The organism is Burkholderia sp. CpTa8-5, assembly GCF_017815045.1.
GTDB classification, from domain to species: Bacteria; Pseudomonadota; Gammaproteobacteria; order Burkholderiales; family Burkholderiaceae; genus Burkholderia; species Burkholderia sola.
This window is the reverse complement of sequence record NZ_JAGIQD010000008.1, coordinates 230,687-282,702: the sequence shown is the minus strand read 5'-3', so window position 1 is coordinate 282,702 and position 52,016 is coordinate 230,687. Positions and strand designations below refer to the sequence as shown.

General features: G+C 60.8%; 43 protein-coding genes (1 of these 43 cut by a window edge). 20 read left to right on the top strand and 23 right to left on the bottom strand.

Going from position 1 to position 52,016, the window contains the following annotated elements; genetic code table 11:
- Positions 1 to 442 precede the first annotated feature (442 nt).
- From J8I35_RS15650 to J8I35_RS15630, 5 genes are all read left to right on the top strand, one after another.
- Entirely contained in the window at positions 443 to 868 is a 426-nt protein-coding gene (locus tag J8I35_RS15650; protein WP_209926088.1) for a helix-turn-helix transcriptional regulator, read from the top strand.
- 349 nt (positions 869 to 1,217) lie between these two features.
- On the top strand, positions 1,218 to 1,730 hold the full coding sequence (locus tag J8I35_RS15645; RefSeq protein WP_209926086.1) for a TnsA endonuclease N-terminal domain-containing protein: 513 nt from the start codon (positions 1,218 to 1,220) through the stop codon (positions 1,728 to 1,730).
- Positions 1,727 to 3,718 (top strand): Mu transposase C-terminal domain-containing protein, encoded by a 1,992-nt coding sequence (locus tag J8I35_RS15640; RefSeq protein WP_209926084.1) that lies wholly within the window; start codon positions 1,727 to 1,729, stop codon positions 3,716 to 3,718. Before J8I35_RS15645 ends, J8I35_RS15640 begins: the two co-directional genes overlap by 4 nt.
- Positions 3,708 to 4,742 carry a TniB family NTP-binding protein gene (locus tag J8I35_RS15635; protein WP_209926083.1) on the top strand — a complete coding sequence of 345 codons (1,035 nt, stop codon included), beginning with the start codon at positions 3,708 to 3,710 and terminating at the stop codon, positions 4,740 to 4,742. Before J8I35_RS15640 ends, J8I35_RS15635 begins: the two co-directional genes overlap by 11 nt.
- Before the next feature lie 568 nt (positions 4,743 to 5,310).
- A complete protein-coding gene (locus tag J8I35_RS15630; protein ID WP_245170278.1) occupies positions 5,311 to 6,330 on the top strand; it encodes a hypothetical protein in 1,020 nt (339 codons plus the stop codon).
- 277 nt (positions 6,331 to 6,607) lie between these two features.
- Here the strand turns inward: J8I35_RS15630 and J8I35_RS15625 are convergent, their stop codons facing one another.
- Both J8I35_RS15625 and J8I35_RS34610 read right to left on the bottom strand, forming a co-directional pair.
- The gene (locus tag J8I35_RS15625) at positions 6,608 to 6,997 is read right to left on the bottom strand and encodes a BON domain-containing protein (protein ID WP_245170277.1); all 390 of its coding nucleotides are present in this window, start codon (positions 6,995 to 6,997) and stop codon (positions 6,608 to 6,610) included.
- 342 nt (positions 6,998 to 7,339) lie between these two features.
- A complete protein-coding gene (locus tag J8I35_RS34610) occupies positions 7,340 to 7,690 on the bottom strand; it encodes a hypothetical protein (RefSeq protein WP_245170276.1) in 351 nt (116 codons plus the stop codon).
- Between the two features lie 364 nt (positions 7,691 to 8,054).
- Between J8I35_RS34610 and J8I35_RS15615 the strand changes: the two genes are divergently transcribed.
- The 5 genes from J8I35_RS15615 to J8I35_RS15595 all read left to right on the top strand — a co-directional run bounded on the left by J8I35_RS15615 (position 8,055) and on the right by J8I35_RS15595 (position 13,005).
- Complete coding sequence (locus tag J8I35_RS15615; RefSeq protein WP_209926072.1) at positions 8,055 to 9,140, top strand: catalase family peroxidase; 1,086 nt, start codon at positions 8,055 to 8,057, stop codon at positions 9,138 to 9,140.
- Positions 9,137 to 9,673: a cytochrome b gene (locus tag J8I35_RS15610; RefSeq protein WP_104013267.1), complete on the top strand. Its 537-nt coding sequence runs from the start codon at positions 9,137 to 9,139 to the stop codon at positions 9,671 to 9,673. Before J8I35_RS15615 ends, J8I35_RS15610 begins: the two co-directional genes overlap by 4 nt.
- Positions 9,674 to 9,893: 220 nt before the next feature.
- Positions 9,894 to 11,045, top strand: coding sequence for a TDT family transporter (locus tag J8I35_RS15605; RefSeq protein ID WP_209926065.1), 1,152 nt, complete (start codon positions 9,894 to 9,896; stop codon positions 11,043 to 11,045).
- A gap of 102 nt (positions 11,046 to 11,147) precedes the next feature.
- Positions 11,148 to 12,134, top strand: a complete 987-nt coding sequence (locus J8I35_RS15600; RefSeq protein WP_209926061.1) for a malate dehydrogenase — start codon at positions 11,148 to 11,150, stop codon at positions 12,132 to 12,134.
- A gap of 64 nt (positions 12,135 to 12,198) precedes the next feature.
- Entirely contained in the window at positions 12,199 to 13,005 is an 807-nt protein-coding gene (locus J8I35_RS15595) for an extracellular solute-binding protein (protein ID WP_209926060.1), read from the top strand.
- 179 nt (positions 13,006 to 13,184) lie between these two features.
- Here J8I35_RS15595 and J8I35_RS15590 read toward each other — a convergent pair whose 3' ends face one another.
- The 6 genes from J8I35_RS15590 to J8I35_RS15565 all read right to left on the bottom strand — a co-directional run bounded on the left by J8I35_RS15590 (position 13,185) and on the right by J8I35_RS15565 (position 20,054).
- Entirely contained in the window at positions 13,185 to 13,925 is a 741-nt protein-coding gene (locus J8I35_RS15590) for an SDR family oxidoreductase (RefSeq protein WP_104013264.1), read from the bottom strand.
- Between the two features lie 147 nt (positions 13,926 to 14,072).
- Positions 14,073 to 14,978 carry an SDR family oxidoreductase gene (locus tag J8I35_RS15585; protein WP_209926059.1) on the bottom strand — a complete coding sequence of 302 codons (906 nt, stop codon included), beginning with the start codon at positions 14,976 to 14,978 and terminating at the stop codon, positions 14,073 to 14,075.
- 44 nt (positions 14,979 to 15,022) lie between these two features.
- Positions 15,023 to 16,111 carry a HoxN/HupN/NixA family nickel/cobalt transporter gene (locus J8I35_RS15580; protein WP_209926058.1) on the bottom strand — a complete coding sequence of 363 codons (1,089 nt, stop codon included), beginning with the start codon at positions 16,109 to 16,111 and terminating at the stop codon, positions 15,023 to 15,025.
- 100 nt (positions 16,112 to 16,211) lie between these two features.
- Positions 16,212 to 17,243: a DUF4331 family protein gene (locus J8I35_RS15575; RefSeq protein ID WP_209926057.1), complete on the bottom strand. Its 1,032-nt coding sequence runs from the start codon at positions 17,241 to 17,243 to the stop codon at positions 16,212 to 16,214.
- Positions 17,244 to 17,457: 214 nt separating this feature from the next.
- Positions 17,458 to 18,735 (bottom strand): MFS transporter, encoded by a 1,278-nt coding sequence (locus tag J8I35_RS15570; RefSeq protein WP_209926056.1) that lies wholly within the window; start codon positions 18,733 to 18,735, stop codon positions 17,458 to 17,460.
- Positions 18,732 to 20,054 carry a HAMP domain-containing sensor histidine kinase gene (locus J8I35_RS15565; RefSeq protein WP_209926054.1) on the bottom strand — a complete coding sequence of 441 codons (1,323 nt, stop codon included), beginning with the start codon at positions 20,052 to 20,054 and terminating at the stop codon, positions 18,732 to 18,734. Before J8I35_RS15565 ends, J8I35_RS15570 begins: the two co-directional genes overlap by 4 nt.
- 327 nt (positions 20,055 to 20,381) lie before the next feature.
- Between J8I35_RS15565 and J8I35_RS15560 the strand changes: the two genes are divergently transcribed.
- A complete protein-coding gene (locus tag J8I35_RS15560; protein WP_209926052.1) occupies positions 20,382 to 21,119 on the top strand; it encodes an SDR family oxidoreductase in 738 nt (245 codons plus the stop codon).
- A 60-nt stretch (positions 21,120 to 21,179) separates the two neighbouring features.
- Here the strand turns inward: J8I35_RS15560 and J8I35_RS15555 are convergent, their stop codons facing one another.
- Positions 21,180 to 22,148: a LysR family transcriptional regulator gene (locus J8I35_RS15555; protein WP_124846599.1), complete on the bottom strand. Its 969-nt coding sequence runs from the start codon at positions 22,146 to 22,148 to the stop codon at positions 21,180 to 21,182.
- 758 nt (positions 22,149 to 22,906) lie between these two features.
- On the opposite strand from J8I35_RS15555, the gene J8I35_RS15550 reads away from it, so the two are divergent.
- Together J8I35_RS15550 and J8I35_RS15545 are read left to right on the top strand one after the other, a co-directional pair.
- Positions 22,907 to 23,857 carry an AraC family transcriptional regulator gene (locus tag J8I35_RS15550; RefSeq protein WP_209926044.1) on the top strand — a complete coding sequence of 317 codons (951 nt, stop codon included), beginning with the start codon at positions 22,907 to 22,909 and terminating at the stop codon, positions 23,855 to 23,857.
- 264 nt (positions 23,858 to 24,121) lie between these two features.
- Complete coding sequence (locus tag J8I35_RS15545; protein ID WP_209926042.1) at positions 24,122 to 24,547, top strand: DUF3331 domain-containing protein; 426 nt, start codon at positions 24,122 to 24,124, stop codon at positions 24,545 to 24,547.
- A 156-nt stretch (positions 24,548 to 24,703) separates the two neighbouring features.
- On the opposite strand, the gene J8I35_RS15540 is transcribed toward J8I35_RS15545, so the two are convergent.
- The 10 genes from J8I35_RS15540 to J8I35_RS15490 all read right to left on the bottom strand — a co-directional run bounded on the left by J8I35_RS15540 (position 24,704) and on the right by J8I35_RS15490 (position 36,362).
- Positions 24,704 to 25,612 (bottom strand): LysR family transcriptional regulator, encoded by a 909-nt coding sequence (locus J8I35_RS15540; RefSeq protein WP_209926041.1) that lies wholly within the window; start codon positions 25,610 to 25,612, stop codon positions 24,704 to 24,706.
- A gap of 97 nt (positions 25,613 to 25,709) precedes the next feature.
- Complete coding sequence (locus J8I35_RS15535; protein ID WP_209926039.1) at positions 25,710 to 26,054, bottom strand: DUF4148 domain-containing protein; 345 nt, start codon at positions 26,052 to 26,054, stop codon at positions 25,710 to 25,712.
- Positions 26,055 to 26,252: 198 nt separating this feature from the next.
- On the bottom strand, positions 26,253 to 26,687 hold the full coding sequence (locus J8I35_RS15525; protein WP_209926037.1) for a cytochrome c: 435 nt from the start codon (positions 26,685 to 26,687) through the stop codon (positions 26,253 to 26,255).
- Between the two features lie 14 nt (positions 26,688 to 26,701).
- The gene (locus J8I35_RS15520; protein ID WP_209926035.1) at positions 26,702 to 27,946 is read right to left on the bottom strand and encodes a molybdopterin-dependent oxidoreductase; all 1,245 of its coding nucleotides are present in this window, start codon (positions 27,944 to 27,946) and stop codon (positions 26,702 to 26,704) included.
- Positions 27,943 to 30,225, bottom strand: coding sequence for a cation-translocating P-type ATPase (locus tag J8I35_RS15515; RefSeq protein ID WP_209926033.1), 2,283 nt, complete (start codon positions 30,223 to 30,225; stop codon positions 27,943 to 27,945). The genes J8I35_RS15520 and J8I35_RS15515 overlap by 4 nt, the downstream gene beginning before the upstream one ends.
- Positions 30,222 to 30,815, bottom strand: coding sequence for a cytochrome c (locus J8I35_RS15510; RefSeq protein ID WP_209926031.1), 594 nt, complete (start codon positions 30,813 to 30,815; stop codon positions 30,222 to 30,224). The genes J8I35_RS15515 and J8I35_RS15510 overlap by 4 nt, the downstream gene beginning before the upstream one ends.
- Entirely contained in the window at positions 30,812 to 31,411 is a 600-nt protein-coding gene (locus J8I35_RS15505) for a cbb3-type cytochrome c oxidase subunit II (protein ID WP_209926029.1), read from the bottom strand. Before J8I35_RS15505 ends, J8I35_RS15510 begins: the two co-directional genes overlap by 4 nt.
- Before the next feature lies 1 nt (position 31,412).
- A complete protein-coding gene (locus J8I35_RS15500; RefSeq protein ID WP_209926027.1) occupies positions 31,413 to 33,077 on the bottom strand; it encodes a cbb3-type cytochrome c oxidase subunit I in 1,665 nt (554 codons plus the stop codon).
- 274 nt (positions 33,078 to 33,351) lie between these two features.
- Positions 33,352 to 35,685 carry an FdhF/YdeP family oxidoreductase gene (locus J8I35_RS15495; protein ID WP_209926025.1) on the bottom strand — a complete coding sequence of 778 codons (2,334 nt, stop codon included), beginning with the start codon at positions 35,683 to 35,685 and terminating at the stop codon, positions 33,352 to 33,354.
- Positions 35,686 to 35,903: 218 nt separating this feature from the next.
- Positions 35,904 to 36,362, bottom strand: a complete 459-nt coding sequence (locus J8I35_RS15490; RefSeq protein WP_245170293.1) for a DNA starvation/stationary phase protection protein — start codon at positions 36,360 to 36,362, stop codon at positions 35,904 to 35,906.
- Between the two features lie 570 nt (positions 36,363 to 36,932).
- Between J8I35_RS15490 and J8I35_RS15485 the strand changes: the two genes are divergently transcribed.
- The 6 genes from J8I35_RS15485 to J8I35_RS15460 all read left to right on the top strand — a co-directional run bounded on the left by J8I35_RS15485 (position 36,933) and on the right by J8I35_RS15460 (position 42,986).
- Positions 36,933 to 37,754 (top strand): alpha/beta hydrolase, encoded by an 822-nt coding sequence (locus tag J8I35_RS15485; protein WP_205782527.1) that lies wholly within the window; start codon positions 36,933 to 36,935, stop codon positions 37,752 to 37,754.
- 520 nt (positions 37,755 to 38,274) lie between these two features.
- A complete protein-coding gene (locus J8I35_RS15480; RefSeq protein WP_209926116.1) occupies positions 38,275 to 38,661 on the top strand; it encodes a response regulator in 387 nt (128 codons plus the stop codon).
- A gap of 116 nt (positions 38,662 to 38,777) precedes the next feature.
- The gene (locus tag J8I35_RS15475; protein WP_209926023.1) at positions 38,778 to 40,967 is read left to right on the top strand and encodes a PAS domain S-box protein; all 2,190 of its coding nucleotides are present in this window, start codon (positions 38,778 to 38,780) and stop codon (positions 40,965 to 40,967) included.
- Positions 40,957 to 41,631 (top strand): response regulator, encoded by a 675-nt coding sequence (locus tag J8I35_RS15470; RefSeq protein ID WP_104013243.1) that lies wholly within the window; start codon positions 40,957 to 40,959, stop codon positions 41,629 to 41,631. Before J8I35_RS15475 ends, J8I35_RS15470 begins: the two co-directional genes overlap by 11 nt.
- Before the next feature lie 173 nt (positions 41,632 to 41,804).
- Positions 41,805 to 42,482 carry a heavy metal response regulator transcription factor gene (locus tag J8I35_RS15465; RefSeq protein ID WP_104013242.1) on the top strand — a complete coding sequence of 226 codons (678 nt, stop codon included), beginning with the start codon at positions 41,805 to 41,807 and terminating at the stop codon, positions 42,480 to 42,482.
- Between the two features lie 225 nt (positions 42,483 to 42,707).
- Entirely contained in the window at positions 42,708 to 42,986 is a 279-nt protein-coding gene (locus J8I35_RS15460; RefSeq protein ID WP_209926114.1) for a DUF4148 domain-containing protein, read from the top strand.
- Between the two features lie 106 nt (positions 42,987 to 43,092).
- On the opposite strand, the gene J8I35_RS15455 is transcribed toward J8I35_RS15460, so the two are convergent.
- The 3 genes from J8I35_RS15455 to J8I35_RS15445 all read right to left on the bottom strand — a co-directional run bounded on the left by J8I35_RS15455 (position 43,093) and on the right by J8I35_RS15445 (position 50,745).
- Positions 43,093 to 44,253 carry an NAD-dependent formate dehydrogenase gene (locus J8I35_RS15455; RefSeq protein WP_209926021.1) on the bottom strand — a complete coding sequence of 387 codons (1,161 nt, stop codon included), beginning with the start codon at positions 44,251 to 44,253 and terminating at the stop codon, positions 43,093 to 43,095.
- Positions 44,254 to 44,458: 205 nt separating this feature from the next.
- A complete protein-coding gene (locus J8I35_RS15450; RefSeq protein WP_209926019.1) occupies positions 44,459 to 49,969 on the bottom strand; it encodes an AAA family ATPase in 5,511 nt (1,836 codons plus the stop codon).
- Between the two features lie 119 nt (positions 49,970 to 50,088).
- Positions 50,089 to 50,745, bottom strand: a complete 657-nt coding sequence (locus tag J8I35_RS15445; protein WP_124846588.1) for a response regulator — start codon at positions 50,743 to 50,745, stop codon at positions 50,089 to 50,091.
- 222 nt (positions 50,746 to 50,967) lie between these two features.
- On the opposite strand from J8I35_RS15445, the gene J8I35_RS15440 reads away from it, so the two are divergent.
- Positions 50,968 to 51,426, top strand: coding sequence for an MEKHLA domain-containing protein (locus J8I35_RS15440; RefSeq protein ID WP_209926017.1), 459 nt, complete (start codon positions 50,968 to 50,970; stop codon positions 51,424 to 51,426).
- 389 nt (positions 51,427 to 51,815) lie between these two features.
- Here J8I35_RS15440 and J8I35_RS15435 read toward each other — a convergent pair whose 3' ends face one another.
- Positions 51,816 to 52,016, bottom strand: the 3' portion of a protein-coding gene (locus J8I35_RS15435) for a hypothetical protein (RefSeq protein ID WP_209926015.1). 177 nt of this gene lie beyond the right edge of the window; only the last 201 of its 378 coding nucleotides appear in the window; its start codon lies off the right edge, out of view; it ends in the stop codon at positions 51,816 to 51,818.

Genomic DNA, 52,016 nt, shown 5'->3' with positions numbered 1-52,016 from the left:
GACGGCTAATCGCATACGAAATCCATTTAATCAGTGCCCCGGCCATCAAAACGGGGCGCTTTTCAACAGCCTGCTAGAGCCTTCCTGCAGAAAATTCGGGTTTCCGCGTCGCCCACGTTAGCGCGTCGGCACACGGAGGACTAGCTGCCAGGCTTGGATCGAAACGATCTCGAATCACCGGAAAAGGCAACATGGCTGAGCTCAGTGTTGGCCTACCCGCAGTGCTTTGCGCGCTAGAGTAATCGCTCTAGATTCCGCTGAGAAATGCCGAATCCCTTTGTGGGCGGCCTGCTCGGCGCGCGTCATCATTGTCGAAATTATCCTATCGTCTCACGCGCGTAGTACAAAAAACTATTTAAAATCAATGGCATGAGTTTGACTTCTCGGGTGGGGACGCCATAACATCTGCCGGTGCTATGAACGTCTTCCGAGAGTTAACCCGTTGAGTCCAATTTCCGAACGATTGCGCGCACTCCGGCTCCGCTACGGTGTCCGCCAAATGGATCTCGCGGCAGCGATAGGCTTCGAGCAAAGCTATATCTCGGCGATTGAGCTCGGAATCAAAGGGCCGCCCTCCATCGAATTCGTCGAGCGAGTCTCCGCATACCTGCGGTTATCGGTCGACGAAGACTCCAGCCTGCGCGAGGCACTGCAGCTCTCCACGCGACACTTCTCTATTCCTCAAACCGCGTCAGCAGACGTCTTTCGCCTATGTAGCGAGCTTTGGCGCGAGCTGGAGAGGCTAACGGACACCCAGATCCGGGTGATTCGAGATGTGATCGCGATGCGGCAGGAAATTGGACCAGGTGCGGACCGGCAGGTCGTCGGTCGCGTAGTCAGAAGAGACAAGGAGGACGCCAAAATGTAAAAAGCGAGACAAACCAGAAGGCTTGCTCGCTTTTGGGGAGGGCTGAACGCCGCTCCGTGTTGGCGCTCGTAGTGTCGTCCAGCCTCCCCGACTCGTCAAGCCTCCCCTCCTTCGTTTGCACTAAGTTGCCGCGCGATATTCCTGCGGCCGGGCGTTTTTACGCCCGAAGATAGTGCTATTTCTACCTGCTCTCCGAGCGGGTTGGTTTCTTATCGCCTGCGAAATGAAAAAGACGACTACTGCACGAAAAATATTGACGCGTTCCGGACGACGAACTCGATATCTATACCCCTCCACCAAGAATCGCGCGCTTATACAGTGTGAATCGCGGCTTGAGTTCAATGCGGCCATGCACTTCGAATTTTCGCCGGACGTCGTACGCTATCGCGAACAACCAACTGAAGTCACTTATCGCGATCGTAACGACCGAGTGCGGAAGTACTTTCCCGATTTCGAACTGACGATGAAAGATGGAGCGTCAGTACATGTCGAGATCAAGCCCTCATCGAAGCTGCGTCAGGCTGAACTGCGTGAGCGGCTGCAAGATATCGCGCAGCAGTATGTGCATCGAGGTCAGTTGTTCAAGGTTCTGACCGAGCGCGAGATCGGAAGCGCATCAAAAATCGCAAATCTTGAGCGCCTGAGCTATCACCGGCGACCAGCCCCGTACGGATTCGAACGTGCGGAGCTCTTGCGACGTCTGGCTCGGATTCAGCCGCTGACATTCGGCCGTGCAAGCTCAATCGCTGGGAGTGAACAGGCAGTCATGCGCCTGCTGTCGACAGGTTGCCTAGAGTTCGATCGCGACACCGCATTGACGAATTCGACCGTACTTGCCTTCGCGTCGGAGAAACAATCATGATCCGATTCACCTTCAAGAAGGGTTTGGTGTTCCGAGAAGGACTCAAACGATGGACGATCATCGGCCGGACAGTCTTCGGGAAGATAAAGCTCGAGTGTGATGAGGGCGAACCGCGCACGATGAGTCGCGACGAGCTCTACCAGGCGGTCTTGCTCGGCACGATGTCAATCGATGAGCAGAGTCTCAACGTCGATGCTAGCGTGCTATTCACAGCCGTTCCGCGCGATCTCTCTTCTTTCCCAGAACACCATCAGAAGAATGCTCGCCGTCGGCACATTTACATGCAGAAGCTGACCGACAATTTCACGAACACAAACTCATGGATCCGCGAACAGACTGAAAAAATCGCAGCAGAGATCGGCGATACATTGGTGCCTTCGGTTAGCAGTATCAAGCGCTGGTGGAGACGATACCGACACACGCGAAGCGTTACCAAGCTGACCGACTGCAGAGAGAATAGCGGGCGCCGCCGCGACAACGTCATCCAGGCGCTATTCGAGGAGGCTGTTAACGAGATATATCTCGATCCGCAGAAGCACTCGGGACAAGATGTCTACGGTAGGTTGGTCGAGAAGATCAATCAATACAATAAGCATCGACCTGACCAGGCGCCGCTTACCTGTCCTGTCGAGTCAACAATGTATCGCTGGCTGCGACGTCTCGATCAGAACGCGATAGATGCGGCGCGACTTGGAAAGGACGCGGCCGAAAGAAAGGCTCGCTGGGTGCATGGAATGGCCGTGGCCGATTTTCCTTTGCATCGTGTCGAGATTGACCACACGCCGCTCGACATCTTGGCTATCGACTTGGTCACAAACTTGCCGTTGGGCCGACCATGGATCACGGTTGCCATCGACAGATATAGTCGAGTGATTCTCGGATTCTATCTAAGCTTCCGAGCGCCGTCTGCACAGTCGGTGCTTCAGTGCCTCAAGCGCGCAGTCTTGCCGAAGGCGGATTGGGGGAAAGTTGTCAACTTGCATCGAGAACACCCTGGCTATGGCATCCCGTATCTCGTCGCTGTCGATAACGGCATGGATCTTCACGCGGATGCGGTGCAAATGGTGTGCGGGGAGATGGGGGTCTCTATGCTCTATTGCCCGGCCGGGCAGCCGGAGTTCAAGGGAGCCGTCGAGCGTGTGATCGGCACGATTCAGCGCTCCGTGATGCACAAACTGCCCGGAACCGTGTTCTCGTGCGTCGATGAACGCGGAGACTATCCAGCAGAAAAGCTGGCTGCGATCGATCTCAAGACGCTGACGCAGATCCTTATCAAGTGGATTGTCGACGAATACCACCATACTCCGCATCGCGCGCTTGGCATGACGCCGGCCGAAAAATGGCAACAAGGAATCGCGAACGTGCGGATTGAGCTACCGGCATACCCTCAACAGCTCGATATCTTGACGGGACTACCGGAGAGTCGGACTGTATGGCACTACGGTGTCGAACTTGATGGTCTGCACTACAACAACGAGCATCTGCAAGTACTGCGTAGTCGGGCACGCAACTATCGGACGCAAGTGCAGTTGAAGCGCCACGAAGATAACGTTAGCTACATCCACGTCCTTGACGACGAAGCTCGAAGCTATTTCAAGGTACCCGTTACACATCGGTTCGCGAGCTATGCCGAAGGCCTGACCTTGCACCAGCATCTTTTGATTCGACAGCGCACGAGGCTCGCTCATGGAAATAAATGGAACGATGAGCACCTGCTACGCGTGAAGGCTGAGATTCAGTCCATGATTCGAGAAGCTTTGCGAGGAAAGAAGCTACGAGATCGCAAGCATGCAGCGTCTCTAGATATTATGGATAGCGAACGGGTATTTTCAGATGGATCGGAAAGTGGACGTCGCTCACGTAAGTCCAGCCGTTCGAGATCCCCGGATTCGCAGCGACAAACCTGCGATTCCTCCGATATTGGGCCGTTGCCGGATCTGAATGGATCTCCGAATCCTAGGTACCAAGGAGATGCCCGTGGGTACTGATATCCAAACAGCAAAAAGAGACCCTCTTGAGTTTCTTGCAACGATTGGTCTACCTGAGGACGCGAAGAAGTCACGCGCCCTGGTCGTCAGGTTCTCGATACGAAAAGAACTCATCCACTACGACCGCTTTTGCATCGCATTGCGACGGATCGCCGGTATCCATCGTCAATGGCGCTCGGTGTCACCGGGGGCTCGCGCGTTGGCATTGTTGGGGCACACCGGAACAGGGAAATCCACGATTCTGAGGTTCTATGCTAGTCAATTCGAGCAGTTTGAAACTACCGAAGGTCCCATTATTCCGGTGCTCTATGTTGTCGTGCCGTCGAGACCGAGTATCAAGAACCTCGCGCAGGCGATCCTTGACGCCCTAGGTGATCGTATATATAGACGTTCGGCGGAGGATAAGACGGTTTACCTCGTGGAGTTGCTCAAACAATGCAGGGTTGAAATGTTGATCATCGACGAGTTTCAGCATTTTGCTGATGCCGGACGTATCGCAGAAGCAAATCGTGCAACGGATTGGCTGAAGAACCTTATGGAGGCCAGCGGTGTCACTGTGATCGTGGCGGGTCTGCCGAACAGCGCTGAGGTCTTGAAGGCTAATCCGCAGTTAACTCGGCGATTCTCTGCAATCCATGAAGTGCGTCGGTTTGATTGGATGGTTCCCGACGATCGACGAGAGTTCGGGGGCGTTCTGAAGTACATGCACAGTCGCCTTCCGTTGCCTTGTCCCGACCTGCACTCCTCAGAATTTGCAATGAGGATGTATGTGGCTTCAGCCGGCGTGATCGACTACGTTGCCAAGATCATCGATGGCGCGGTCGTGCTTGCAATGGAGTGCGGTAAGACGACGCTGAGTCTCGCATTGTTCGAGCAAGCTTTTACCAAGGAGGTGTGGTCGGGCGGGACGAATAGACTCAATCCCTTTCATCCAGATGCCGAACTACGTGACCTCGTTGGTACAGACGAGCCGTTCTGGTATCTCGCTCACGACGTGAACGGCGATGGCACGAAATTACTATAAGCAATCGGGGTCTGCCGCAATCGCTTCCCTACCTAGGATGCTTATGCATCCCGTTATTCAGGTTGGGGAGGCGAGCACGGCCTACATGAAACGCATTGCAATTAGCAACGGGCTGTCACTAGATCGCCTCTATGGGCTTGGCGTTATCCTTGATGATGAGGTTCTTGAACATGCGCTTTCGTGGGATAGAGTCGCGCCCCCGATCGAGGCGAGGCGATACTTGACTAGCTTGATCAGTATGCGTCGCTCAGCACCGAGGGCGTGGTTGATCAAATCGGCACGATGCTGCCCGCTTTGCTTACGCGAACAACCACTTTGGGCGGCGGAGTGGGAACTGCGTCCATATCTGGCATGTACGAAGCATCAATGCTGGCTCATTGATCGATGTGGTGCGTGTAATCGACCCATCGCATGGACTAGGAAAGCACTGTTTCGTTGCGATTGTGGTGAGAGGTTTGCCGATGCGTTTACGTCGCCTGCACCCATAAAATTTGCGGAGCTTGCTTCGCTGATCGCCCGCAAACTCCCGGATTATCGAGGTGAGCCGACCGCATTTGATGAACTTTCGTTGGACGACATGATTGATGTTGTGGTGTGCTTCGGTAGTAACGCCAAAAGCGGAAAGGGGGACCGCGGGGGCAGGACATGGTTCATGCGTGAAATGAGTGATGCCATCACGGTCCTTGAGCCATCGGCTGACGCATTGTCGGCTTGGCCCTCTGGGTTTCTTGCGCATCTACGTGCAATGCACAAGAAAATTGGTGACGAAAAGGGTTGCATCGCATCTACTTTTCGTGGCGTCTATTTCTATATTCGTTCGACCCAAAAGCGACAAGAGTTTGGATTCTTGAGAGAGTGCTTCTTGCAGTATCTCGTTGATCACTGGCCATGGCCTTCTCTGGATCGGAAAAACTCCCCGGTGGACGCCATTGCGTCTCAATTGCCGTGGATGTGGGCCGCACACGCTGCTCGCGAACTCAATATGAGAGAGGGAAAGCTCAAGGAGTTGGCCGAGAAGGGACTCATCGAGGTGAAATACCGGCCATCTCAAAGCCAGAGAATGTTGCTGGCCGTTCGGCGTGAAGACCTACCGAAGATTCGACAGGCCTTGCATGAGCAGGCTGGTATCAAGGCGTTGCGAAATCTCGGGATCTCGGCTCGACGGCAGATCGTGTTGCTGCCGCTCCTTTTTCCGGAGGCTCAAGGAGGTACCGTACAGCTCAACAAGCAAGAAAATGTACAAGTCCTGAAATCCAGCATCGAGAACTTACTCAGACTCGCCAACGAGTTACCAGTCGTAGATCATGAGAGCAACGGACAAGTCGCGTTGGAGCGAGTACTCCGATCATGCGCTTGGCGAAACGACATGGTCGAGCATCTCTTTCAGTTGATTCTGAGTGGCGACATGAAACCGGAAGCCGTGTTGGCGGGAAAACCCGGGTTCACGGGTTGGCTGTTTGGTCGAGAGATGCTGGAAAGAATAAAGTTGCAGGGCTCGCTGACACGGCTGGGGGCATATTCGCAGGCGGGCGCCAACGCGCTTCCGGCGCTGGCGCCGCCAAACCGGATGATATCGACGCCGTCGTGAAGGCGGTTTCGCCCACGCCCGTCAACGCCATCCTCGTCAGCCCCGACACGCAGACCGTAGATTTCAAGAAGCTCGGCGTGCGGCGGGTCAGCGTTGGTGCGATACGAGGTGGCAGACCGACGGGCTGCATGGGCACCCTCAGCAATCGCAGCGGGACGGTGAGCGGCGGCACGTGAAGGCGCTCAGCCGTCGCATCACCTGTCGATCGTCGGCGCGAACCGTCGCAGGTTTGACTTGCCCATTCGGTGTAATGAGAGCGGTTGAGCGGACCAACGGTTCAGTGCCCGGCTTCCTTTACGGACAAGTTGTTGACGATGGATTTCGCCGGGGCCGCGACCTGTGCTGCATTCTGTGCAAGCTGAACCTGGTTCTGTTCGGGAACCGTGCCGTCGAGGGTAACGGTGTTTCCGCGTGCAACAACACGGATGTCCGAGGTGGCGAGTCCTTGCGTCCGTGTCAACGCCTTGCGGACTTGTGTTTCGATGTGCCAGTTTGCCCGGCGCGCTTGTTTCTTGCTGATCGTCGTTGCAGACGAGGCCGGAACTGATGGCGTGCTTTGAGCGAACGCGGCGGTGGTGACAACGAACACCGGGACGAGTGCCAATGCTGCAAGTTTGAAATGGCGCATTTCTTCCTCTCTGTTAGACAGTGCCGAGACGATGGTCATTACCGGTCTCGGTGTGTGGGGGGAAAGCCTTGGTCGATGGACCGACGCGGAAATCACGCGCGAGGGTCATCTAGACGACGCAGACAACGACAACCCCGACATGGCGGTAGTTCAGCCTTCGTCGGGGTCAGCGCAGTGTCCGACACTCCCCTGACAATGATTTTCGAAAACGCACACCTGATTATTGGATAGAACGAAGTAATACCGTCCTACAGATTCTGTTGCGCTCGGTTCGTCTTTCGAGACGGTCGGGAAGAGACCGATGTTCGGGATGACGACGAGATCGCCGTCCATACCTCGACGCATGTGCAGAGAGGGGGCGACCTGTCGATGAAGTGGCTCCTACGTCCAGTCCTTCGCGTCATCGACGGTCGTCTTGTAACCGGGAAAATGGTGAAACGGTTCCTGTCGGCGAGAGACGACGGGGACCGGATTTCGTGACGGAGCAACCCGTACGGGAACCGATCGATTCGGAGCCATCCTCCGATGCGTTGAATCGTTGTTGCCAGCGATCATGCATGCGAGTCGACCGTCGGTCGAGATCTGCTCCAGCGGCGTTACCAGATCCGTTTCAACCTCGGTCATCGTATCGGTAAGAGGCCGCTTTTGTGTCATATGACCGAAGCCGGTCGCGCACGCGACTATGGCGGTCAGACAGGCTACGCGAAACGAGATCGCGTTCATCGATTTCATCGGACTGGCTCCTATGTCAGGTACGCAGAGGTGCACTTCGAATCCGGGCCGCTCTCGATTGAGCCGCTATGCGCAGTGCATTTGCATCATTGGCGAAGCTTGATTCGAATCGACTACAAAGCGTTTCGCGATGGATCGCCGCGCTTCAAAAATGCACGCTCATGGGTCTAGCGGCGTTCGGCTACTCCCCGCCAGTATGGTCGAGCCGCGCGTGTCGATCTGCAATCGGCCGTGCGAACGCCAAATGGATTCCGGATATTTCCTGACATAGTCGCTTCGCCTGCTTCGCAACTGTTGCGGTAGCGGTGTCGAGACGCGAATGCGCGTCGCGGCCATCTACTCGATCGACCCAGGAGCATATTCAATGTCGTCTCCCGGCCCTTCCCGCCCCCCGTTTCTTGCGATAACCGCCATCGCGCTTATCGTATTCTCATCAGCTTTGGCATTCGCGTGGACTGGAGGTTGGCTTACGCCCGCCCGGTTGAGCGGCGCTGAGCTGATCGATTCACTGCAGTCCAATACCGGCAAGGTATTCCCCGGGTTTCGCCGAGCCCATACAAAAGGCATTTGTGTCGCGGGGCACTTCGATTCGAACGGTGCGGGTAGCGCACTGTCGTCGGCAGCGCTTTTCCGCGTCGGCTCGGTGCCTGTAACAGGTCGCTTCAATACCGGAGGAAGCGTGCCGACTGGTGCGGACAGCGATCAGATATTTCGTGGACTCGGCATGCGATTCGCGCTGGCCGACGGTGAAGAGTGGCGAATGGCGCTCGATCAAACGCCAATCTTCGTCGTGTCGAATCCGGCCGATTTCGTCGCACTGCAGATCGCATCGACCCCGGTTCGTGCTACGGGACAGCCTGATCCCGGCACAATGAAGGCGTTCCTCTCAACGCATCCGGAGACCCAGCGCTTCTTCGATTATCTGGAGAAGACGCCAATGTCCTCCGGCTTTGCAAACGGCACGTACTACAGCATCAACGCGTTTCGCTTCATCGACGCGCAAGGCGCAACACGATCGGTGCGCTGGCAATTCGAGCCGGAGCAGCCGTTCACGGCATTGGACAAGCGTACGGCTGCTGCACTGCCAGCAAACTTCCTCTTCGACGATCTGCTCGAACGCGTCCATGAGGGGCCGGTGAAGTGGCACCTTGTGCTCGTGCAAGCCAATTCGGCGGATCGCACCGATAACGCAACGATCGCGTGGGATGGACCACATCGACGGGTCGACGCCGGTACGCTCGTCTTCGATGCAATTGCGACGGAAGCGGACGGACATTGCCGCGACTTCAATTACGATCCGCTGATGTTGCCGAAAGGCATCGCACCATCCGACGATCCGCTTTTGCCCGCGCGCTCCGCAGCCTACTCGGTGTCGTTCTATCGACGTGCAGTGGAAGGGCCGCGCCCGGATGCCATCACTCTCGAACACGATCATGGAGCCGCGAAATGACGAGCCGAAACCCGACCTTTTCCGTGCCGGCCCGTGCGCTGCACTGGCTGATGGCCGTGCTGATCATCGCGATGCTATTCGTCGGAGCCGGCATGGTATCGACCGTTAGTGCGCGTTATCCGCAATTGCTTGCGTTGCATCGGCCGCTCGGTATCGCGATCCTGTTACTGGCGGTGATCCGACTTGGCGTGCGTTTGACGCACCGGCCACCACCGTTGCCGTCCGACATTCCACTATGGCAGACCATAGTAGCGAAGCTGTCGCATTACCTGCTTTACGCGTTGATGATTGCAATGCCGCTCATCGGTTGGGCGATGCAGTCCGCCGGCGGCTATCCGATCGTGATGTGGAAAGGCGTCGAGCTGTTTCCGATCCTGCCGCACGACATCGTCGTCTACGGTCAGCTGCGTCGGCTGCACGGGCTGCTCGCGTATGCGTTTTTCCTGCTGATCCTTGGTCACCTTGCCGCTGCGCTCGTGCACGCATGGATCCGGCGCGACGGTGTCTTCGAAAGCATGGCAGGCAGCCGATAGCGGCACGTCGGGTTCCTCCGGCGGACCGGGCGCCGGACTTGGGCCGCGTCAAGGCGCGAACGTGCTTTGGGGCGCAACCACCCGCCGGGGGCACTTGAGTGAAGGCATCGTGAGCGGGATCCATAAGTAAAAGGTATGTGGTGTATGCGAAGCATGTATTTTTCGTATGGCTCACACACACCTACATTGTCGATACCCCCTCCCTTCCGAGAGAACAGCGATGAAATCGACAATGCCTAGCACGACGGCAGCCCATAGCCGACAAAATCTCGGGGACAAGATTCGGCAATTCACACCGAACTGGTTCGCGATGACGATGGGCAACGGAATCGTATTTCTCGTCATCGCCGGATTGCCGTGGCACTTTGCAGGGCAGATGACGTTGGCCCACACGTTGTGGATGGCCGATAGCGTGCTTTATGTCTTGTTTGCCGGCATGCTGTTGGCGCGCTGGATCTTCTATCCGGAGACGATTCGCCCGATGTTGCATCATCCGCTGCAGTCGATGTTCCTCGGCGCGGTGCCGATGGGGCTCGCACCCGTCATCAACGGCCTGGTGCTCTTTGCCGGCCCGCACGGAGGCGGGGCTGCGAGCCAACTGGCGTACGGCTTGTGGTGTGTGGATGCGGTGCTGGCAGTGGCCGTCGCCGTCGGTGTGCCGTACATGATGTTCACCGCACAGGATCACGCGCTCGAGCGCATCACCGCCGTGCTGCTGCTGCCGATCGTCGCGCCTGAAGTGGCTGCGTCGAGCGCCGCCGTGCTCGCGCCGCATGTCGACGCACAGACCGCGCGCTTCCTGGTGACCGCTGGTTACGTACTGTGGGCCGTATCGGTGCCGCTCGCCTTTACCGTACTCACGGTCGTCTTCTTCCGGCTGGTGATCCACAAGCTTCCGCATCGTGATCTCGGTCCGTCCAGCTGGCTGACGCTCGGGCCGATCGGCACCGGCGCGCTGGGCTTGCTCGCGCTCGGCCACGTCGCACCGGATGCATTTGCCGGGACGCCGTTCGAGGCTACAGCAACTGTCGCGCGCGACATCGGCTTGATCGGCGCTTTGCTGCTCTGGGGCGTGGGCCTCTGGTGGCTGGCCATGGCGATGCTGTTCACACTGAAGTATTCCCGCGACGGGCTGCCGTTCAATCTCGGATGGTGGGGATTTACATTCCCGCTCGGCGTCTACACCGTCGTGACGCTCAGTCTCTATCGAACCACCGGCTTTGCCGCGTTTGCCGCGCTCGGGATTGCGCTCGCGGCGCTGCTCGGCGGGCTGTGGTTGACCGTGCTGTCCCGCACGCTGCACGGCCTCGCCCGCGGCGAACTGTTCCACGCCCCCTGCCTCGTCGGCCGGGCACGACCCGCCACCGCCTGAACGAATCGTTGAACGCGCTCCCACCGACCGCACGTTCACTAAGCGGCCGGCCGGCGTGGAGCGATGCCATGACCATCACCGAACCTTCGAAGGAGATGCAGCATGTCCAAATCAGCACGCCGTGTGGCCGTGACCGGGGCGGCCGGTCAAATTGCCTATTCGTTGTTGTTCCGGATCGCCCGCGGCGATCTGCTCGGCGACGATCAACCCGTGATCCTTCAACTCCTGGAACTGCCGCACGCGCTCGACGCGCTGCGCGGCGTAGTCATGGAACTGGAAGACTGTGCATTCCCGTTGCTGCAGTCGGTCGAAATCAGCGATGATCCGCGCGTTGCGTTTCGCGACGCCGATTACGCGATGCTCGTCGGCTCGCGTCCGCGCGGAAAAGGCATGGAACGGCGCGATCTGCTGGCCGCGAACGCCGCCATCTTCCGTGCCCAGGGCTATGCGCTCAATGAAGTGGCGAACAGGCAGGTCAAGGTACTCGTCGTCGGTAACCCGGCCAACACCAACGCGTGGGTGGCACGCTACTACGCTCCCGACCTGCCGGCGGATGCCATTACCGCGATGATCCGTCTCGACCACAATCGCGCCGTATCGAAGCTGGCCGCCCGATGCGGCGTAGCGGTGGATGCCGTCACCCGCATGGCGGTTTGGGGCAATCATTCGCCGACCATGTTTCCGGACTATCGTCATGCGCTGATCGACCAACAGCCCGCCCCGCTGCGGGTCGGCGACGAACGGTGGTATGTCGAGACGTTCATTCCCGAAGTCGCCCGCCGCGGCACCGCAATCATCGAAGCGCGCGGTGCATCGTCCGCGGCGTCGGCGGCCAATGCAGCGATCGACCAGATGCGCGACTGGATTCGCGGAAGCGACGGCCGGTGGGTGTCGATGAGCATCGTGTCGGACGGCGAATACGGCATTCCTCGCGGCCTGATGTTCGGCATGCCGACGATTTGCAGCGAAGGTCACTATCGTATCGTCCCGGATCTTAAGGTCGACGCGTTCGCGCGTGCCCGTATCGACGCATCGATCGTGGAGCTCATGGACGAAATGCAGGCCGTGCGAACGATTCTTGCGTTGTAGAGCGATTCGAAACGCATCGAAACCGCGTGCAATTTCTGAAGCAACTCACATAAATGGACCCATCATGTTCAGCTCCTTGAAAAAGAAGACGGCTATATCATTCGTAACCCTAATGGTATCGTGCGGCGCGTTCGCTCATGAAACTGCCGATCCGACGATACGGCGTGACGCGCGAGACGGCGTCGTGCGTTTGTACGGAGCCGGCGGCCCGGATACCGCGTTCCAGAAGGTTGCAAAGGTCTTCACTGACGAAACCGGTATCAAAGTGGAGGTGACGGGCGGGCCGGAGCCGATGTGGAGCCGCAAAGCGCAAGCCGACGCCGATATTCTGTGGGGGACGTCGGAAGAAGATATGGCCGGCCTGCTGGAAACCTACACGGTGTTTCAATGGAGTGACGTCGCGCCGATCTATATTCGTCCAGCTGTCATTGCCGTGAAGAAGGGCAATCCGAAACACATCCGCGGCTTTGACGATCTGCTCGCGGATGGCGTACGTATCGTCGTCACCGAAGGCGCGGGCGTGGCGAATACGTCCGGCACGGGTACGTGGGAGGACATCGCCGGCCGCATGGGACGCCTCGACGACGTGAGGCGGTTCCGGCGGAACATCGTCGGATTCGGCACGGGCAGCGGGCCGAGCTTCAGGATGTTCGTCGAAAAGGACGCGGATGCGTGGATCACGTGGCCCGACTGGCCGATTACACATGCCGAGAAAGCGGATTACGTTAGCTTGCCCGCGAACAGGGCGATCTGGAGAGACGTCAATGTTGCGCTCGCCCCGGATGCCGATCCTGAAGCAAGACAGTTCCTCGATTTCCTGACCAGTGATCGGGGAGCCGCAATCATGAAGACGGAGGGTTGGGTGCGTTGAATGGATTCCGGAGTGGAACGACCAATCTACGTTGGCTGTTCCGCCCGACTATCAGTGGGCATGCATCGAATCGAGCCAGCGAGGCGAAGGCGCCTTCAGATGAAGGCGCCTTCGCGATATACGGTCCGGGATCGGCATCGATGCGCTGTGCGCGATGAACGCCGTCCCGGACTGTGGATTCAGCACATGCCGCCGTTTGCACGAACGACCTGGCCGTTGATCCACGCGCCTTCCGGGCTGGCCAGAAACGCGACGACGGCCGAGATGTCCGACGGCTGCCCCAATCGTTCGAGCGGATTCATCTTCGCCATTCGATCGATGAGCTCCGCGCTCTTGCCGGCGAGGAATAGCTCGGTGGCCACGGGGCCGGGTGCCACGGCATTGACGCTGATGCCTCGTCCGCGTAGTTCCTGGGCGAGCACCTGAGTCAGCCCCTCCACCGCGCATTTCGTCGCGATATAGACGGCATACGTCGGCAAGCGCACACCGGTAACGCTTGTCGTCAAGTTCATGATCCGGCCGCCGTCGCGAACACGGCGAGCGGCCTCGCGCGATACATTGAACGCACCCTTGAAGTTGATCGCAACCGTTCGGTCAAAAGTCGCATCGTCGAAGTCTGCGATCTTCGCCTGATTCATGACGCCTGCGCTGTTGACGACGACGTCCACGCGGCCAAAAGCCTTCTCCGTCGCGTCGAACATCGCAATGGTCGCGGCCGGATCGGCGATGTCGGCCTTGACGAGCAACGCGTCGCCGCCGCTCTCGCGAATCGTTGCGGCGACTTCCTCGGCCGGCGCCGCGTTGCTGGCATAGTTCACGACGACCTTGAAGCCGTCGCGTGCGAGACGAATCGCGATTTCCGCGCCGATCCCGCGCGAAGAACCGGTAACGAGGGCTACCTTTTCGGAAGGTTGGATCATGTCATGCTCCTGGAGTGTATGCCGGGCCACTGCGAACGAAGGTTCGTCGCACGTCGGGCCCGGACGTTGGCGGGAAGATGTCGGTATCGAGATGACACATTGCTACGCCATTACAACGACGCAGTTAAATCGATTCAGGACGCCGGCTCACGGCGATGTGCGGAGGTGCGGCGCAAGAAGGTCGGACAGTCCGACGCGATGCAGCATCTCGGCGCGCAGCCGGTCGAGCACGGCGAAGCCCACGTTCGCGCCGTCTTCGGTCGGATCGACATGCACGCGGAACGGGCGCTTGCCTGCAGGCTTCGCGACTACGTCCACGATCGCATCGGCGACGAGATCCGCATGGGCGTCGGGCGGTACGATCGCGGCGAATGCCTCTTGGACTTCGTGCCCGAAGTTCTTGTAAGGGCCGGCGTCGTATTCAGCCGCGCGAGCCGTGTCCGCCGGGGCTCCGGCGTGAGCGAAATGATTCGTGCCCTGCGTAAATGCGCCAGGGACGATGATTGACGTCTCGATTCCCCAGCGCGACAACTCGCGTGCGTACAACACGGCAATCGCATCCATTGCCGCCTTCGCACCAAAATACGGTGCGAGATAGGGCGGTGTGCCGCCCGCAGCGCTGCTGCTCGATACCCACACCAGCAATCCTTGCTGACGCTCCCGGAAGTGCGGGAGGACTGCCCTGTTCACCCGCTGGGTACTGACCACGTTAATGTCGTAAAGCTGCGCATACTGCTCGGGCGTAAACGCTTCGGCCGGGCCGAAGGCCATGTGCCCGGCGTTGTGGATCAGCACATCGATGCCGCCGGCCTGCTCCAGAACGGTCGTGATTGCGCGTTCGACGGACGCGTCGGATTGCACGTCGAGTTCAAGCGTGCGCAGATCGATGCTGGCCGTGTGCGCAAGTGCGCTCATCTGTTCGGTTACGGCGGCGTTACGCCCTGCCGTATCGCGCATCGACGCGTAGACGATGTGGCCGGCATGTGCGAGTGCCTCTGCCGTCAGTCTGCCAAAACCACTAGACGCGCCGGTGACGAGTATGACCTTGCTCATGATGGATTTCCTTTGTGGTGAGTGAACGTTAAACGGGTGAAGGATCATGCGTCGCCGCCGCGTGCCCAGTGCTGTTCGATTCGTCCGAACTTCCATATCGCGACGGACACCGCCCATGTCGCGGCGAACAGCGCGACGATCGCGAAACCCATATGGTTGAGGTCGAGTGCTGGCAGCCACGTACCTGACGCGACGCGGATATGGAAGACGTTGTCGAGCAGACCCAGCATCTCGATCGTTCCGATGATGAGCGCGAAGCCGATCGAGAGGCCCGTGACGACGAGGTTGTAGTAGATTTTGCGAATGGGGTGCGTGAGCGCCCATCCGTATGCAAGCGTCATGAACGAGCCGTCGATCGTGTCGAACAGCAGCATGCCCGCAGCGAAGAGGACGGGCAGACAGAGGATCGCGTACCACGGGAGGCCCGAGGCGGCGCCCGCACCGGTCAGCACCAGGAGCGCGATTTCGGTTGCGGTATCGAATCCGAGCCCGAACAGGACGCCGACGAAATACATCTGACCGGGTTTGCGAACGATGCGCATCAACGGCGCGAGAAGCCGGCTGATCAGGCCGCGCGAGCCGAGGCATCGTTCGAGTTGCGCTTCATCGAACCTCCCGCTCCGCATGCTTCGAAATGCTGTGCAAAGATCGTAAAACGAAGCGATGTTCAACGCCGCTATCGAATAAAGGAAGACGCTGGAAACGATCGCGCCAACGGTGCTCGTCAGCATGCGCAGCGGCGAGCCGGCGTCGAGTACATGCACCGATAGAGAATGCATGCCGAGTGCGATGAAGAGGGCGAGTCCGAACACGACGCTCGAATGGCCGAACGAGAACCAGAACCCCACGCTCGATGCCCGCTGGCCTTCACCGATCAGTTTGCGCGTGGTGTTGTCTATCGCCGCGATGTGGTCGGCGTCGAACGCGTGCCGCATGCCCAGCGAGTACGCAGTGATCCCGGCGCCGATGCCGAAGGCGCGGGAGTCGACGCTGAGGTGGTGCGGAACGATAAACGCGACCAACGTACCCCAGCCAACGACGTGAAGAAGAACGATGAACATGCCGACCGCAACCCATGAAACGGTTGCGGTCCGGTGGTTTGAGAAACGACGAATGTCATGGCTCGCGGACATGGAAGCCTCGTCAAGAATGAGGGGAGAATCGGGGCCGCCGACGCCGGGCGGTCATTTGCTACCGGAGAGCGTCGGCGCCACCGCACACCGCCGAGTCGATTCAAACCTTGGGCACGTACGGGAACGTCGAGGACGGCTTCGATGTGACGGACTCTTTCCCGATTCCGAGACTGATCGGCGTATTTGCGGCGATCGAGAACATCACATCCGGTGCGTTATCGGTCATGGACCGCCCGTTCCATTGCGAGAAGCCGAATACGGCCGGCGTGCCGACCGTGTACGGCAGTACGTTCGGAAGCAGTCGGTGTGCGACGGCTGCTGCATAGCCGTCCGGGTCTTCGGCTGTTCCGTTGGCTCTCACCGCGCCCGCGACCGCCTTGATGAGCGTGGCGCCGTAGGTTTCGAAGTCGTCGGCCGGGCGGCCAGCGTTCAGCCGGTCGCCGAGATCCTCGTTGAACTGAGTGAAGAGCGGATGAATCATCGGGAGCCCGACGCGATTGATCGGTCGCCAGCCGCCACTGTCGGTGGCGAGTGTCGCGACCGCCCACACGCCGATTTTCCGGTTACCGTTTGCCGTGGCGAGCAATTCCGCGTCAGGCACTTCGAGAACGATCGAATACACGGTGTGACCGGCAAACAGATTGCGCGCATCACGAGGTTGCCACGTGCCCAGATCGAGCGGCTGGCCGTCCTGGAACGCGTGACCGACCGCATGAAGGACATCTGGTTCGATCCAGAACGGATCCCCTGCGCGTCCGGCCCACACTCGCAGGCCGGACGGCGTCGTAATCGTCTCATCGGTGTCGCCTTGCGCAACCACGTCGCCGGCCGCATGCGGATCCGCAGCCGAAGTTCCGACGATGCGGCGCACGACGAAGTGCTGTTTTCCGCCGGCATCCCGCTCGTCAAACGTGATGCGATAAGTCACGTCCTCGATCGCGTCCTGATTGAGGTCGATCTTGAATTCATAGAACCCTTCGGGGTGGTAGCCGGGCGTCGGTACGTCGCCGGCAATCGAATGGCAAACGTTGATGACGAATACGGTCCCGGTCTGGCCTCGAAAGCAATACAGGTCGGTGATGTCGAGACGGATGTCCTGGCGGGCGAGCGGGGAGTCGAGGTGATGCGACATGGTTCGATCCTTTCCGTAAGATCAATGAGGATGGCGGCGGTACGGCGTCGTGGACGCCGCACCGCGATGCCTCGCGCTGGATGACGGAAAGGAGTGTGACGCGCCGACCGAACCGGCGCTGTCCGGAAAGGCAGCGCCATTTCCGATTTGCACGGCATCGATACCATGCACATGTGCCGCCGTCTCCGCGGGCTTGCGGACCGGCGGCTAGATGTTATGCGCTCGCGCTACGGACGGTGCGAACCTGAAGAACGGCAACCAGCGTAATCGCGGCTGACACACAGCCATACCAGCCGGCCGCGGAATGCAGGCCCGTCCACGCATCAACCGAAGCAACCACGAACGGGGCTGTACCGCCAAACAGTGCGACACCGGTGGCATACACGACCGACATCGCGACGGCGCGGCCTCGCATCGGGAACATTTCGAGGATAACGACAATGCTCGGTGCACCAGCGATGGCAGACAAACCGGCGAATAGCGCGACCACGCAGCGTAATACGAGGGGTTGCGGATGGGTCGCCGCGTAATGGAATGCCGGTAGTACGGTCAGCATGGTAAGGGCGCGAGACAGGCCGATGGTTCTCAATCGCCCGGTTCGATCCGCGAGCCAGCCGCCAGCCAGCGACAGACTCAGCGTGACCGCGCCGACAGCCACCGTCGTCACAAAAGCGGCGTATGCAGTCGGTGGTGGACCGGCTACGCCGACCGTGGTCGCGTAGGTCGCAACATAGGTCGGTACAGTGCCGCCGAAGATCAATGCAATCGCGATGAGCCACTGCTGCCTATACCCGACCAACGTAGTACGCACAGCGCGCCCGTCGCGCGGTACCCGCCAAGTCTCGTCGATCTGGCGGCGCAAATAGAGTTGAACGGGAATGAGCATACCCGCTAGCGCGAATGGTATGCGCCAGCCCCAATGCTGAATTTGCGTGATCGTAAGAAGGTTGAATATTGCAATACCGCAACTACCAGCTGCGACCAATGCAAGTCCCTGGCCCGCCATCAGCCATCCTGCGTAGACGCCTTTGCGCTCGGGTGGACAGCGCTCGATCAGCAACGCTCCCGACGATCCCATTTCCCCACCGATCGCAAAGCCCTGCAGGATCCGGCAGATGAGTACGGCGATCGGAGCACCAATGCCCAGGGTCGCATAGCCGGGCGTTAACGCAACCCCAACCGAACCTGCGGTGACGAGTGCCGCGGTGAGTAGTAACGCTGGCTTGCGTCCGGCGGTGTCTGCATGGAGGCCGATCACCAGTGCGCCGATCGGGCGGGAGAGGAACCCGGCCGCGAACGTGCCAAGCGACAACATTCGGCCATAGGCAGCCGATGCGTGCGGGAAGAACGCATCGGCAATGAATGCGGCGAAGACCGCGTAACAGAAGTAGTCGAAAAACTCGACAGCGTTGGCAAGCACAACCGTGGCCAAGGTGCCCGCCGTAAGGCTGTGTGCAAACGCTTTGTCGGCATCGTTCCGAGATCGTCTCATGCGGCCTGGCCACCTTCGGGCGCAGATGCACGCGGATTACTGGTACCGAAGGCCCCTGGACAGCGCGGGACTGTGAAGCAGAAAGTCGTGCCTTGTTTACTGGTTTGCCCGATCCATATCGTACCGCCGTGAGCCTCCACGATTGACTTCGAGATCGGAAGACCCATCCCCATTCCGTCGCTCTTCGTGCTGGAAAGCGGTTGAAATATCGAGTCCGGCTGGGCCGCTGCGATGCCACTGCCCGAATCGGAGACTTCGAACAGTGTCTGCATATTGTCGTAGCGGCGCACGCGCACCGCCAGTTCGGGCTCGCGATCGGCGAGATTGGCTGCCGAGATCGCATGGATACCGTTTATCAACAGGTTGGTCAGCACTTGTTGAAGTTGAATACGATCGGCATACGCGCGTATTCCCGGCTCGATATCCGTTGCGACGGCGATTGAATGCGCATTCGCCTCCGATGCAACCAACAGCATCGCGGATTGCACGATTTCCGCGCAATCGACGTCGGTCGCCTCGACCGGCGCACCGACGAGAAACCCGCGCAGACGCTGGCAGATGGCCGCAATGTCGTCCGTCCAACGTGCCGCGTATCGGAATGCGGCCAATGCTTCATCGATATCTGGCTCGGGCCGGTCCATCCAGCGAGCGGCTGCGTCCAGCGCGGTCCGGACCGCGCCGAGCGGCTGACCGATTTCGTGAGTAATCGATGCAACGAGCTGCCCGACCATCGACACTCTTGCGGTTCGGGCCATTTGCGCGCGCAACGCCTGCAGGCGCTCGCTGTTTTCCTTGTGCTCGGTCACGTCGAATGCATAGAAATGCAGACGACGATACTGCGCCGGGTCGGCCGGCAGCGAACACCGCCACACGATAGGCACTTTCCTGCCGGTGAGGGTCGATAGCAGGCGTTCGCCCTGGCAAAACCCCCGCCCGTCGAACATCGCGCGCAGTACCTGCGAGTTGCTGATGCGATTCGCCGGAAGCAGCTTGCGCGATTGTTCGAAAAACAGCTCCTTCGATTCAGCTTCGAAAAGTGCGAGCGCGGCGCCGTTTGCGTCAATGAACGCGTGCAGCTCGCGCAGCTCGTCGATGACTTGCGGATGGGCGTCGATGTAGGCTTCCAGATCCGTCACGCCACGTGCCTTGAGCGAGTCTACCCACGCTTTGATACCGGACCAGTCTTCTATAAGAATCGGTATGGGCGCGTCGCGAAACAGCGAATCCGCTTCGACGCGCGCTTGCGCCTCAGGGCTCGACGACGGGTCCGAAGCATTCCGTGTCGACCGGCTCGGCGACTTTCCGTTTGATCCGTTCATGGGGCGAGTTCGAATACGTGTGAAGCGAGGTCGAGCACCGCTGGGTGTCGCGGACGAAGGCGTCGCGGGAAAGGTGCGGCGATTATACAAAACCATAATTTCCTGGGAACCGGTGGCTGCGAATCGTTACGTGGGCGCGGCATTCGGGCATGTCGCCACGGTGCGAACCGACCGACCGCGCGTCTCTAGTCTTCTTCGCTCAAGTGCGTTGTGGCTGCTCTGGCTCAATAAACGTGCGAATTGAAAAAGAGCGGATCGGTGGCAACTGCATATTGGTGCGGGCATCGGGCTGTGCCGGTGCGTCACATCAACTGAACGGAGCCAAATATGTCGGAAGTATTGAAAGTTGCGCTTGTCACCGGAGCGTCTGGTGGCATCGGCAAGGCGGTCGCATTGCGCCTCGCGGCCGACGGATTTGCGATCGTGGGCCACTACGCCGGAAATGCCGCCGAGATGGACACGCTCATCTCGGAGATCACCAGCCGAGGCGGTCAGGCAATCGCGGTCAAGGGCGATATCAGCGCGGTGGACGACGTCGCCGCACTCTATGAACATACGCTGAATGCGTTCGGACGGCTCGATGTGGTCGTCCATTGCGCGGGCATCATGCCGCTTGCGCCTATTGGCCCGGACGGTCTGGACGTATTCGACAGGACGATTCGGGTCAATCTGCGCGGCAGCTACCTGGTCATGGCGCATGCCGTGTCGCACCTGGGCGCCGGCGGCCGTATCGTCTTCTGTTCCAGTAGTGTCGTCGCGAAGTCTTTCCCCAACTACGGCGCGTACATCGCGTCGAAGGCGGGCGGCGACGGACTGGTGAGAGTGCTGGCGAACGAGATGCGCGGACGAGGGATTACGGTCAACGCGGTCGCACCTGGGCCGGTCGCGACCGAGTTGTTCCTGAAAGGAAAGACGGACGAGCAGATCGAGCGGCTCGCGCACCTTGCACCGCTCGAGCGGCTCGGCGAGCCGGACGATATTGCCCGGGCGGTCGCGTTTCTCGTCGGCGAGGACGGCCAGTGGATCAACGGTCAGATTCTTTACGCCAACGGCGGTTTTGCTTGATGTACCGGACGCCTTCGGCGAGCGGTCGCGAAGGCGTCTTCCCTCTTCTCCCCGTGCATGTCAGCCTGCGCAAGCGGGGTGTTCCGGGCGAGGGGCGAGTCCCGCCACACCTGGGACAGTGCGGCATCTTGGCGCCTGAAGAGTGTCGATCATGTGCGCCACCACGAAATCGACGAACGTTCGGATTTTCGCGTCGACGTGGCGACGCGATGCGTAAAGCACGTACACGGGAGTGCGCTCCAGTCGCTGTTCGGGGAACAGCCACACGAGCGAGCCTTGGCGAATGTCGTCGATCACGCAGTGCAGCGGCAGCGCGGCGACGCCGGCACCCGCAAGAACGGCGAAGCGCGTGGCATCTACATCGTCGATGACGATGGGTCCCTCGTGGTTCGTCGATGCAAGCTTGACGATGTTGAGTCTCGCTTGGTGTTTGGACGTCGAAACGCGCGTCGGCACGGGCGTCAGCGCATGCGCGACCACCTGGTCGAACGTATCGATTCGGCATGTCCGGAGATACCTCGGTTCCGCGACCAGCACATGCTCGATCTGGCCGATTATCCGGCTCACGTTCCCGGAATCGGGCAGTGAAGCCGTGGGTACGATTGACACATCGACGCGGTCTTTAATGAGATGTGCGGTGCCGGGTATGAATGTCACATGAACCTTGACGCTCGGGTGCTGACGTTGATATTCGACGAGACATTGCGTGACGCGTCGGAGTCCGAGCTCGGGCGAGCAATGGACGTGTAATGTGCCGTGCGGCCGTGAATAGGCACCGACGGCCTCCGCTTCCGCGTCGTCGAGATCGACGAGAACCTGCTTGCATCTGGCGTAATAGCGCTGCCCGGACTCCGTCAATGACAGGCTGCGTGTGGTGCGATTCAGCAGCCGCGTATGCAGCCGGTTCTCGAGCATCGAGACCGCACGCGACACGCATGCCTTGCTGTACTCCATCTGAACGGCAGCCGCGCTGAAACTGCCTGTTTCCACCACGCGCGAGAAGATTCGCATGCTCAGTAGCGTGTCCATTCATACCTCGCCTTCTGGGGGAGTGTCGACTGACCGACAGCAGGGTCCGGGATGGACGATCACGCGCACCAGGCTGCTGTCTCGCGATAAAAACATAGCGGGATGCTCGCTCGCGCGCCATCGTACGTTTGGATGTGCGGATACCCGATGGGAACTCCAGTCTCATCCCCCTGTATAGCAGCACCGTTGATTTCAGTTTTGTCATCCGGATGTTCGAATGGCGTCAAGCCCGATCGTCACAATGGGCTCACTGGACAACGACTGCGTCGGCTGACGTGTTTGCCGCGCGTCAACGATACGCACCCCCCTGCTTATGCGAGGTATTAGCGATGCATAACCCAATATCGACGAGCGCATGGCCAAGACCAAAAACCATCGAATCGTGCAGTGATGGTGGGAAAGGACCGACCGATTTCGCATACCTGTTAATACCTTCGTATAGTCGGGGCCAGCGGTTCCTGGCAGGAGCACGTATCGGCGATGACGTTGCCGCGTCCGCCGCAAGTCTTTCTTCAGGCGCGATTGATCGTTCTCGCTGAGGTTCGGGGCGTGAGGGCGATCATTCGTCCCCATGCCGACAAGGCGTGGTGCGGGATGCGAGCCTTGATTCGTGAATTAAACCTCGATATGACCGACCTCACCCATCGATAAGTTCGAGCAACCCTTTGTACGGCTGGTGCGACGTTGTTCGTTTCGATACCTTGTATTCACCGCGCAGGTCGTGCGCAACGTTTCATGTTTCCGTCAGGTAGCTAACCATGATTCTTTTGTCATCGAGTCCTTCCAGGACCGTCGCCGATTTCAACGCGCTTGCCGGCGCGCGCGTGTCGAGCCCTATCGCTGCCGAAACGACTTGGCGCGAGCCTGGGGCCGGTCGCGATATGGACATCGCGCTTTCGCGCTGGACGCGCAATGGCACCGAGACGCTCGAGGTAGCGAACGATTGCAGCGAGAATTGGCACTGCATCGGCATCAACCTCAAATGTACGGTGCTGACTTTCACCCACGCGGGGCGCACTCTCGTCCAGGGACGGTTGACGGCGGGCGCTGCGCAAGTCACGGCGCCGGGCGTCGCGTGCCGCGCGGTGTTTGACGCACCGAGTGACGTGCTGCATTTGTTCGCGTCGCAAGCAGTACTGGCCGAATGCTATGCCGACCTGTTCAATCGCGCTCCTTCGGCCGACATCGTTATCGATGACCCGCGTCTCATCCGGGATCCTGCACTTGAGCGACTCGGTCAGGCACTGGCCGTGTCTCACACGCAGGACGCGGCGTTGGGGAAGGTTTTCGCCGACAGCGTCAGCCTTGCAATCGTGTCGCGTATCGTGGCCAGCCACTTCGCGACGAACAGGAGCGAGGTGCGCGGTGCGGCTGCGCTGCCGTCGTGGCGCATGCGGCGCGTGGTCGAGTTCGTCGAAGCGCACCTCGCCGACTCGATCGGGCTCGCCGACATGGCACAAAGTGTCGGGCTGACGCGGATGCACTTTGCCGCCCAATTTCGTCGAGCCACCGGATTGCGGCCGCACGAGTATCTGATGCGGCGGCGCATCGAACGCGCACAGCAGCTACTGCTCGAATCACGGCATGGCTTGCTCGATATCGCGCTGGGTTGCGGCTTCCGTTCGCAAGCCCATTTCACGACGGTGTTCAAACGCTTCGTTGGAGAGACTCCTTTTTGCTGGAGGGCGAAGGCAAATGTCGATCGATGAACGGGTACCGGTTTTCCTTGCCATTAGCGCGGGATTTCTTCGTGATAGTTATCAGTTCAGTGGCCGCGACGCCGTCTTTCACGTCTCGCATGCCTTGCCCGGTTGTATGTGCGCCGGGGCGTGCTCGTCGAATGACGCCCGCGAGATGGACGAGCACGCTCGCCGATGTGATGAGCCAGGTGACCTGGGATAGTCGAGGCGGCGGCGCCGCTTGTGGCACACGCTTGTCGAAACCGTGAAACCTATGACGTAACGAGGACGATAATGAACTTCTCGACCGACGCGATGGTGATGGATCCATGGCAGCAGACGCTGAGCCTGCTTTCCCAATTGTGCCGCAACGATGTGCGACCGCTGGCGCGTGCGATTGGGCCGTTGCATGCCTGCGGGACGGCGCATCAGGCGCGTCCGCGAACGGCAGGTGCTGGGCGCCGGGCCGTTTCCGTGAGTTTCGTCGATCGTGTTAGCTCGACAGCGGTGACGATCGCATGGCGCGATTCGACGCACTGCTCGTATGGCGACCAGACCTGGCATGTGACCCGCGCTCGCACAGGCGGGATGTGCGCACTCAGTGGGCGGCCTGTCCGGATTGGCGATGCCGTCTATCAGCCCCGCGGCCGTCCGAGGCCGCTCAATGCCGGTGCGATGATTCTGGAGTCGGTGCTGCGCGAAGCGGAAGCTGATCACTGAAGGCAGCGGCGATGCGGCAAGCGGCGGGCTTCGCTCGAACGGAAAATCCGCTTGCCCGCCCTATCGGCTCGCCATCTTCTGGAACGGTCGATTCGTTGAATGGACCGAGTGGGATTTTCAAGCGTCTTTGAACGCGAAATGCCTGACATCCGCGCGCTAGTCTGCGCCCACTGCCATCGCAGTGTTCAGCGTGCCGCTCGCCACCAGGTCGAACAATGCCTGGCTGCTGGGCGACAGCGATCGCCCTTTCGCCCAGACCATGTGTAGCGGTCGCACGATCCGCATGTCCTCGACTTCGATAATGGCCAGTTCTCCGCGTTGCAGCTCATTCGTGATGCTGAGCGTCGAGATGTAGGCTAGCGCGTGCTGAGACAGCAGCATCCGCTTGATCGCTTCGGTATGGCTCACCGACATCAGCGGCTCGATCTCGAGCCCGGCGCGACGATACGATTCTTCAATGATCGCGCGCGTTCCGGACCCAGGCTCGCGCATGATAACGGTCCGGTCGACCAGATCTCGTGAACGTACTTTCGTACCAGCAAGTGGGTGACCCGCCGCTGCGACGACGGCGATTTCGTCGGAGCCGATGCGTCGAGCATGGAGAATGGAATCGTCGAAAGGCCCCTCGATGAAGCCAATCGTGAAGCTCAAGTCGTGCAAACCCGCTTCCACGCGCTCGGTGTTCGTGACGGTAAGATCGATGGCGACACGTGGGTGGCGTGCATTGAACTGTGCAATTGCTTCCGGCACGAAAAAAACGCCGAGTGTGGCGCTCGCGCCGATCTTCATGTGGCCCGAGCCGAGGCCCGTGAGCTCCGCGAGTTCTTTTTCGGCGGTATCCGAGAGTGCAAAGATGCGGCTTGCATACTCATAGAGCAGCTTGCCGCCCTCCGTCAGTGCCACGCCACGCGGTAGCCGATCGAACAGCACGATGCCGAGACGATCCTCGAGCTCGCGGACCTCCCGGGTGACGGCCGGCTGGCTGACGTGTAAACACTCCGCGCCGGCACTGATGCTGCCGGCGCGTGCGACTTCATAGAAGGCGAGAAGATGGGTGAAGTTCATGGGGTGCGGGAGAGGCGACGGCTGCTGCGCACTACGCATACCCGGCTGAACTGCCGAGCGGGCGGGCTCGGCTGAACAGTGTGCGGTGCATCAGCGTTCAACTGCCGAAATAGGGATTGCAGAAGCTTGCCGGGCCGACGCACGACGCGGAAGCATGCGTGACGGCGTGAGCGTGCTTGCCGCTTGCCGAGGTACCGTCCGTCGGTGCGCTGCCATAGCCGCTCGCCGTCTGCTGCTCGGCAGCGACCTTTGCTTCGGCTGCTTGAATGTCCGCCGGATACTGCGGATCGTTTCCGGTCGCCGGATTATAGCCAGCGCGCTCGACGCGGACCAGATCGGCGCGCACCTGCGCGCGCGTGAGCGGCGTATTGCTTTGCGCAAAGCTGAGCGCGGGAGCGGTGAGAGTACCGAGAACGAGGGCGACGCATGCAAGCGTTTTCATGATAAAGCTCCTTGAGTTGAGTGGAATGCGACACATCTTTCACTGTCGATCGATCCGTAGTTGTCCAACAGCGTTTGCCTTTACCGGATATCGGCGGCGTCGCGATGGATTGCGAGTCGATGAAACAAGGATATCGGCGCGCCTCGCTCACGAAAAATGCATTGTTTCGATGCGTGCCATACACCCCGGTTATGGCTTTCAACTCGCCTGGTTGTCGACGCCGGACGGGCCTGCCTGCGGCTTGCGGCCGTCGATGGCGTTCAGGTAATGCGCCAGCGCGTCGATCTGGTCCGGCGAAATGGGTGCGCCGAACGCATTGCGCATCTTCGTGATCTCGACCTTCCATTCGTCGGTGGTGAGTGGCGGTTGCCGTAGCACCATGCCCGTGGAGTGGCACATCACGCAATTCGCGTTGGCTATGTCCGCACCGAGACCGGGCGGGAACGTCGAATGGCCGGGCGGTAACGTTACGGTGAGTGCGCTCAGGTGCACCGGCGGCGCGATGGCGTCCTGGCGTGCCGCTTGCGCCGCAATGGACTCGGGCAGGTAGTGCCGGCCCACCAGGCCGAGCAGCGCACCAACGCCAATGGGAACCGTCAGCATCACCGCCATGCGCTTCAGTCTTGCGTTCATGTTGTCGCTCCTTGTCAAGCCACGTCGAGCTGAATCGATTCGATGACGTTGCGCATGAAACCTGCGCCGTTCCAGTTCGGTGTGGCCGGCTGGGCTTGCCCCGTCGAGTCGATGGCGCGCACCATCAGCGTTTGCGGGCCGCGCTGTGCGAAGCGCAGGTTTGTCTGCCACTGGCGGAAGCTGTATTTGCCGTAGTCGTGGCCCAGGTGCGTATCGACCCAGTTTCGACCACCATCCGTCGACAACTGCACGCGCGCCAATGCGTTGATGCCGCCGAACGCAATGCCGCGCACGAGCGCGGGTTGCCCAGCGGCCACTTTGTCGCCCGTCTTGAGGTTGGTGAAGAACGAGCGCGGCAACATCCGGTTGATGGGAATCTGCGGCACGTCGGTCTCACCGGGCCGCACGTTGGCGAAGTGATTGGCCGGCACCTTGTATGCCTTGGCGGTCCAGAAGTTGTCGTCCGGTGTGTCCAGCACTTCGATGTCGGTCACCATCTTTACCCAGTACGTCGCATACCAGCCCGGGACGACGAGCCGTAGCGGATATCCGTTGAGCAGCGGCAGCGGTTCTCCGTTCATCGCGTAGGCGAGCATGACCTCGCCGTCGCGTGCATGGTCGATTTCCACGGACTTGAGGAATTTGGGCGTTTGCGGAATCACGCCCGAATCGAGCCCGTTGAATCGAACGCAAACGGCATTGGCGCGCACGCCCGCATGGTCGAGCACGTCCTTCAGACGAACGCCCTTCCATAGCGCATTGCCCATCGCGCCGTTGCCCCACTGGCCGCCAGGCACACGCGGGCTGAAGAAGCCGCGCGAGTTGCCCGAGCATTGATTGACGGCAGCGATTTCGTAGCGTGGGAACCTGCGCATCAGGTCGTCGAGCGAAAGACTCAATGTGCGCTTGACCGCGCCGTGAACAGCGACGCGGTACGTGGCCGGATCGATGGAATTCGGAATGTTGGCAAGGTGCCAGCGTACGTAGAAGCGGTCGTTCGGCGTGAACACACCCTGGTCGAAGACGTCGAATGGTGTTTCGAGCAACGGTGGACGCGTGCGCTGCAGGATCACATTGGATTTTTGCGGCAGGTCGGAGGTGAGCGGCCGGCTGCCGTTCTCGAACGGCAGCTCGATGGTGCTGCTCTGCATGCCGCGTGCGAGGGTGGGCACCATGAATGCCGCCGCACCCAGCGCGCCGAGACTGCCCAGCAGGCGGCGCCGGTGCAGCGAGACCGGATCGTAATCGTGTTGGCTCATGAGATGCTCCAGGTCTGTTCGGTGGACAAAGCGCGCGCGGGGCGCGACGTGCCGGTGCGGTGCGCTCGCATATCCGCGCGGATCGCGAGCCGGCCGGCGTTGAGCGTGACGGACATCGAGCTCGCGACCATCAGCGCGGCAGCGGTGGCGGGCGATACGTAGCCGAAAACGGCAGCGGGAATCGCGAGCGCGTTGTAGATGACCGCGGCGGCGAGGTTCTGGTGCACGACGCGTGCGGTGCGGCGTGCGAGCTGCAACGCAAGGTCGAGCTTTTCGACTCCCGCATCGACGAGCACGATGGATGCGGCGGCCATCGACGCGGGCGACGCGCTGCCGACGGCGATGCCGATATCGGCCGCGGCAAGGGCCGGCGCATCGTTGAGGCCGTCGCCCACGAATGCGACCGCGCCGCGACCCGCGGCCTGTGCGTGAACGATGTGTGCCGCCTTACTCTCGGGAGACTGCGCCGCGAGAACGGACTCATCGCCCAAGCCCACGGCTTGCGCGACGGCGCACCCGACGGTCAACCGGTCGCCGGTCAGCATGGTCACCGTTGCGCCGTGCGCGCGCAGCGACGCCACGGCGTCCCCGGCGCCCTCGCGCGGGCGATCCGCGAAGCCGAGCACGCCGCGCCAGCGACCGTCGCGGGCGACATGGACGGCAGTGTTCATATCGTCGGTTTCGGGTACCTGTACGCCGTGACTGCGCAGGAATGCGGCGGTGCCGGCGAGAATGCATTCGCCGTCCGCGCCTTCCCATGCCACACCGGCACCGGGCACCGCGCGCGATGTGCCGCGCGGGGCGTCCACGGCATCGGCGAGCCTGTCGGCCGCGACGCGCATGCGAATGGCCGCCGCAATCGGGTGCTCGCTGCCGCGTTCGGCACGCGCCGCTTCCTCGACGAGTTCGGCTTCGCGGACGCCGCTTGCGGCGCGTGCGCTGACAAGTCGTGGTTTGCCCTCGGTCAGCGTGCCGGTTTTGTCGAGGAAGAACGTGCAGAGTTTGCCGGCCTTCTCGATGGCCTCGACGTCGCGAAAGAGAATGCCTTCGCGTGCCGCGCGTCCGACACCGGCGCTCAGCGCGAGCGGCACGGCCATACCGAGCGCGCATGGGCAGGTAACGACGAGCACTGCGACGGCACGCTCCAGCGCATCCGCCCATCCCATGTCCAGCAGACCGCCGCCGACGAACACCAGCAGCGCGACCATCGCGATGGCCGGGACGAGGCGGCGCGTGAAGCGCTCGGCGATGGCTTGCGATGCCGTCTTGCGGGCGAGCATCGCGCGCACGCTTGCCGCGATCGCATCCACGCGGCGCTCGCCCCAGCCGTATTTCACGCACACCAGCAGCTCGCCGTCGGCATTGAGGGCGCCGGCCTCGACGAAGCTGCCGCGCTCCACGCCGACGAGCTCGCTTTCGCCCGTCAGCAGCGAACGATCGAGCGACGACCGGCCGTCCGCGACGATACCGTCGAGCGGCAGACGCTCGCCCGGCAGGACGCGAATGATGCTGCCGGGCGCGACGCGCTTGGCGAGCACGACCGTCTGCGCGCCGTCGCTCGCGAGCACGCGCGCGATTTGCGCGGGTAAAGCGAGCAGCGTTCGAACGGCGTCCGACATGCGGCTGCGCACGCGCAGTTCGAGCCAGCGGCCAGCCAGCAGGAATGTGACGATCATTGCCGCCGAATCGAAATAGACCGTCGAATCGCCGTGCGCGACGCGCCACACGGAAAGCAGGAATGACGCGCTCGTACCCATTGCGACGAGGCAGTCCATCCCGGGCACGCGCGCACGCAATGTTCGCCACGCGGCCTTGAAGAACGGCTGCGCGCAATAACCGACGACAGGCAGTGCGGCGATGCCGGCGAGCACGGCAAGCCCATGGCGGACGGCCTCCGGCACCGTGGCTGCCGTCGTGAAGTAAAGCGTCGTCTGCGCCGTCATCACCCACATCGAGCAGAAGGCGGCGATGACGAGCCGGAGCGTCAGGTCGGCGAGTATCGCGGCTGTATGCGCGCGCCGATCCGGCGCCTCGTTGTCGGGCGTGCATTCGTAGCCGAGTTTCGCCGCAGCAGCGAGCAGATGATCGAGCGAGGTCCGGCGCGGATCCCACTCGACGGTCGCGGATTCCGACGCGAAGCTCACGCGCGCGTCGAGTGCACCGGGCTGGCGCTGCAGCACCCGTTCGAGCGCGTTCGCACAGCTCGTGCACCACATGCCGCGCACGTCGAGCGTCGCGCTGTCGGGCGCGCTGGGTGTCGTCACAACGGTTTCGCTCATGGGCGCTTCAGTTCGTCTTCGCCGGCCCACGGCGCCGTGCGGTTGCCGATCGCCGCGCGTTCGGCTTTCACGACGTCGGCCGTCAACGCGGGCGAGTGGTTACCGAAGCTCGACCGAGCGTGCGAGGCGACGGCGGCAATCTCGGCGTCGCTCAGAGTCGTACCGAACGCCGGCATCGACCCGTTAAACGTGCCGCCAGCCACCGTGATCTTGCCGGTGACGCCCAACAGGAGGATGCGCGCCACGAGCTTCGGATCGCCGTTGACCCACTCCGAGCCGGCGAGCGGCGGGAAGACGCCCGGCAGCCCCGCGCCCGTAGCCTGATGACACGACGCGCAGCGACTCGCGAAGAGCAGCGCGCCGTTGGCTGCCGCCGGCGCCGCGGCAACGGCGTCGGCGCTGCCCGGCGCGGCTTGGGAATTCGCGGCCGAGCCCGAGCCGAGGGCGGGATTGAGGAGGAAGTAGCTCACGCCCCAGACCGCCAGCGCGGCGGCCACGAGGCCGAGCAGCCAGGGCACCGGGTTGCTGCGCTCGATCGGTTCGGTATGTTCGCGTGCGCGGACGGCACGCGCGTTGTCTTGTTCGCTCATTTCATTGCTCCCGACGGATCGGCCGGCGCCGGATAGGTGTGGTTGAGGGCCGTGAGATAGGCGACGAGATCGAGCGCATCCTGCGATGCGACGACCTGTTTGCCGTCGGCCGGTGCGAACTTCGGTGGCAACTGCACGACGGCATCGCCCGGCTTCGCGTGGTCGACCACCTTGAACAGGAACGGATAGGCGGGCATCACGCTGCCTGGTGTCACCGCGCGAGGCTGATAGAGATGCGCGAGGTGCCAAGCATCGCTCGGCTGCCGGGCGCCGATGTTGAACAGGTCGGGCCCCGTGCGCGATACGCCGAGCAGATGCGGATAGTCGTAAACATAGTCCGCGGGTACGGACGGGCGCCCCCATCCGCGCAGTTGGTCCGGGCCGAGCGAGGGAGCGCGCGGCTGCTGTGAATGGCAGTAGACGCAGCCCATGTTCACGTAGGTCGCACGCCCGCGCAGTTGCGCGACGGTATAGGGCTTCAGAGGCTCGGGCGGCGCTTCGTCGCGCAATTGCCGATACGGCAGCGCGACGAGGACGAGCGTCGCCATCGCGAGCATGATCAGCGAGCCGATGACGATAGTCAGGACGCGGTTCATTTCAGGCCCCCATCGAGATCGCGTGGCGAGCTGGCGCCGCGTTTGAGCGCGCGCCCTGCCGACCGAAGACGAGCGCGAAGAAGTGATACGCGAATACGAAGTGGCCGATCGTCATGAGTGCGCCGCCGAGCGTGCGTGCCTGCAGATAGGGCGTCAGGATTGCGACGGACGCCATGAACGGACGCGCGGGATCGAGCAGGGCAATGCCTTGCAGAATGCCGCCGATCGTGAGCGAGACGAAGTAGATGGCAAAGCCGATGGCGGCGAGCCAGAAGTGGAGCCAGACGAGCTTCGGGTACGGCCATTCGCGGTCGAGCACGCGTGGCATCGTGAAGTAGATGGAGCCGAACATGATCATCGAAAAGAAGCCGTACAGGCCGAGGTGGGCGTGGGCCACCTTGTACTGCGTGAAATGCACGAGCCGGTTGAAGAACGGCAGCGCTTCGAGCGAACCCTGCAACGACACGAGCGTGTACAGCACGGCGCCCAGCACGACGAAGCGCAGCGTAGGCGAGTGTTTCAGCGCGCCGAAGTGGCCGGCCACCGTCATATGGTGATTCACGCCGACGGCGAGTACCGGCACGATCATCATCACGCTCTGAACGACCGAGACGCTCTGCAACCATTGCGGAACGGGACCGCCCAGCAGGTGGTGAATGCCGGCCTGGCTGTAGAACATGGCCAAGGCCCAAAAGCCGACGAGCGAGAGCGCGTACGAGTAGATGGGCCGCCCGAGCACCTTCGCGATGAAGTAATACGCGGCGGCCAGACCGATCGGCGTGAGCCACAGGCCGAGCACGTTGTGCGCGAACCACCAGTTGACGATGGCCTGCTCGACGCCGAAGTGCACGCCGGGTACCTTCGCGACGATGTAAAGGATGGGAAACCACAGGAGCGCGGCGGCGAGATACCACACCGACACGTAGAGATGGCGCGTGGTGCGGCGTGCGACGGTCATGAGGAGCGGCGCCGCCGCGAGCGCGCCGCCCACCGCGAGCAGGATGCCGATTTGCCACGGGATCTCGAGCCATTGCAGGCCATCGGTCCATCCCGACAGGATGGCGGCGATCCCCGCGGAGAGGCCGGCATTCCAGAGCCACGCGCCGGCAATCGCATAGCGTTCGCCTGCCAGTGGCGTCTTGAGCAGGCGCGGCAGCATCCAGAGGGAAATGCCGATGCCGGCCATCGACGCCCATCCGTATACCACCATGTTCAGATGTGCGGTGCGGACTCGGCCGAACGTGAGCCAGGCAGACTGCGTGAGAAAGTCCGGAGCGGTCAGCTTCTGCGACGCGACGAGGCCCGCCACGGAACCCAGCAGCAGCCAGAACACCGAGGACGTCAGAAAGATGAAGGTCGGCCCGCGGCTCGACGCGTCCAATCGCGCGCGCTCCGCAAGTTCCCGGCCGAGTGCGGCCGAGTCACCCGGTGCGTCGGGACGTGTATCGGACGCCGCATGCGCCGCGGCCTGTTGGAGGGTTTCGCGACGCGATGCGGACAAAGCCGGATCTTCGGTTTGTCCGACTTCGCCTGCCGCGAAAATGACCTCGGCTGCGTCGGGCCCGGCCCGCATCAGTCCGTTCATTTGTGCCCACAGGAACAGGAACAGCCCGAGCACGGAAATCAGAAACGACAGCGCGAGCAGCGTGCCAATCGTGAAGTTCATTTCGACAAAGCTCCTGGGTGATTGGCGTATCCACGCAAACAAGTAAGGTGTCCTTTAGAACAAAAAGGCATTCGAATGCCAACCATCAACGGTTGATCGACCTGCAATCGATAGCGGGGAAATCGGTTGTGGCGGCGGGAGCCAGTATAGGTAGCCCCGGCACGCCCGTAATATTCAAATTCGTCATCGCGGGCATGCCTTTTTCGTATGCCTCGCCAGCCGACCATCCTCGTGAATGGCGCACGTGATGTATCGACTCCGCCAGGAGAGCGGCTTACCCGCCGATCGCGCGTGCAATAGCGAATGCGGCGGAATCCGGGCCTACCGTAGCCGCACGCACCACCTTCACGGGGACGGACTTGTACGCGGGCGTGCGGCTTTGCGGGTCGAACGCATCGAGCGGCACAAGCGGGTTCGCTTCGGGGTAGTAGGCGCCGCAACAGCCGTCCGGCAGCGAGTATTCGACAATTTTGAAGCCGCGCACGATACGTTCGATGCCGTCCGTCCAGAGGGCGACGATATCCACGCGCTCGCCCGGATGCAGATTGCGCCTGGCGAGTTCGCGCGGATTCATGAACAGCACGTCGCGCTGCCCGAATACGCCACGATATCGGTCCGAATGAGAATAGAGCGTGGTGTTGTACTGATCGTGGCTGCGCATCGTCGTGAGCATCAGCGCTTCCGGGTCGCCATGATCGAAGTCTTCGTCGAGACCGTCGAAGACGAGAAAATTCGCCCGGCCCGTCGAAGTGGCCCACACCCTCTCACGCGCGGTCGAAGCGAGATGAAAGCCGCCGGGTATGCGAATGCGATCGTTGTATGCCTGGAAGATCGGGAATACCGCTTCGATGGCGTCGCGAATACTGTCATAGTTGGCGACGAGATGCTCCCACGGAACGTGGGAAGCACTGCCAAGCGTCGCGCGGGCGATACCGGCGACGATTGCCGGCTCGCTAAGCAGGTGCTCCGACGCCGGCAGGTTGCGGCCAGCCGACGCATGGACCATCGACATCGAATCTTCCACGGTAATCGACTGGGGCCCGTCAGCCTGCATATCGATCTCGGTGCGCCCGAGGCAAGGCAGAATCAATGCGGCTTTGCCGTGCACCAGATGGCTCCGATTGAGCTTCGTTGCGATGTGCACGGTCAGATCGAGCCGGCCAATCGCCGGCTGCACGCGGACCCAGTCTGGTATGGCCGCGGCGAAATTCCCGCCCAGCGCGATAAAGACCCGTGCATGGCCGCGCATCATCGAGTCGATGGTCGCGAGCACATCATGACCGTGTGCAGCAGGCGGACGAAAGCCGAAGGTGCGCTCGATGCCGTCGAGCAGCGCAGCGGTCGGCTTCTCGGTGATGCCGACCGTCCGGTTGCCTTGCACGTTCGAATGTCCGCGCACCGGGCAAATCCCGGCTCCAGGGCGCCCGACGTTGCCTCGCAGCAGCGCGAGGTTGGCGATCTGCTGTACGTTTTCCGTGCCGCGACGGTGCTGGGTGAGCCCCATCCCGTACACCAGGATCACATTGTTCGCCGCAGCGTAGATGCGCGCGGCATTTTCGATGTCGGCCCGCGCGAGGCCCGACACGCGCTCGATGGCGTCCCATGACGTTGCTCGCAAATCCGCGATGAGCTCGTCGATACCTTTCGTATGACCCGCGATGAACGTCATATCGAGGATTCGGGGCTTGTCGGCCGCGACGGCTGCATCGTCTGCCTCGACGACTGCCTTCATCATGCCCTTGAGCACGGCCGCGTCGCCGCCGACGCGGACCTGGTAGAGGAATGTGCTGATCGGCGTAGAACCGAGCGTTGCCATTTCGAGCGGATCTTGCGGCGCGGTGAAGCGCTCGAGCGCGCGTTCGCGAAACGGGTTGAACGAGACGATCTTGGCCCCGCGGCGAGACGCTGCATGGAGGTCGCTCATCATTCGCGGGCTGTTGGTCCCGGGGTTCTGGCCGAAGATGAAGATCGCGTCGGCCTGCTCGAAGTCTTCGAGTAGCACGGTCCCTTTGCCGACGCCGATCGACTGCGGCAGCCCGACGCTCGTGGCTTCGTGGCACATGTTCGAGCAATCGGGAAAATTGTTCGTGCCGAATTCGCGTACAAAAAGCTGATAGAGGAATGCCGCTTCGTTCGATGCGCGTCCGGACGTATAGAAATCGGCCTGATCGGGATCGTCGAGGGCATTCAGGGCATCTGCGATGGTCGAGAACGCGGCCTCCCACGTGACCGGTACGTATCGATCCGACGTGGGGTCATAGGTCATCGGGTGAGTGAGACGTCCGACCATCTCGAGATCGTAGTCATCCCATGTGGACAGCTCTGACACGCTGTGTGCAGCGAAGAACTCAGGCGTGCAGCGCTTCGACGTTGCCTCCCATGCCACCGCTTTCGCACCGTTCTCACAAAATTCGAACGACGACGTATGTTTCGGATCGGGCCATGCGCAACCCGGACAGTCGAATCCCTCCGGTTGGTTCATGTGGAGCAGCGTCTTCGCGCCGGAAACGGGAATGCCCTGTACTGCGAGCGCCGCACCCGTCGCTTTGAGAGCACCCCAGCCGCCGGCGGGTTCGCTGTAGATACGAACGGTTTTCTTCCTGGCCATGTCGAGTTCCTCGATGGATTCGGGATCGATCTTGATGCGTTCGTGCGCGACGGTATTGCATCTTGGCGCCGCGGGTTTCGAATTCGCACGCAAGAATGCCGATGACCGGAGTGCGCTGCTCGGAGACTTCCCGACAGGGCGCGGAAATGGCGCGACCCGCAATTGGCGGTGGAGCGTTGTTGAAGCAAGCGCCGTCGACAAGCGGTCTAGCCGATGTGCTAACGACAGGCTTCGGCAAGAAACCACGCGCGCCGTTGCGCTTCGTCGATCCAGTTCTCGAGCATGCTCGCCGTTGCGACGTCTCCGTGCGCTCCGCAGACAGCGTGCGCGGCCAACATGAACTGCACGAGCAGCAGGTTGTCTCGGTGAAGTTCGCTCAGCATCGCGTCGGGGGGCACGTTCGCTGCGTCGCTATCCGCGAGTCGTTGGTGCCGTGCGATGTCGGCTATCGAACGCAACGTCGTCCCGCCGACCTTACGTACGCGCTCGGCGATGTCATCCGTGATCGCGAAGAGCTGGACACCGTGCTCGTCAAGCATCAAATGGTAATCACGGAAATGCGCGCCGCTCATGTGCCAGTGGAAATTCTTCGTCTTCAGGTAGAGCGCAAACACGTCTGCGAGTAACGGGTTGAGCGCGTCCGAGATCGCGCTGATTGCGCGTTCGTCGAAACTCATCGCGGTTTCGGAGGTAGCTTGGCGAATGGTCTGGCGTGCTTTTGACATGAGGTGGCTCCTTTTCAACGCAAACGGCGGCATCACGATCGAAGCACTCGTGGCGCGTGGTGCCGTTGAGAACGATTCGAAGGCACCGCATGGGAGCACGACATGCCGGACAATCAGACAGTGCATGCAGCCGTTTCTTGGCGAGACTTGCGTCCGTTCGCGGCCTTCATGGCAGTCGCGATGGGCAGACGGAACGCAAGAATGTATGGGGAGATTGGCGATTCGGCCGTTCCGGGATTTTTCCGTTCGCCCGTAACCACGTGAATCGAACGGCCGCAAAACCGATGTCTCGGCGAGCGACGCGACTCGGCCTCGACCTCCGGTGCGGCAACCGTGTATGCCGGGGACGATCGTGCGGAGCGGAAAATCCCGGTCCCTGTCAAAAGGAACGGGGATTCGTCGCTTCGATAATTGTTCCAGTGCGTGAGTTTTGTGGCCCGCGTCGTGGCCGCGAGGCGGCGCGTAACGTCGCTTCTACCGTGAAGGCTGGTTGGGAGCGACATCGCCAAGGAGAGTACGAAGATGGCAACGCTCGTATTGAAAGACGGAACCGAACTGTTCTACAAGGACTGGGGCTCGGGCCAGCCGGTGGTGTTCTCGCACGGATGGCCGTTGAACGCCGACGCGTGGGATGCACAAATGATGTATCTCGCCGAGCGAGGCTATCGCGTGATTGCGCACGACCGCCGGGGGCACGGCCGCTCCAGTCAACCGTGGGGCGGAAACGAGATGTCCCGTTACGCGGACGATCTCGCCGAACTCATCGAATATCTCGATCTCAAGGATGCAGTACTCGTCGGTCATTCGACCGGAGGCGGGGAGGTTGCCCGATATATCGGCCGTCACGGCACCACGCGTGTCGCGAAGGCCGTATTGATCGCGGCTGTGCCGCCGCTAATGCTGAAAACCGAGGCGAACCCCGGTGGCCTGCCGTTGTCGGTGTTCGACGATATCCGAAAGGGTGTCCTGGCGAACCGCTCGCAGTTCTTCAAGAACCTGGCGGTCCCGTTTTACGGCTTCAACCGCGACAATGCAAAGGCGTCGGCCGGGACGGTGGATGCGTTCTGGTATGCGGGCATGCAATGTTCAATCAAGAGCGCGTACGACTGCATCAAGGCCTTCTCGGAAACCGACTTCACCGCTGATTTGCGAAGCATCGACGTTCCTACACTGGTGCTGCAAGGCGATGACGATCAGATCGTCCCGCTCGACGATTCCGGTCGGTTGTCGGCCGAGATCGTTCGCGACGCACGGCTGACCATTTACCCCGGCGCACCGCACGGCTTGTGTACCACGCATGCCGATCAGGTGAGCGCGGATATTCTCGCGTTCATTCGCGCGTGACATTCCGGCCGCTCGACGTGTCGTCGGTCGACGCGAACCGGCGACGCACGTGACGAGTTCCAGATACCGGTGCACTTACCGCCGGTATCGGCTCGGCGACATCGCCAGCCGCCCGCCGCGCATGCGGCCCTCATCGCACCGACGATGCGCCGAGATCCGGACATTCGATGCAATGCAGACGTGGAATCCTCATGCATGGCGGCAGAAGTGGAGTGCCACGCATACCGCACGCGTGCGGCATGCGTACCTTCGTTTATCACAGGCTTGTACGGCCTTCGTTGCGCGGAAGCCGGCGTGAGGTAGCGTCGTCCGATCGGGATGAGGCCGCGTTTTCCAAGCAAACGCGACGACAATGGCGTCCGACAGCTCGGCATCGCGATGAACGACCGGTGCCGACCGGGACCGCGTGGAACTATACATATATATGATTTCCGCAAATTGCCGATTTCTCTATGATTGGGGGCGACAGGGCGACCAATGTTCGGTCACCCGAAACGGAATTTCAGCCGAGGGCTCGGGTTTGCAGAATTATCCAATCGTTTCGATTGTTGACGATGACGAATCCGTCCGTCTCGCCACGTCCAGTCTGGTTCGCTCGCTGGGTTGGAGCGCGAAACTTTACGCATCGGCGGAGCAGTTTCTGGCCACCGACGACGTTCTGGACGTTTCTTGCGTTATTTCGGACGTGCAGATGCCTGGTATTTCAGGTCTGGAAATGTATCGACGGCTGCTGGACAGCGGCGTCACGGTTCCGATTATTTTCATTTCGGCATTCGCGTCCGATGCCGTCCGTCGGCAGGCGCTCGATATGGGCGCGATCTGCGTGTTGAGTAAACCCGTGGATGGCGTGGAAGTTGCCCGCCATCTGGAATCTTTGAAGAACAGCGGGGCAAACCGGGCCTCGTAGCGCATTCCGCAAGCCAGGTATCCCCGCTCGTATCGCCAACGCGCTGCTGTGCGAAAACGAGATACAGACTGGTATTCCGTACGCTTCATTTCCTTCGAGCACTGCGAAACACGACGATGAGCAATCGGACAATTGGCAAGCCGTGGCGAGAGGACGCACGCGTGTTGTATACCCTGGCGGGTGCACTGGCGTCGCTCATTTTCATCATCGACGTGACGCCGCTTGATATCGCGATTGCAGTGCTTTACGTGGTGGTGGTGTTGCTAGTGGCGTCCGCGGGCTCCCGCCGGGCCACGTATGTCGCTGCATGCGGATGCGCGGGATTGACATTACTCGCGCTGGGACTGTCGCATGACGAACGCTATTCAGGCGGCGCGCTCGCACGTTGTTGCGTAAGCTTGCTGGCGATAGGTACGACGGCACTTTTGTCGCTGCGCAATATCGCCAACACCGCGACCCTGCGTGAGCGATTGCAGTTGCTCGATCTCACTCATGACGCGATCGTCGTATACGACTTGCAGGGCAGGATAGCGTTCTGGAATCAGGGCGCGGAAGCGCTTTACGGCTGGACGGCCGAACAGGCGCTCGGTCAGCCGGTCCACGTGCTTACACAGACCGTCGCGTCGGTGCCGCTGGACCGCATTCACCGTACCGTACTCGAGTGTGGACAGTGGCAGGGTGAACTGCAGCGTGTACGCAAGGACGGGAAAGTGGTGATGATATCGAGTCGACTCGCGCTGTGGCGTGATGCCGGCGGAAAGGCGGTTGCGATACTCGCGACCAACAATGACATCACGGACCGCAAGCGCCTGGAAGGCGAAATGCGGCAGCAGAAAGATGAATTGCACGCGATGATCGACGCCATTCCAGCGATGGTGTGGAGCTCGGATAGTGAGGGCAAGATTGGCTATGTCAACAAGCGATGGACGGAGTTCGGCGTATCCATGGCCGAACGCGAAGAGGATATCTGGCGTGCCGTCGTACATCCCGACGATCTGGTTGCGATGCAGCACGCATGGGAACGCGCTGTCTGTAACGAATCACGATTCGAGAACACCGTCCGGATCAGGCGCGAGGACGGCGTCTACCGATGGGTGCATGTCCGCGCGGCACCGCTTCGCGACGGGAGTGGGCGCCTCGTTCGTTGGTATGGGGTGAATGCGGACATAGAGGCACGAAAGCAGGCTGAGCAGGCATGGCGCCGCAGCGAGGCACTTTTATCGGGCGCGCAGCGGCTGAGCCATACCGGCAGTATTGCGATGCGGCTTCCCGACGGTACGATGTGGTGGTCCGACGAGACATATCGCATCTTCGAACTCGGTCGCCACATGGTACCGAGCCTGCAGGAGATTGCATCGCGCGTCCACCCGGATGACATTTCCGTCGTTCGCAATGCGTGGAATCGCCAAGTCTCGGGTGCGTCGGCGCTTGACATCAAGTTTCGACTGTTGATGGCCGATGCCCGCATCAAACATGTCCATTACGTTGCGCATCCGATCCGACATCAAAACGAGACGGAATACGTCGGTGCATTGATGGACATCACCGAGCGAGTCGTCGCGCAGGAAGCACTTGATCGATCGAATGCCGAGCTGGCGCACGCGACGCGGGTAACGATGCTGGGCGAACTGGCCGCGTCGATCGCTCATGAAGTCACTCAGCCGCTCGCAGCAATTGTCACGGCTGGCGACGCCGCATTGCGCTGGATCGACCGGCCGGAGCCGGATCTACGCGAGGTACAGCAATCCGTTTCACAGATGATCCGCGACGCCAAGCGAGCGTCCGATGTCATCCGGCAGATTCGGGCAATGGCGAGAAAGCGCGCACCCGAACAGGTACTGCTCGACCTGAACGACGTCGTGCGAGAATCGCTCGAACTCGTCGCGCGCGAGTTGGAGACCCAGCGGGTGGACGTTGAGACAGACTATTCGTCGTTACCCCAGCGCGTTTGCGGCGACCGCGTGCAATTGCAGCAAGTCGTCATCAATCTGGTGATGAACGCGATCCAGGCCATGTCGGGCGTGCCTCCGGGCGCGCGCCGCTTGCGGCTTCGTACTCACGCGCGCGATGGCCGCGCCCACGTGATGGTGGAGGACCACGGAGTCGGGATCCGGGACGAAGACTTCGCCCGGCTGTTCAGCGTATTCTTCACGACGAAGCGGGACGGAATGGGCATGGGCTTATCGATATGCCGGTCGATAGTAGAAGCGCATGGCGGCCGTATTTGGGCCGAGATGCCGGACCGCCCCGGAACGGTCGTACAGTTCGTATTGCCACTGGATGAGGAAACGTGTAATGAACCCTGACGCGCAAGACGCCGCCCAACAATCGATCGTTTATGTCGTCGACGATGACGAGTCGATGAGAACAGCGGTCGACATGCTTCTTCGGTCGGTCGGGTTCCGCGTTGAAGCGTTCGCGTCGGCGCAGGAGTTTCTCGCCTTCGACAAGCCCGACGTCGCGAGCTGCCTGATTCTCGATGTTCGCCTGAAAGGCCAGAGCGGGCTCGCGGTTCAGGAGCAGATCGCCACCGCCGAGCTGCACCTGCCGATCATCTTCATGACGGCGTACGGCGATATTGCGATGTCGGTGAAGGCGATGAAGGCCGGTGCGATGGATTTTCTCGCGAAGCCGTTTCGAGAGCAGGACATGCTCGACGCGGTCACTGCGGCGCTAGAGCGCGATGCGCGATGGCGAAGCGAGCATCGTTCGCTCCTCGATCTGCGCGCGCGCTATGCAACGCTGTCTGCGCGCGAGCGCGAGGTAATGGCACTCGTGGCGAGCGGCCTGATGAACAAGCAGATCGCGGCGGAACTGAATCTGAGCGAAATCACTGTGAAGATTCACCGCGGACAGGCGATGAAGAAGATGGACTCGCGCTCGTTGGCCGACTTCGTGAAGAAGGCCGAGGCGCTGGGTGTCGGCCAGCCGGCACAGGCCCCGGCGGCAGCCAGAATGCAGAGTAGCTAGCGAGCGTCGGGTCCTGACAAGCGACGGCATTCGTCTGTTGGCCGCATAACAGGATCCTGTTTTTACTTCGTAAACGGGAACCTCGTAGCCGATACGGCCGCGATTGCATGTCGCTGTTTCTTCTTCCAGGACGGTTCGCCGATCGTGCGGCGACAGTTCACACGGATACGATCATGCGCATTCTGATAGTCGAAGATGAGCCGAAGACAGGTGCATATCTGAAGAAGGGGCTTGAAGAATCCGGCTTCAGTGTCGACCTCGCGAAAGACGGTGCGGAAGGGTTGATGCTTGCGCAGGAAGAGAGCTACGACGTGATCGTGCTCGATGTGATGCTGCCGGTACTCGACGGCTGGGGTGTACTTAAGCGATTGCGTGCCACGCATATGACGCCGGTGTTGTTTCTGACAGCGCGCGACGACGTACAAGACCGAGTGCACGGTCTCGAACTCGGCGCCGACGATTATCTGGTGAAGCCGTTTGCGTTCGTCGAGCTGCTCGCGCGTATTCGCACGCTAGCGCGTCGCGGACCGCCGCGGGAGATGGAGCGTATCGTCGTCGGTGATCTTGAAATCGACGTTGTGCGTCGCCGCGTGAAGCGAGGCACGGTCCGCATCGAGCTCACACCGCGCGAATTCTCCCTGCTGCAACTGCTTGCGCGACGGCACGGCGAGGTGCTGACCCGAACGCAAATCGCGTCGTATGTGTGGGATATGAACTTCGATAGCGATACCAATGTCGTCGAAGTAGCGATCAGGCGTTTGCGCGCGAAAATCGACGAACAGTTCGAGGTGAAGCTGATTCATACGGTGCGTGGCGCTGGCTACGTGCTCGAGCTGCAGGACACTGCGTGATGCTGTGGGTCGTCGATCGCACCGTCCGCGCGCCCAAGCCGCTAATTTTGCAAAGTTCGATCGGGGGTCACCTGAAGCGATCCGTGGATTTCGGAATCGTCATCTAACAGTCAGCGTATCGGCGGGGGAACGGTACGAGAATAGGTTGGTCGATTGCAGCGCCAACGCCATTCGCTGTGCAATCGCGATGCAATTTTCTCGATCTACGCCCAGGAGAGTTTCATCATGAACCGCCGACTCATCGCAGCAAGTGCGCTACTCTTTGTCGCGCTCGGTACACCGGTTGCAGCGTTTGCGCAGATTCCGCAACATGTGCTGACGCGCGCGCAGGTTATCGCTGATCTGACGCAGGCCGAGCGGGATGGCACCGTGCCCAATCCAAACTCGGACTACCCTCCCAGCGCCCAGGCGGCCGCCCGCCATCGCGATATGTACCCGATGGCGCCCGGTGTGCGGACAGCCGTAAGCGCGCCGACGTCCGTGTCGAACGCACGTCCCCAATAACTCGGGAGCATGGCTACCGACACTCCTGCGTCAGGATGCCGGTACGTAAGGTTCACCGCCGGCTCCACGCCGAATGAACGACGTCTGTGTCGGCGCCTTTGGGGTATTAGCTCAACTTATATGACGCTGCGCCCGTCCCGGCGAGTTTTCCGGCATCCACGATAAGGTATTCGGGGCGAATCGGCCGGCCTTCCAGATGGCACTGCAGGATCTCCAAGGTGCCTGCCGCATAGCGTGCCTGTGCGGACAGCGATGTGCCGGAGATATGAGGCGTCATTGCTTCGCTCGGCATGCGGCGCCACGGATGGTCGGGCGGCGCCGGTTGCGGGAACCACACGTCGCCGCCGTAGCCGGCGAGACGACCGGATTCGAGCGCTCGCACGACGGCGTCTCTATCGCACAGCTTGCCGCGCGCAGTATTGATGAGGTAAGCGCCCGGTTTCATATGCGAGAACATTTCGTCGTCGAACATATGTTCGGTGGTCGGATACAGCGGGCATTGCAAGTTGATCACATCGCACACCTGGACGAGGGACGTGGCGCTGGTGTGGTAGGAGAGGCCCAGTTCGCGCTCGAGGTCTGCCGATAGGCGATGACGACTGTGGTAATGAAGATGTACGTCAAACGGCTTCAGTCGTCGAAGCACGGCCAGCCCGATACGCCCTGCCCCGATCGTTCCGAAATGCATCCCTTCGAGATCGTAGCTTCGCCTCACGCAGTCCGCGATGTTCCAGCCTCCGTTCGCCGCAAACTGATGAGCGGGAACGAAATTCCGGACGAGCGCCAGCACCGTCATGACGACATGTTCCGCTACGCTGATGCTGTTCGAGAACGTCTCCTCCGCGACGGTAATGCCGCGTTCTGCAGCAGCCAGGAGATCGACATGATCCGAGCCGATTCCCGCGGTGAGCGCGAGTTTGAGCTTGGATGCCTTCGCGATTCGCTCTCTCGTCAGATAGGCTGGCCAGAACGGTTGTGAAATCACTACGTCCGCGTCGGGCAGATGTTGGTCAAAGACGGAATCGGGGCTGTCCTTGTCGCTCGTCACGACCAGTTCGTGACCGTTTGCCTCCAGATACGGCCGAAGGCCAAGCTCGCCTGACACGCATCCGACGAGTTCGCCCGGAGAGAAGCCGAGCGGACCTTGAGGGGTAGGCAAGCGCTGTCCACCGGGATATGCGGCGATCAACGGGATGCCGTCACGAACGTATCGCGGCGGATAGCCGGACGTCGGATCCGGGTAGAGCACACATAGAACTTTTGCCATTCATCGTCTCCTTCTCGCGTTGACGGGCTACGCAGTGACGCGTCGTCGCAGATTAGGAGAGACGGACAGCGGTGAATTTTGTTATGGCACGGCTTTTCTCAAATTGCATGAAGTGCTCGCCGTGCTCCGAGGTCGCTCGCCCTTTGAGTGAGCCGATCGACCCAAGTCACACGGCGTAATTCCGACAGTCGATGTCGCGGCGCGGTTACGCGAGCGACGCTGGAAGCGTGATGTGAAATGTTGTGCCGGAAGGTTCTTCGGGGGTCGCCCTCAGGTGTCCGTCATGGGCTTGAACGATCGAATGAGCGACTGATAGCCCGATGCCCATTCCCGTATCCTTGGTGGTGAAGAACGGCTCAAAAAGCCGTTCCATATGTGCGGCCGACATACCAGGGCCCGAGTCCTTCACCTTTATGTCTACCATGCCGTCGTCGCTGCACGATGTGGTGATCGACAGCAGCCGGCGCCCTTCGTTGACGGCGTTCATCGCTTCGATCGCGTTGGCGACAAGGTTGAGTACGACCTGCTGCAGTTGTACGCGATCGCCTGTCACGATCGGAGCGGGCGCGGCAAGCGTCGTCTCTACGCCGACGCCATTTTTCTCCGCATCGCGGCGAGTCATAAACAGCACTTCGAGTATGGCATCGTTGACGTCCACCTGCTCCTTTCGAACCGGGGATTTGCGCACTAGGTCTCTGATGCGGTCGATGATGTCGCCGGTTCGCAAGGTATCACGCACGATCAGTTCGAGGGCCCTGGCTGCTCGGTCGACGTTTGCGGGGCGAGCAGACAGCCACCGCAGCGCCGCGTCTGCATTCGCGGACATCGCGGCGATCGGTTGCTTCACCTCGTGACTGATCATCGCCGTCAACTGTCCGACGGTCGATACACGGTTCGCGTGGGCGAGTTCCTGCTGCATTTCGCTGAACCGGATTTCGCTGTCTCGCGCGCGTGCCTCCGCACGCTTGCTTGCGCTCAGATCGAGAACGAAGGCGACCCCTTGATCGCCGTCGGGCGAGAACATCGCGGCGCCGACAAGGACAGGCGCACGGCTGCCGTCCTTGCGGAAATACTCTTTTTCGATTGGCGCAAGCACGCCGGTCGCGCGAAGGACCGGTTCGTGGATCTGGAAGTCGACCTGAATCCATTCAGGAGGTGTGATGTCCCGCCAGTTCAGCTGGCGATGACGGAGCTCCTCGCGACTGTAGCCGAGCAAGTCGAGAAAGGCGCTGTTCGCGTCCAATATCGTGCCATCCAGCGCGTAAATGAAGATGCCGATGATGTTGGCGTCCACGAGGCGCCTGATTCTGGCTTCGCGGTCGGACAGCTCTCGATACAGGCGTGCGTTCTCCAGCGTGATGGCGACCTGCGAAACGAGTACGCCAAGCGCCGCCAGCCGGGTGGGCGCGAATACGCCCGTGGAAAGCCTGTTTTCCAGATAAAGCGTACCGACCAGTGTGCCGCGACGGATAAGAGGAATGCATAGAATCGAGCGCACTCGATGTGAGACGGTGTATGCATCGGTCGCGCATATTGGATCCTTCGATACATCCGGTATCGACAGGACTTCCCGAGTCCGCATGACATAGGTGATCGTCGCCGTCGGGAGCCGCTTCGGATCGAGCGGTGAGCTTCCCTGCCGAATGCACACTGCTTCGCCTTGGACCGTCGCCTCGGCCTGTATCTCCGCGGGTCCCTCGTCCGCGGTGAGAATCAGAATGGCGCGATCCGCGCCAGAGTGCGTCAGTGCAGCCCGCATGAACGTATCGACTACGTTTTCGAGAACGATCTCGGACGAAACGCGCTGCGAGACGTCGATCAGCATCCAGTAGTCTATCTCGCCGGCTGTGGACCGCGTCGTCTCGTGCGCGCTGCTGCCACGCGCGTCGGTGCCTAGATGCGGGTATGCGTCGTCGAGTTGCCGGACTTTCCCAAGCGCTCCCCAGCGCATATAACCGTAACGTGCATTGCGTAAGTAGGCATCGCTGATGATCGCGAAGCCACGGGACTGGTAAAAGCGCGCAGCCAGTTCGCTCGCAATCGCTTCCTGATGCGGAAAGTCGCTTGCGCGTGCGGCATCGATCGCCTGTTCATAAAGCCGCTCGGCGTCGAGTATGCGGGATTCGATGCGAGCGATCTCCGCATTCACGAGCGCTGCTCGATCGTCGAAATTGCGGGGAAAGTGGTTCGCCAGTACGTTGAGTTTCGCTTGGTGCCGAGCCAGTTGCTCCAGCCGCCGAGCACGGTTCTCCGGCGTCATCTGCTCCAGTGTTGCGGCCAACGTGAGCGCGGCGTAGAAATGGAACTCCGCCTCTTCGAGGAACATCGAGGAGGTCCACATCAGGGCTTCGGCGCGGAGCAGAGACTCGAAAGCGGCGTCATGGTCACCCGCCAGATAACGTGCTTGCATTTTTCGCGTCCAGTACCAGCACTCCGCGATGGCAAGACCGCGGCGATGTGAAAGACGGGACTCAAATGCCTGTTCGTTGAAATGCTCGCTGCAGAATGTCCCGAGCCTTTTCGTCCGCCCTCGCAGGCTGTCGATGAACGCGATTTGTGTCGAGATGATATCGACGACCAATCCATGTTGAGCGTTCCGGGCGAACGCAAGACCGCGTTCCGCTTCGGTGTGAACGGTGGAAAGGGGATCGCCCGCGAACAGCAACACCGTATTCAGACAATTGAGGGAGTACGATGCGTACAACAGATCCCCGGTTTTGTTTGCCGCGGAAAACGCGTACCTCAACGTGTCTTCGGATGCGTGAACATGCTCTATCCAGCACTTCGTAAAGATTGCGAACACCATCGACGTGCTGGCATGGAAGCGATGTTGAACATTGCGTTCGGCAATGCGATAGCCCGCATGGCTGAAGCGAATCCCGAGGTCGAAATCACCGAAACGCGGACCGGAAGTGCGGGTCAGCGTGCCGTAAGCAACGCAGGACGCGTCACAGTTTCCACTGGTCAGGCTGAGGTTGATCGCCTTGCACGTAATCAGCGAGTTGAGATTGAAATCGGTGAAGCATGCTGCGGACAGCAGGCGCGTCAGTACCTCCAGCGTAGTCAACGCTAGCGGGTCGACCATGGCTGGTAATCCGGCGATGTCATCGACCGTCAGGCTGGCCGCACGTCGGTGGAGTTGCGCATATTCGTCTTGCACGTCCTGATCGGACGGATGTGCCGACGATGTGATACCGACGCAACGCAGATAATCGAGCGCGACGGCGATCGCGTCGTCGCTTTGATCGAGCGCCGTGTACACGTCCATCCGTTGTACCGTGACGCGACCGCGCGCGATCAGGTCTAATCCTTGTATCGGCAACGCTGCCAGGCGCCGTTCCGCCAGCTCGAGTTGTCCGGTCAGGAATTCACATTCGGCAAACTCAAGTTCGAACTCGAAATGGATGCCGGCAGGGGCGTTGGTTGGTATAGCGCTCAGTAGCGCCGCACCGGCACTGAAGTAGCGCAGCGCGGTATCGTACGCGGCGGATCGCTTCGCTCGAATGCCGGCTCGCAAATTGAGCGCCGCGACTTCGTGCCGTTCTTCCGCCAAGATGAGTTTGTCACCGGCGCGATTGAATTGGCCGACGATTTCAAACAACAGCCCTTCGTCGGTCCCTTCGGCAAGATGCGGTAACAGGCGCCGCGCGGCCATCAGGTGCATTTCCGCGCGCGAGCTGACAGCGATGAGCGAATATGCTGCCTCGTGAATCCGGTCGTGGGCGAATCGATAGATATTTCCAACGCGTTCGACGAGTTGTTGACGGATGGCGGCCTGAAGCTCGTCGTGCAACGTTTCTTCGGTGGTTTGGCGCACGATCGCCAGATTGCAGGTCGTCGCTGCGCTGCCCAGGCAGGCAAGGTCGCGGAGTGCGGTGTTGCAGTTTGGTGGAAGCCGGTTGAGCCGGATAGCCATCAGATCCGCGACGTTGTCCGTATAGCGGGCGCTCCGGACGTCCTGAACGTTCCACGACCAGCGTCCGGCGGCCGGATCGATGACGAGCACGTTCTCTTCCGCGAGTGCATGCAGGAACTGAACGACGAAGAACGGGTTGCCTGCCGTCTTCGAATATACGACTCTCGCAAGCGGCTCGACCAACTTGTCGGTGGAGTGCAGGATGTCGCGAAGAAGCGGCGCGACATCCTTGGCGCTCAATGGCAACAGGTCGATTTCATGAACGGCGATTCCCGCCGCTTTGGCGATAGAGATCTTTCGCGTCAGTGGGTGATCGGCATCGACCGCATTGTGACGATACGCACCGATCAGCAGCAGGTGGCGCATGTCGGAATGGTGCGCGATATGTTCGATGAGATCGAGCGTTGCGGCGTCTGCCCATTGAAGATCGTCGATAAAGAGCACAAGGGGAGGGCTCAGCGTCGCGAACACCTGTATGAGGTCCCGCAACACCCGTTTAAATCGAACCTGTGCCTGTTGCGGCGGTAAATCCGCTACGCCGGGTTGCTTGCCTATCAGCAGTTCGAGATCCGGCACGAAATCCGTGACGAGGCGTCCGTTCTGACCGAGTGCGTCGAGCATCGCGTCGCGCCACCGGCGTACGTCGTCTTCGCCTCTGGCGAACACGGACTTGATCATGCCTTTCAGCGCAAGCGCCACCGAGGCATACGGTACGTCGCTGTTGTACTGGTCGCACTTTCCGCTGGCGAAAGTCCCTTGAAACGTGCCTACCGCGGTTTGCAGCTCGCGCGCGAGACACGATTTGCCGATACCGGCATAACCGGAAATCATCACCAGTTCAGTCGATCCCGCGAGCATGGCCCGTGAAAATGCGCCGGTCAGTCGCGCCAGTTCCTGGTCCCGACCGTACAACTTGGCCGGTCGGGAAAGTCGCTCGGGCAGATCGGCGATGCCCAGCTCGAACCGAGATATCGTCGCGCTCGCTGACCACTCCGCCATGCATCGACGCAGGTCGCGCTCCAATCCTGCCGCGCTTTGATAGCGTTCGCCGGGGCATTTTTCGAGCAGTTTCATGACGATCGCCGACAACTGGGGATCTACGAGTCCGTGACGCAGATGGGGCACGACGGGCGTGCGCGACGTATGACTGTGTATCCACTCCATCGGAGCGGTTGCGGAAAATGGCAGTTGCCCGGTCAACATGCGATAAAACACGACACCCATGCTGTACAAATCGCTGCGCGCATCGATCTGCCAATTCATGCGGCCCGTTTGCTCAGGCGCCATGTAGGGCATCGTGCCGGCAATGACTTCCGCGTGCTCTGCCATCTCGGGGCGATCCTGGCCGCCGAGCGCGATCCCGAAGCCGGTGAGCCTCACACTGCCACCGGGTTCGTCAACGTACAGGTGAGCGGGTTTGAGATCGCGGTGAACGATCTTGGCGGCGTGCATATGGCCGACTGAGACGACGATCAGGAGGGCAATATTCAGAAAGCGTTCAGTATCCAGCGGCTCACTCAATAGCTGCTCGAGGCTGACGCCGGCGGAGTTTTCGAGAATGAGTGCGACGCTGTCGCCTTGCCGCTGCAATTCGAGCGGGCGCAACGCCCACGCGCCATCCAGCTGGTCGCGCATCCGGTATTCGTTCAATAGATGTTCAACGGCGATCGTGTCAGATGCGCCGCGTCGCGGCCGGACGACGACGACCGGGATGCGCCGCCCTTCGGCATTCGTGAAGCATGCGCGGGAGTGAGAGATGCCGTCGTCTTCGGGGATGATGGAGGGGGCGGTATCGGTCATGCCGGCAATCGCTGTTCCGGGAGAGGGGTATAGCTGACGGAGCCGTTCATGACGACCGGCAACGCCGGCGATCTGGCGCCGCGCCGTCACGATCGCCGCAGGTCGTTATCGTTGCGCGCTCAGGCCAGTGCGGCCAGACGCTCGTCGCGGCTGATCAAACCCAGCGCTTCCGCTTTCAGTACGAAATCGGCAATCGACGGCGACTTCATTTTCTTCATTGCTTGCCCGCGGTGCAGCTTGACCGTGATTTCGCTCAGGCCAAGTTCGGCCGCAATTTGCTTGTTCAGCAGCCCGTTGGCGACCATCGTCATGATGGTTCGTTCTCGCGGCGTCAATGTGTCATAGGACGCGCGCAATATCGCCATTGACCGTTCGGACGTGCGGCGCTTGCAATCGGACTCCAATGCACATGTCACGGCGTCGATCATGTCTTGTCCGCGAAACGGCTTCGGAAGAAAGTCGACGGCACCAGCCTTCATCGCCTGAACCGACATGGGGATATCTCCGTGCGCCGTCATCAGGATCACGGGCAAGCGCATGTTCCGCACGATGTGCTCCTGCACGGCGAGTCCGCTGTGCCCCTTCAAGCGAACATCTAGGACGACGCAACTCGGTCGGTCCGGCAAGTCGGCGGCCAGGAAGCCGTGCGCACTGTCGAACGAAACGACATGCAGGCCGACGGAATCGAGCAACGTTTCGACAGCTTCGCGCACGGCACTATCGTCGTCTACTACGAAGACGACTGGATCCGTCGTACCACCATTCATGTCCGTCATCATCGCTCCGCTGCTGAGATCCGTAGAGAATTGCCTTTGATGCTTCTGCTTAATAATCCGGTAGGCCGGTTCATGAACCACCACATTTTAGAGCGAAACATATCGCCGGTACCAACAAAGGTCGGCTTGAACGGACCGGGCCGGGTGGTGGCGCGCCAGATGTTGCTGCATCCAAAATCGTCATACTATTAACGCTGAAATCCCTCTCTGGAGCACTTCGCGATGTCATCGAGTATTGACCTTCACTTCTTCCGCATCCTTGCGGACAGTTATCACCGACTGCTCAACAAGTCGCTCGTTCCCGCCGGGATGAATGCGTCCGAAGCCGCGACATGGCTATACGAGGAAGCGCCGTTCGGGATTCTGGCGCACGATTTAGCGGTAGATCCCGTGTTCGTCTACGGCAACAAGCGTGCGCAGGCCATTTTTGGGTATGACTGGGACGAACTCACCGCGCTACCTTCCCGGTTCTCGGCGGAGCCAATGGAGAGGGGCGAACGCCAACTGTTTCTTGAAAAAGTCGCGCGAGATGGTTTCGTGGCGGGATATCGAGGGATACGGATCACCAAGTCCGGCACACGCTTTTGGATCGATCATGCAACGGTGTGGCAACTCACTGATGCGGCCGGAAATCACTGCGGTCAGGCAGCGATGATCCCTGAGGTACACGCCATTGAGTAGTTCATGCAAACCGGGCAGAGTCTCGGAGCCGCGATCAGGTAACGAATTCGTACCATTCGCCTTAACTAACGCTTTGGATCGATCCCGCGCGCGACGAACTCGCGTTGCATGCGATCCTCGTCAAACGATTTCCGTGAGGCAAGCTCGGGTTAGGTGGCGGTACGTCGCATCGCTGACACGATCTCATCTTCGATGGGGATTGAACGCCGGGCTTGGGCCTTGCCGATTGCTTCATTTGATCGGCTCGACCTCTCATAATGACCGCCGATATCGCCAGGGGTGCTTGAGCCGGCTTCAGTGATGAACTGTCGATGAGGCGGTCCCAGATGGTTCCGGCCCAATGCGTCGATTGCTTAATTGCGACCTCCTCCCGCGCTCCATGCCAGTGATCACTTGGGGGGCACGTCCGACGGCCTTTGCCAATACACCTGCTCCGGCCGCACTGTATCGAAGCGGATAACCTGGTCGAGCGGAACAACCTGCGTGCGGTGCTGCAGTGGATCGTACAAGGCACACCGTTTGTCGGTGCAGGTCGCAATGAAGCCGTCGTATATCTCGCGTCCACCGGCGATCGCGCGCTCAACGTGCAC

What these genes read in the sequence shown, in the direction of transcription:
- J8I35_RS15645 (WP_209926086.1), top strand. Translation starts at nt 1,218, where the DNA reads ATGCACTTCGAATTTTCGCCGGACGTCGTACGCTATCGCGAACAACCA.
- J8I35_RS15640 (WP_209926084.1), top strand. Translation starts at nt 1,727, where the DNA reads ATGATCCGATTCACCTTCAAGAAGGGTTTGGTGTTCCGAGAAGGACTC.
- J8I35_RS15625 (WP_245170277.1), bottom strand. Translation starts at nt 6,997, where the DNA reads ATGACCATCGTCTCGGCACTGTCTAACAGAGAGGAAGAAATGCGCCAT.
- J8I35_RS34610 (WP_245170276.1), bottom strand. Translation starts at nt 7,690, where the DNA reads ATGAAATCGATGAACGCGATCTCGTTTCGCGTAGCCTGTCTGACCGCC.
- J8I35_RS15615 (WP_209926072.1), top strand. Translation starts at nt 8,055, where the DNA reads ATGTCGTCTCCCGGCCCTTCCCGCCCCCCGTTTCTTGCGATAACCGCC.
- J8I35_RS15610 (WP_104013267.1), top strand. Translation starts at nt 9,137, where the DNA reads ATGACGAGCCGAAACCCGACCTTTTCCGTGCCGGCCCGTGCGCTGCAC.
- J8I35_RS15605 (WP_209926065.1), top strand. Translation starts at nt 9,894, where the DNA reads ATGAAATCGACAATGCCTAGCACGACGGCAGCCCATAGCCGACAAAAT.
- J8I35_RS15600 (WP_209926061.1), top strand. Translation starts at nt 11,148, where the DNA reads ATGTCCAAATCAGCACGCCGTGTGGCCGTGACCGGGGCGGCCGGTCAA.
- J8I35_RS15595 (WP_209926060.1), top strand. Translation starts at nt 12,199, where the DNA reads ATGTTCAGCTCCTTGAAAAAGAAGACGGCTATATCATTCGTAACCCTA.
- J8I35_RS15590 (WP_104013264.1), bottom strand. Translation starts at nt 13,925, where the DNA reads ATGATCCAACCTTCCGAAAAGGTAGCCCTCGTTACCGGTTCTTCGCGC.
- J8I35_RS15585 (WP_209926059.1), bottom strand. Translation starts at nt 14,978, where the DNA reads ATGAGCAAGGTCATACTCGTCACCGGCGCGTCTAGTGGTTTTGGCAGA.
- J8I35_RS15580 (WP_209926058.1), bottom strand. Translation starts at nt 16,111, where the DNA reads ATGTCCGCGAGCCATGACATTCGTCGTTTCTCAAACCACCGGACCGCA.
- J8I35_RS15575 (WP_209926057.1), bottom strand. Translation starts at nt 17,243, where the DNA reads ATGTCGCATCACCTCGACTCCCCGCTCGCCCGCCAGGACATCCGTCTC.
- J8I35_RS15570 (WP_209926056.1), bottom strand. Translation starts at nt 18,735, where the DNA reads ATGAGACGATCTCGGAACGATGCCGACAAAGCGTTTGCACACAGCCTT.
- J8I35_RS15565 (WP_209926054.1), bottom strand. Translation starts at nt 20,054, where the DNA reads ATGAACGGATCAAACGGAAAGTCGCCGAGCCGGTCGACACGGAATGCT.
- J8I35_RS15560 (WP_209926052.1), top strand. Translation starts at nt 20,382, where the DNA reads ATGTCGGAAGTATTGAAAGTTGCGCTTGTCACCGGAGCGTCTGGTGGC.
- J8I35_RS15555 (WP_124846599.1), bottom strand. Translation starts at nt 22,148, where the DNA reads ATGGACACGCTACTGAGCATGCGAATCTTCTCGCGCGTGGTGGAAACA.
- J8I35_RS15550 (WP_209926044.1), top strand. Translation starts at nt 22,907, where the DNA reads ATGATTCTTTTGTCATCGAGTCCTTCCAGGACCGTCGCCGATTTCAAC.
- J8I35_RS15545 (WP_209926042.1), top strand. Translation starts at nt 24,122, where the DNA reads ATGAACTTCTCGACCGACGCGATGGTGATGGATCCATGGCAGCAGACG.
- J8I35_RS15540 (WP_209926041.1), bottom strand. Translation starts at nt 25,612, where the DNA reads ATGAACTTCACCCATCTTCTCGCCTTCTATGAAGTCGCACGCGCCGGC.
- J8I35_RS15535 (WP_209926039.1), bottom strand. Translation starts at nt 26,054, where the DNA reads ATGAAAACGCTTGCATGCGTCGCCCTCGTTCTCGGTACTCTCACCGCT.
- J8I35_RS15525 (WP_209926037.1), bottom strand. Translation starts at nt 26,687, where the DNA reads ATGAACGCAAGACTGAAGCGCATGGCGGTGATGCTGACGGTTCCCATT.
- J8I35_RS15520 (WP_209926035.1), bottom strand. Translation starts at nt 27,946, where the DNA reads ATGAGCCAACACGATTACGATCCGGTCTCGCTGCACCGGCGCCGCCTG.
- J8I35_RS15515 (WP_209926033.1), bottom strand. Translation starts at nt 30,225, where the DNA reads ATGAGCGAAACCGTTGTGACGACACCCAGCGCGCCCGACAGCGCGACG.
- J8I35_RS15510 (WP_209926031.1), bottom strand. Translation starts at nt 30,815, where the DNA reads ATGAGCGAACAAGACAACGCGCGTGCCGTCCGCGCACGCGAACATACC.
- J8I35_RS15505 (WP_209926029.1), bottom strand. Translation starts at nt 31,411, where the DNA reads ATGAACCGCGTCCTGACTATCGTCATCGGCTCGCTGATCATGCTCGCG.
- J8I35_RS15500 (WP_209926027.1), bottom strand. Translation starts at nt 33,077, where the DNA reads ATGAACTTCACGATTGGCACGCTGCTCGCGCTGTCGTTTCTGATTTCC.
- J8I35_RS15495 (WP_209926025.1), bottom strand. Translation starts at nt 35,685, where the DNA reads ATGGCCAGGAAGAAAACCGTTCGTATCTACAGCGAACCCGCCGGCGGC.
- J8I35_RS15490 (WP_245170293.1), bottom strand. Translation starts at nt 36,362, where the DNA reads ATGAGTTTCGACGAACGCGCAATCAGCGCGATCTCGGACGCGCTCAAC.
- J8I35_RS15485 (WP_205782527.1), top strand. Translation starts at nt 36,933, where the DNA reads ATGGCAACGCTCGTATTGAAAGACGGAACCGAACTGTTCTACAAGGAC.
- J8I35_RS15475 (WP_209926023.1), top strand. Translation starts at nt 38,778, where the DNA reads ATGAGCAATCGGACAATTGGCAAGCCGTGGCGAGAGGACGCACGCGTG.
- J8I35_RS15470 (WP_104013243.1), top strand. Translation starts at nt 40,957, where the DNA reads ATGAACCCTGACGCGCAAGACGCCGCCCAACAATCGATCGTTTATGTC.
- J8I35_RS15465 (WP_104013242.1), top strand. Translation starts at nt 41,805, where the DNA reads ATGCGCATTCTGATAGTCGAAGATGAGCCGAAGACAGGTGCATATCTG.
- J8I35_RS15460 (WP_209926114.1), top strand. Translation starts at nt 42,708, where the DNA reads ATGAACCGCCGACTCATCGCAGCAAGTGCGCTACTCTTTGTCGCGCTC.
- J8I35_RS15455 (WP_209926021.1), bottom strand. Translation starts at nt 44,253, where the DNA reads ATGGCAAAAGTTCTATGTGTGCTCTACCCGGATCCGACGTCCGGCTAT.
- J8I35_RS15450 (WP_209926019.1), bottom strand. Translation starts at nt 49,969, where the DNA reads ATGACCGATACCGCCCCCTCCATCATCCCCGAAGACGACGGCATCTCT.
- J8I35_RS15445 (WP_124846588.1), bottom strand. Translation starts at nt 50,745, where the DNA reads ATGACGGACATGAATGGTGGTACGACGGATCCAGTCGTCTTCGTAGTA.
- J8I35_RS15440 (WP_209926017.1), top strand. Translation starts at nt 50,968, where the DNA reads ATGTCATCGAGTATTGACCTTCACTTCTTCCGCATCCTTGCGGACAGT.